This is a genomic window from Clostridium sp. TF06-15AC, from assembly GCF_003481165.1.
In the GTDB taxonomy this organism is placed as follows: Bacteria; Bacillota; Clostridia; order Lachnospirales; family Lachnospiraceae; genus Otoolea; species Otoolea fessa.
This window is the reverse complement of record NZ_QUKS01000005.1, coordinates 56,836-114,506: the sequence shown is the minus strand read 5'-3', so window position 1 is coordinate 114,506 and position 57,671 is coordinate 56,836. Positions and strand designations below refer to the sequence as shown.

The window sequence follows — 57,671 nt, the reverse complement described above, 5'->3', positions numbered from 1 at the left end:
CCGTCTCAATTCCAAAGGACTTAAACGTGGAGACCAGGACCGTCGCAATGATACCAGAGGCAAATCCCACATTATAAAGGGAATATCCCTTATGGGCATAGTGGGAATGCGTCGAGAGCGGCGGAAGCACGAATCCGATACAGATTCCCACCAGAATCGTCACACAGAAGCGCTGCCAGAGCGGCAGTTCCACCACGTGCATCAGCTGTGTGATGATCGGAGACAGGCTTGTTCCGTAGATGCCGACATAAATATAGTTGGATAAGTGCATTTTATGATATTTTGCATAGAGAAATACACCCAGAAAAATCGCCCAGATATTCATCAGATTTTTTCCGAACAAAGAGAATCCAAACATCAGACAGCAGGATGTGATCGTATGCCCGTCCATCTCCATCCCAAGACTATAGACAAAGTAGATGCTGATAAGCGCCATCATCCCGGCATTGACAAACGCGGCTCCCATGCCGCCGACCGCAATATAATCGGTGATCAGGAAATCCGGTTCCCTTATGATTTCATAGATACCAGTCACAATGGAGTCAAACGGCTGTATAATCAGCCCCACTGAAATGAAATAGATCGGAATCAGTGCCAGAAGAAAGAATTTCATCTCTCTGGACAGAGATTTCACTGTAGTCATATACGCACACCTTTCAAAAAAGGGATGCAAAAAAGATTCCGCATCTTTGCACCCCCGACTGTTAACATTCTATAAAAATGGTTACTATTCTATTGTATTGGATTTTCAACTGTTTTGCAACTGATTTTTTTCTCACTGTAACCCGTTATGAAACCCGTCCGACAGAACCGGCTGCCCCCATTCTCATGTGAAATTGTTACTCTTCCTCCGGCGCACTTCCCAGCACATAACCGCGCTCTTCCAATATTTCGCGCAGCTCATCAACCACCGCCCCCAGCTCTTTACCTTCCTCGTCGATCGTGATGTCTGCGTATTTCTCAAAATACGAGATCCTCTCATGGTAGAGATCCAGAAGTGTCATGCCGTCTTTCAGCGCCACGCCGCGGTCCTTGACATCGCCGACGCGTTTTACCAGCTCGTCATAAGTAATTTTCAGATAGACAACCAGTCCGATGGATTTTAAATGTTCCATCGCTTCCTTTCCGTAGATCACGCTGCCCCCCGGTGCGATGACCGCCTGCTCGGCTTCCACCCCCGCGTTGACGCGATTCTCCACATCGAGAAATCCATCCAGTCCCTGTTCTTCGATGATCTCGCGCAGACGCTTACCTTCCTGTTCCTGAATCAGCAAATCCACATCTATAAAGGAATAGCCCAGTCTCTTTGCTAAAAGCACTCCGACCGTGCTCTTTCCTGCGGACGGCATACCAATCAGGGTTACATTATTTTTCATCTTTGGCACCTCTTCTTTTTCTTTACACTCCATCCAAATGTTCCAAGAAGCTCTGAAAGCCCATAATAGCCGCCATGCGAATACACAATCGGTTCCGCCTTTGCAAGCTCCAGGCTGCCGCGCTCGTTGAGCCACTGCTCGTCCACGCTGACACCCGTTACCTCTGCCAGAAACATATGATGTGACCCCAGTTCCTTGACTTCGGTCACCCGGCACTCGATCGCGACCGGGCTTTCGGCGATCACCGGCGCCTTCACCGTCTGCGCCGGAACCGGTGTGAGCCCTGTCTCCTTCCATTTATCCACATTCCTGCCGGAGCGGACGCCGCAGTAATCGGTCGCATACGCCATCGACTCCGTCGCCAGGTTGATGACAAACTCACCGCTCTCCCGCAGCATATGGTAAGAATAGCGCTCCGGGCGCACCGAAATGTACGCCATCGGCGGGTTCGTACAGATCGTGCCCGTCCAGGCAATCGTGATGATGTTGCTGTTTCCTTCGCAGTCCGCCACTGTGACCAGCACCGCCGGAACCGGATAAATCATATTGCCCGGCTTCCACTGGGCGCGCGGTCCCGGAGTGTTCCGGATCTCCATCCGTTTTTTCAACTGTCCTTCCGGGTTCTGCCTTGCTCCTCCCCGGCGACGCTCTTCTGGCTTTCCAGCCGCTCTCTTCTGTGCCATCCCTATATCCTCTTAATCGTTGTCCGGGAGAAGTTTGATCCGGACCATGATCTGTTTCACCATGCTTCCTTCCGGCAGGCTCATATCATCGATATGCGTCTGTGCCGGCAGATCGCCCTCTTCCTCCAGCTCCAGGCTGATCCAGTTGTACGCTGCCTCCCGCGCATTTTCCACCGCATCCTCCAGATCCGGACCTTCCGCCTCGCAGCACTCCAAATCCGGGAAATATGCATCATACCCTTTTCCATCTTTCTTAGGCGTAAAAACCGCCGGATATACAAATGTCATGGTATCCTTCCTTTCCGTCCGACCTTCCTGCCCTGCACGAACTATCACTGGATTTTCCGTATGAAACAATCCCGTCCGCGCACTGTCACCTGATTTACTGCTCCAGTGTCACTGTCAGTGCCGGAATCAGCTGTTTCTTTCTGGAAACAACGCCCGGCAGTGTTGCCGTCTGCTTCAGCTCTTCATTTGCATCACCTACGTGGAACGCATCTGCCACAACCTGTGCCGCCCCCTGTCCAACACAGAGAAGTTCGGTCGTCTCCGTCAGGATATTCGTCAGCATGAAGAAGAGCATATCCAGACCTTCGTCCTCACGCGCCTTCTCCATAAACGGCAGCATACGGTTCTTCAGCTTTCCAAGCTCCTCTGCATTCAGGGAGTTGATCTGACCGACGCCGAAGTTTGTCTTTCCAGCTGAGAATTTCTTGAAATCCAGATACAGAATCTCTGCATCGCTCTTGCCCTTTAACTCGCTGCCTGCCTCAAACATCTGGTTTGCGAACTCATCCAGCTTGATGCCTGCCATCTCAGCCAGAGAAACCGCTGCTGCCCGATCCATCGGTGTGCAGGTCGGAGAACGGAACAGAAGCGTATCGGAGATGATCGCACTGCAGAGCAGACCTGCGATGGTCTTGTCGATCTCCAGCCCCTGTTCGCGGTACATCTGGAAGATGATTGTTGCCGTACAGCCGAGCGGCTGGTTACGGAAGAAGACCGGTCCGACTGTCTCCACAGTACCCAGACGATGGTGGTCAATCAGCTCCAGGATATTGGCATTCTCGATGCCGTCTACCGCCTGGCCGCGCTCATTGTGATCGACCAGAATCACGTTCTTGCCGCGCGCACCCAGTAAGTTACGGCGGGAAATCAGGCCTTTGTATTTGCCTTCTTTATCGAGTACCGGGAAATGACGGAAACGCTTGCTTGCCATCACATCCTTAATATCATCGATGAAATCATCTGTATCGAAGGTGATCAGCTTCTCAGTCTTCATGAAATAGCTGATCGGCATACTCTGGTTAATGAGACGGGCTGCCGTGTAGGTATCATACGGAGTTGTGATGACGGTACAGCCGCGCTCCTGTGCCAGTTTTTTGATCGTCATGGAAACGCCAGCGCCCTCACACACGATGATACAGCTTGCACCCATCTCGATCGCGCACAGCTGCGACTCATAGCGGTTGCCGAGGATAACCAGGTCGTTCTCTTCAATATAATATTCCATCATATCCGGATTAGCTGCCGCAATCAGGACTTTTCCTTTATCAAAGTACGCTTTCTCATCGCCAACAAAAATCGCGCCCTCCAGGGTCTCGATGATATTTGCATACTGGGTGCATGCCTTGGAAAGAATGCTGCTGTCGTATACATTCATATAAGAACGGGTGATATCGCCGACTGTGATCAGACCTTCCAATATATTCTTATCGGTAACAGCCGGAAGTGTTACCAGACCGTCCTCCTGCATCAGGTTCCATGCTTTTCTCAGGGAAATATTCTTGGAAACACCTGGAGTCTCGCGGATCTCAATATCCTTGACCTGCGTTTTGACGGATTTAATCAGTTTCGGCACATCTACCTTAAAGTAATCCAGTACGAAGGTTGTCTCCGGGTTCAGTTCTCCGGCACGGCACGGTACATATTCGCCGCCCGTCTGAAGTGTTTTGAAATTCGCATAGCCGATTGCAGAACAAATCGAATCCGTATCCGGGTTTTTATGTCCAATTACAATCGTTTTCTTTGCTTTTTCTGCTGCCATTTTTTCCTCCTGATTCGCACCGTGCGCTGCAAATTCTGCCATTTTTCTTTCTATCCTCTGTTTTGATAGAGAAACCTCTGATTCATGAAACTTTTTTGTACAAAATCGCCAATTTTCATAATCTGTTTACACGGTGTTCATATTTTATTCATATCTTATTTTTATACTAAAAGCATAAAAGATTTCACTTTTCAAATTTGTTTTATAGTGATTTTGCACATAGATTTTTCATAATTGCCCCGGATGCTTGACCGCTCCGGGGTCTCCTCTTGTCTACAGCATTTTTCGTCATATCTGAACGTTCTTCTATCCCTATTTTCTTCAAACGTCCAGCCCCTTTACCCTGCACTCTGTCACTCAAAACAAGGCGTCTAATCGTAACTGTTCAGCACCTTCACAGTTACGCCTAATCTAAGATCAGTCTCGCCGCCCCATAGATACCTGCATCATTTCCCAATGTTGCCAGGCGAACCTCGCCCTTATTCTCAGAGATCGGGGTCAATTCGCGGTAATAGCGGTCAATCCAATCCGTTAAAAAAGTCCCCGCCTTGGATACGCCGCCTCCGATGACGAAAATCTCCGGATCCACGGTCATCGAAATGGTCGCCAGCGCCCATCCGAGATAATAGCACACGGTGTCCATAACCTCCAGCGCCAGTGCATCCCCGGCTTTTGCCGCATCCAGCACATTTTTTGCGGTGATCGCATCACCGTAGGCACGCATCACCGATGCATCCGGCTTTGCCGCCATCTTCCGTCTCGCCTCCCTGGCGATACCGGTCGCGGACGCTACCTGTTCCAGACAGCCGTGTCCGCCGCAGTTGCAGGTTTCTTTCTCGCCCTCGCGGATATGGATATGACCGATCTCGCCGCCCAGTCCGTGGCGTCCTGCAACGATCTTCTGATCGTGTACCACGCCGCCGCCGACACCGGTTCCCAGCGTCACCATCACGATATCATGGCAGCCCTTGCCGCCGCCCTGCCACATCTCGCCGAGCGCCGCCACATTAGCATCATTACCGGAGCGGACCGGCATTCCATCTAATAACTCACTCAAAATCTTCTGCGGGTTCAGATCGCGCCATCCTAAGTTGACGCAGACCTCCACATAGCCGTCCGGCTGCACCGGTCCCGGAAATCCCATGCCTGCGCCGATCACGGCATCCATCGGAATTCCCCGCTCGTTCAATTTCTTCCTGATCGAAGCGGCTACATCCGGAAGAATGTACGCCCCATTCTCTTCCTTGCGGCTCGGAACCTCCCACTTATAAACAAGCGTTCCGTCCGTCTCAAAAATACCAATCTTAACCGTCGTTCCGCCGACGTCTATCCCAATACATTTTTTTTCCATGTCTGGATCCCTTCCCTTACGGCTGCACTGGCAGCCTTTCTTCTATGCCCTCATCTTTTTTCTGCGCTGGCTCTTATTATACGCAATGCATCCCCGTTTTGCAAGGTTTGGAAAGCAAAATACACCTGCCTGCCGGAGAAAGGCGCATTTCTGCTTAAGCGATACCGCTTTCTTTTCTGCCGACAGACAGGTGCCTGTCTTTTATCTTATTTTTCTTTCAAAATCAGCATTATTTCAGGCTCTTAGCCACCTCTACCACATGCTCAACGGTAAAGCCGAACTTCTTGAACAGAAGCCCTGCCGGTGCGCTGGCGCCGAAACGTTCCATCGCGATGATCTTGCCGTCTAAGCCGGTGTACTTGTCCCAGCCAAAGCTTCCAAGCGCCTCTACTGCTACACGGCGGCGTACTTCTCTCGGAAGTACGGACTCCTTGTACTCCTCGCTCTGCTCCTCGAACAGATCCATACACGGCATGGAGACAACGCGGACTTTCTGACCTTCTGCTGCCAGAGTCTCTTTTGCATGAACCGCCAGAGCTACCTCGGAACCGCTGGCAATCAGAATTAACTCCGGTGTGCCCTCGCAGTCGTCGATGATGTAGCCGCCCTTTAATGCCTCACGGCTGCTGCCTGCCATCGGCTCCAGATTCTGTCTGGTCAGCACCAGTGCGGTCGGTGTGTGCTCGGAAGTAACAGCACTGTACCAAGCTGCCTCTGTCTCGGTCGCATCGCACGGGCGGAATACATGGAAGTTCGGCATCGCACGCAGCGCTGCCATCTGCTCGATCGGCTCATGGGTCGGTCCATCCTCGCCAACGCCGATGCTGTCATGAGTAAATACATAGGTCAGCGGCACGCCCATCAGTGCAGACAGTCTTGCCATCGGTTTGCAGTAATCGCTGAATACGAAGAAGGTCGATACATACGCGCGCAGACCGCCGTGCAGCATGATGCCATTTCCGATCGCTGCCATCGCAAGCTCGCGGACGCCGAAGTGCAGGTTGCGTCCAGCTCTGTCCTCCTTGGAGAAGTCGCCCGCATCCTTCATGTTAGTCTTGTTGGACGGTGCTAGGTCAGCAGAACCGCCAAACAGGTTCGGCAGAACATCCTTGATGTAGTTGATCAGGCGTCCGGAGATCGCACGGCTTGCTTCCGGTTTCTCCTGTTTTGCCCAGAATCCGGCGTCATCTTTCAGCGCCTCGCCCGCCTTTGCATTGTGATACTGGTTCCAGAGCGCTTCCATCTCCGGATATTCCTCGCAGTAAGCGGCAAACATCACGTTCCATGCAGCTTCTACCTCTGCCTTCTGCTCTGCGATCTCGGAGTAGTTTTTGTATACCTCTTCCGGTACGAAGAACGGCTCTTCGCTCGGCCAGTTTAAGTTCTTTCTGAGTGCTTCCACATTCTCCACGCCCAGCGGCTCGCCGTGTGCACTCGCCTTGCCCTGTTTTGCCGGGCAGCCGAAGCCGATCTGCGTCTTGATGGTGATAAAGGACGGATGCTCGGTATCTGCCTTTGCAGCCTCGATCGCCTTGCCGATCGCGTCGATATCATTGCCGTCTTCTACCGTGATCGTCTGGAAACCAAATGCCTGCATACGCTCCTGTACATTCTCACGGAATGCGATGTCGGTGCTTCCCTCGATGGAGATGCGGTTGGAATCATAGAGAACAATCAGCTTGGAAAGTCCCAGGGTACCTGCCAGAGAGAATGCCTCAGAGGAAATGCCTTCCATCATACATCCGTCGCCGCCCAATACATAGGTGTAATGGTCAACTACCGGATAATTTTCTTTGTTGAATACGCTTTCCAGATGTGCCTCAGCCATCGCCATGCCGACTGCCATACCCATACCTGCGCCCAGCGGACCGGTCGTCGCCTCAACGCCAACGGTATGACCATATTCCGGATGTCCCGGAGTCTTGGAATCTAACTGGCGGAAGTTCATCAGATCTTCTTTGGAAAGATTTCCGTAGCCAAACAGGTGCAGCAGAGAGTACAGCAGCATGGAACCATGACCGCCGGATAAGATGAAACGGTCTCTGTTCTCCCACTTCGGGTTAGCTGGGTTATGGTTCATATGATGTGCCCACAGTTCATAAGCCGCTGCTGCACATCCCAGCGGAAGTCCCGGATGACCGGAATTTGCCTTCTGGATTGCGTCTGCGGATAAAATCCGGATCGCGTTTACGGATAATGTGTCAATCTGATTCATAAGTAACCTCCTGCTATGTATCTTAATTTTAAAAACTAAACGTGTGTTATTTGAGGCGGATCTCGCGCATCCGGTCGCCGCCGCTGATAATCAGTGAATTGAACGCGCGGCCGCGTGTTACCTGCGCCACAGAGAAATCAAACTCCCCGGCAAACCGCTCCTTGCCGGACAGACTGTAGACCCGACAGGAATTTTCGTTATTTAGGATGACGAAATCGCCCTGTATATTTATGTTACGCCACGAATACGAGAAATCTGCCGTACCCATAGCGGTTCCATCGGATTTAAACATGCTCAAACGGCTCTCACTTCCGCCCTCGGTGTTGTCCGAGATGACCGCCACATAGTCCTTCGACCATGCCACGCCGCGGACTTCCCCGTCGATCTCCGCCTGGCGCACCAGCGCCGGGCTTGTTACATTTTCCAAAGAGAAAAATGCCACCTGATCATCCGCAAATGCACACGCGTGATCCTCGTCGAGGAACCGGACGCGCGGACAGATGCTGTCTCCCAGCTCATCAAAACCTCCGACCAGACGGTCTGGATAATTCTTTCCATATTCGGAGAAATTGTAAAATACAATCCGGTTTTTGAGTGCCCCGTCCTGCAGATACAGGTCGGAAAGCATGACCTGCGTACCATCCGGCGATAAGGAAACATCCATCAGGTAACCATTTCCCGACATAACCGTCTTGATCGCCCAGTCAAGCTCGCTGCCGTCTTTCTTGAAAAAGGTCACATACGAAGCATTGCTGTCCTCCACCAGCGCCGCCACGATGCCGTATGCCGATACGCTGACGCGCAGGATCGGCAGAAGCGTCGTCGCCTGTCCCTGGCTTCCGGTCTTGTCCACAATATAAATATCATTGCCCTGCTGGTCCCCGATCACGGCATAATCGCCGTTGACATAGCAGATCGGTGATTTCAGCTCATAACTCATCGACCAGACCGCCTTGCCGGACTTGTCCAGATAGGAAGCTCCGTCCTTCGTGTATTTCAGGACATTTTCCCCAAACGGGACAAATTCCGTCGTGCTGCTCTCACTCGCCGCAATCTCTTTTTCCCACGCCACCGTATAGTCCGTGTAGGCATGGTTATCTTTATAATACATAAAACCAGCCGCCAAAAGCGCCGCGATTAACACCGCCGTCAGCACCCTGCGGAGACGTTTCCGTCTGGAATGGCGCTCGGCTTTCTCCGCCACCTCTTCCTCATTTTCCCCGTGGCTTATGCCCCGGCGGGGAAACATGTCCTGCGTGGCGGTGTCGATCACACGCCCTCTCAGCTGCTTTTTCTTCTGTTCCCGTTCAATCGGGTTCATCTCACTCATTTTTTTATCTCCTGTAGCTGGACTGCCATCTTGATTATACACTATTTTAGATGGTTTGGCATTATCTTTTTGCTATTCTCCGGACACATCCGGCAGCACCAGCGTCTGCCCTGCGATAATGCGGTTTTCATCGGTCAGATGGTTGACCGCAAGGATATCGTCCAGATGACGGATATTGCCATAAAGCTTAAAACAGATCCCATAGAGCGTCTCCCCGTCCCCGACCGTGTACGTGCCGCCGGGCTTCAAGTTTGTGACCGGATAGTCCTGTCCCGCCGTCGAATTGCCGCCCGGATTCGGCAGGTCGCGCTGTGCCTCCGGCTCCGGCAAAATGTACGGGGCTTTCGTCTCCGCCATTTTTCCGTCCTCTTCGCTCTGCCCGCCGGAAGCCTGTCCATTCTGTCTGCCTGCTATGGCAGTGCCCTCTGTGTCTCCATCCGCCGCGCTCTCAAGTGTCCATTTATGCACCTGTCCTCCGTTTTTCGCTGTTGTTCCGTCTGCATCCACATCCACGCCGGCCTCGCCGCTCTCAAGCGGCGTCACACTGCCGCGGAGCTGTTCCACCGTGACCGCCTCTTTCCCGTCCGCAGTGCCCCGCACACCATCCGGGAGGACGGATACCAGCACACTCTCCATCTCGCGCATTTTCTGGTAATTGCCGAAAAGCACCACGCCGCCGGCAAGCACCGCGACCGAAAGCACGCCGCACAGCGTCCCCAGCGCCCGGATCGTCCCGTAACGCGACGCCGCCTCCTGCTGCCGCTCTTCCATCCGGTTACGGAAATCGCGGATCACCCGATCGCCGGTGCCTGTCTCCACCCGGCGGGCGTCCTTCCGCAGAATCATATAGTCCTGCATCATCTGGTTTTTCTCGTAGTATATATGATATCCTTTCAAACGGTAAAACCCGTCCTCCGACATCACATAGTATGCCGCCTCACCGTCCACACCGCTGTTTATGTACATGAGCTGGTTTTTCCCACCGAAATACTGCTTGTGCAGCCGCCAGTAGGTCAGGGGACTTAACATACACCCCGGCGCGCCGCAGATAAACCACCCCTGCACGGTCTTTTTCGGAAATGTCTCCTCCATCCGCTGGTATGCCTTTTTCCATGCCGCCTCCGAAAAGACAATCTTCTCCCCGGACGGCACAACCTCCTCCATCTCCAGCGCCCCGTCCACAAAGAGGCACGGAACCTCCTGCTGTGGATCCGAATTTCCGAGCAGCAGCCCGACCCGGAGTCCCGGTCCGCCGGATGGATATACCTGCTTCAAATACGTGTTTACATAATCTTCCACATACAACCGGACCACCTCATCCCGCTCGCCGATCTGCCGGATATTTTTCGGCAGTTCTGCGCGGGAACCAGAATATTCTCCCATATGTTCACCCCGCTATGATAGATTCTCCTGAAACCGGATCTGTACTTGCTTCCATGATTTGATTGCTGCACCGTGCAGCATTTTCAGTGCTGAAAATACCTGCTCAAATACAGTAACATGATTTTCCGTAATTTCAGGAGTATGATGAATTTCTTTCCGCCTATCATAACGCCGATTGCATGCAAAATTTGTCAAACGAAGGCAGCATCCAGGCAAAAATTTTCGACAAGCCCGATCCCCGCGCTGATGCAGTCTGCCAGCTGCATGACGAGTGCCAGGCGGATACTCTGCAGCATCATCGGATCGTAATGGCTGCAGCCCGCCACGATCCCGGTGATAAAGAGATCTCCGACCGCGTGAAGCTCCTTGCAGACGCCAAGCCCCGGCTTTAAAGACCCGCGCCCTAACGTGACATAGCCGACGTGGCTTTCATCGCCAACCGAGGCATCGACCGCCACCACCAGCGCATCCGGGTACCCATTTTTTAAAACCTGCACGTAATGTTCCAGGTTCATCGCGTGCACGGGGCGATCAAGTGTTCCGAATACCAGCGTACCGTGCCGCCGTTCCTGTTTGAGTTTATATCCGATCAACGGTCCCAGACTGTCTCCGGTCGAGCGATCCGTGCCGATGCAGAGGAAAACCAGTTTCTTTTTATGCCTTCGGGTCATTTCTTCCTGAATCAGCCCACTTAACTGCCCTGCCAGCTCTCCCACCGCGTCCCGGCGGGCTGAATTGTAATAATATATCTCCGGACTGCCACCGAACCGGCTGCGTCCCCGTCTGTTCATCTCCCACACCGTCCTGTTTTCTCCCTGCCTGTTGGACAGGGGTTGTTTTACCTTTATTATAGGCGGGGTGGCAGGAAATTATGCGAAAATTGAAGGATATATACACGGACGAAAAAAGATGTGACAGAAGGCAGCTTTACAGCGCCCGGTGTCACATCTTTTTTCTGGTTGTTCCTATATCTAATTATTTATTTTTATGAAATAATTTCCACAGTTTACTTTCCGCCGCGTTCGCGGTACTCTGCGATGACCTCGCTTAAATTAACGGCTGTGCTGTTATCCAGAATATGTTTCAGCGCGTCCAACTTTTCTGGATTCAGAAATTCCTTGCCTAAGTAGCACTCGTAGGTATCTGTGATAAAGATTCTCTTTTCCTTGATTACCGTCTCGGTATAGTGCAGGCGGCTCTCGACCTCCTGATGGCCTTCTTTGAGTTGTTCGAGCTTTGCACGGCTGTTGCTGGTGATCTCATCGGTCAGGATGGTTTTTGTCACATTTTCGAAGGTGTTTAATGCGTCCTTTTTCTTCTTCGCCGTCTCCTCCAGCTCCTGCTCCATCTGGGAGATCTCATCGTCGTATTTTTCCAGATCGTAGAGCGCTTCACTGCGATCCCGACGGATCGAGGAGATGATCACCGCGATCTTGCGGTTGTTCGCCGCGATCAGACTGCGGATCGAACGTCCTTCCTGCAGCGCCGCCAGATGGCGATCCTTCGTCCAGTTCCCAATCAGGATATACAGTCCACCAAAAACAACCACATCCACGCCGTAGATCATCGCCAGGTATAAAGTCTTCTGTTCTGGAAGCAGCTTGTAGATGCCGCACGGGATCAACAGGAAACAGATCGCAAAGGTAATCAACACCGTCAGAAATTCTTTGAATCCCCTCGGGAAATACAGCGCATAGTACAGTGGGCTTTTGCAGACAAATGGAACACGATCCGACTGGAACAGCGTCCGCATCCGCACGGCAAGCTCTCGGTTGTGCGCGTGAAGCTCCTGCGTTTCTTCCTTAATCCGCTCCTTGATGCCCTGGTTTTTCGCCTTTTCGCGGCGTGTCCGCGTGCGTTTCAGCTTATCCTGCAGCTTCCCAAGCTCATCGTCATAGCTTTTTTCAATCTCATCCCGGCGCTTTTTCACGGTCGAATTCACGGCATCCGCCACCGCTTTCCGCTCCGTCTCCAGCACGCGCAGACGCTTTTTCTCTTCCTGAGCAAGCGTCTCCTCCTGTTTTTCAAACTCCGCCAGCTCCACCACTGCCTGTCTGGCGTCTTCCAGAAATGTTTTCACATCCGTTATCGCCTGTGCCATCTCGCCCCTCCCGGTCTTTGTCTTTTTGTAACGGCTGCCTGCCCTTTATTCTTCCAGCACCTGTATCTCCAGATAATCGAAATCGATGCTCTCGATAAAGTTGTCCTGGGTAAAACGCGCCTTATCGTGGCGTTTGAACTCCTCGATCGTCTTATCCAGCCAGACCGGATGCCCCAGATCAAAGGCATAGCAAATCTGGTCGATCGCGTCAAACACCATCGCCGTTCTCGACATTGTATAATCACCGTTGCTGATCACAATATCCCTAAGCATCCGGTTTTCCTTCATCATTTTTCCCCAAAGACGAAACATCCTGCCGTTCCTTTCCCGCTGTCAAATTTCATTTTTACCGTGTCCGGATGTTCTCTCCGAACATCTTTTCTCACAATCTTATGTCCAGTATATCAGCTTTTTTAAGAGTTGACAAGGCGGGGCTTTTCGGCAAAATTCACTGCCACTGTGTCATCGTGCAGCACTTCCCATTGTGAACCTCACATGGCTAAAGTCACATGCTTCTCAGCCGTTTTAAACGGCAAGACTAAATATCGGCGGATACGCCAGTAACTTAGAATTCGTGCGGATACGCACTTTTCCCATGCCGGATACGGCTGGTTTCCACATTACAGGTAGTCCGCTGTATATCTGCCTGCGTTTATGCCGCTTTTAAATTGTTTACTTCTACATAAAGCTTTCTTAAATCTGCATAAACACATGAGGTTCTACGCTTCACTGCAGGTACTTTTGCCTCCAGTGAAGACCTTCCCGTTTCCGGCAAGGGTTTTAAAAGTTCCCGTATAAAATATCTCACTCCGATATTATAAAAAAACGCCTCTATCAGTTTTTGCTGATAAAAGCGTTTTTTATTCTATGTTCCATTTTCTATGTGTAGATCTGGGCTGCAGTTTCCTTCATGGAACATGCCAGAGTGAACGCCGCAGAACGCATATTCTTTTACAGACCCGCTCCTTACAGTCTCTTAAGCAGCGCCTCTCTCGCTTCCTCATAGCCCGGTTTGCCAAGCAATGCAAACATATTTTTCTTATAGCTCTCTACGCCCGGCTGGTTGAACGGATTGACGCCCAGAAGGTATCCACTGACGCCGCAGGCAAATTCGAAGAAATAGAAGAGCTGTCCTAAGCTGTACGCATCCATCGCCGGGATCGTCACTTTCAGGTTCGGCACACTGCCGTCGGTATGTGCCAGAATCGTGCCGTTCATCGCACTCTTGTTGACGAAATCCACGCTCTTGCCAGCCAGATAGTTCATACCGTCCGTGTCAACATCTTCTTTCTTCAAAATGATCTCCGCCGGAGATTCAGCCACTTCCAGAACTGTCTCAAACATGATTCTCGCGCCGTCCTGGATGAACTGACCCATCGAATGAAGATCGGTCGTTAAATCAACCGCTGCCGGGAAAATACCTTTCTGATCCTTGCCCTCGCTCTCGCCGTAGAGCTGTTTCCACCACTCCGATACATAGTGCAGGCTCGGCTCATAGTTTGCCACAATCTCGACCTGTTTGCCCTTCCGGAGCAGAATGTTGCGGACCGCCGCATATAACAGAGCAGAATTCTTCTCAAACGGAGTCTCCAGTGCATTCTTTCTCGCGTCTGCCGCGCCCTGCATCAACGCATCTATATCCGCGCCGCTGACCGCGATCGGAAGCAGACCGACTGCCGTCAGGACGGAGAAACGACCGCCAACATCATCCGGAACCACGAAGGACTCGTAGCCCTCTTCATTTGCCAGATTCTTGAGTGCGCCCCGCGCCCGGTCTGTCGTCGCGTAGATTCGCTTGTTTGCCTCTTCTTTACCATATTTCTCAATCAGCATCTCCTTAAATACACGGAATGCGATCGCCGGCTCCGTTGTCGTACCGGACTTGGAAATAATATTGATAGAGAAATCTTTTCCATCGACCAAATCCATCAGATCATGGATGTATTTGCTGCTGATGCTGTTGCCAACGAAGTAAATCTCCGGTGTTTTTCTTTTTTCTTTCGGAAGATTATTGTAAAAACTATGGGACAGGAACTCGATCGCCGCTCTTGCGCCCAGATACGAACCGCCGATACCGATTACCAGCAGGACATCGGAATCCTTCTGAATCTTCTCCGCCGCTTTTTTGATGCGTCCGAACTCTTCCTTATCATAGTCCACCGGAAGGTCGATCCATCCAAGAAAATCATTGCCCGCGCCGGTCTTTTCTACCAGCGTCTCTCTTGCCGCCTGCACGCCCGCCTTGATACCGGCGATCTCTTCCTCATGAATAAATGCAGCTGCTTTTGAATAATCAAAGATCACATCTTTTCCCATATGTTTCCTCTCCTTTGCATTTCAGCCGTCCGCAGGCGGCGTGATTACTTTGTCAAAAACTTAACTTATCTTTATTATAGCAATCTGGACACCCGTGTGCAACCAGTTTTCAGTTGGAATCATCATTTACAACCCCGATAAATACTCCCTCATAATATCCCCCAGAACCTGCGCCTCCTCGCGGCTCAAACCTTTCATCCAGTCACCCGCATTTGCCTCGCCATTTCGTGTTTTCCGCGTATCCCGGCTTGCTGCAATCTGGTCGAGGCTCTGCTTCAAATACTCCATTTCCTTGTCGCCGGGACGCTCCTTCGCTTCCTGCCTGGGACCCGTATTGTTTTCCGTTTCATTTCCTGATACCATCCGGCGATCCGTAAGATGCCCATCTGTCTCATGCTTGTCCCGTTCCTCCGGTTCGCGCGGTGCAGTGCGAACTGCCCGCATCAGATTCTGTGCCCGTGCATCCCGCTCACGGAACGGATTCACTCTCATCGCTGTCCGCGATTTTCCTTTTTCAAACTCCGTTTCTCCCAGATCCCGGTTATCCGTTTCAGCACCATCCCGACCACTCACGCCGCGATCTGCCCGCAGAGTACTCTGCAGCCATTTCGGCATTTCCCGCACATTCGAGTCCACGCCAGCAATTCCGCCGGATACACCAGAAGCTCCGGACATTTCCTGTCCGCGTGTCTCCTTCTCACGTGCCGCCCGAAGAAACACCGAATTATCCACATACTCCAAAAGCGCCGTTTCCAGCCGCTGCTGTTTCTGGTCAATCTGGAAACAGCTCTCGATAAATGCCAGAAACAGACCGCTCATGACAGCTGCCGACGCATACAGCACAATATAGCTCGCATCCAGCTCATACCAGTATGCCAGAAATGCCTCCGCTGCTCCGGTCAGAAGCCCTAAAAGCACCATTTCCATTGACACGCCGTTCCACGCATCCAGCGAAATATGTAAAAATGAAAATCCGTCAATCTGCTTGTCCAGATATGCCTGCGTGTTCACGATGTTCTGTCCCAGACGGCAGGTATTTTCCAACCGCTGCTTCAGATTTTGAAGATTCTTGTTCCGGGTCATCGCCATATTGTCAGTTTCTTTTAATAATCTTTTGTAGAGGCTCCGTGTAATCAACTTGCTGACAAATCCGATCATTCCGATTGCCGCAAGAACGGACAGCGCTTTTCCAGTTTGTAAAAATTCCAGCATAAAAAAGCTCCCCTTTCTCTACTTCCGGATCACTTCCGGGTGGCTTGCCACAGGTCAGGTTTAGGCGCTTCGCAGTTTGTCTCTTGCAATTTGCTTTTCACATTCTGTTTTTTGCGTCTGTCAAATCCCGCCTGCATCGTGGCTTTATTATAGCCGCCGAAAGAGTCTTTGTGAAGATGAGAAAGGGGAAAATCGTTCGTCAAATTCTGCCTTAATTCGATTTTTAATAGGTATTAATAATGCGTATCATGCAAAATTTCTGGTTGTTAAAAATTCCGTCTGTGAATCATATTTATGACTCATTATGCCTCATACCGGGATGCCATTTCAAGCAGTAGGTTTACCGAATGCTTGATCGCCTGCGCCTCAAATGCCGCATAATCCATACCCGCACTGTCATCTGCCTTATCCGAAATGGCACGGATGATCAGGAACGGGATTCCGTTTAAATATGCCGCCTGTGCAATCGCTGCGCCTTCCATCTCGGTACAGCTTGCGCTAAACTGCCCGATCAGCCACTCCTTTTTTGCCTTATCCGAGATAAACTGATCTCCGCTTACCACGCGTCCCGGAAATGCCTGAATCTCCGGATTTACCTTCTGGTTGCACTCAATCGCCAGCTCGCGCAGCTTCTCATCCGCCTCAAATGCAAAGGTATCTACACGCGGAATCTGTCCGATCCGATATCCGAATCCGCTCGCATCCATATCATGCTGCACCGCATCCGTCGATACAACGATATCGCCAATGTTAATCTCCGCGCGCAGGGAACCGGCGATACCTGTGTTCACAATCGCACTGATATGGAACCGATCCGCCAGAATCTGACTGCACATACCCGCATTTACCTTGCCGATACCAGAGCGAACCACAACCGCGTCCTTTCCGCCCAGTTTGCCCTGATAAAAATCCATACCGGCTACACTTGTCACGGTGACATCTGTCATTTTCTCCTTGATCTGAGCCACCTCTTCATCCATCGCTCCGATGATTCCTAACATCTGTTTGTCCTCCTGTTTTTCTGTTCTTTATTCTTCTGCCTTTCTTTTATAGATTTATAGAAAAAGAAATTCTTACTGTTTGATCTTCTGCGCTTATACCCCTGCATCTCTTTCCTCAAATCCATTGGCTGACTCGGCTCTACAGTCAGTGTGTGCCTGCACCATCATTTTTCATTTGAAAATCGTTCATTTACTTTATAATAGCGCAGCCGCATCGTTACCATGTATACCTTATACAAACAGTAACACCGTATCTTTTCATGAGTATACTGGATTTTTGTTATCTTGACAACACCTTTGCTGACAGACTATAATCATTTTACTGCGGTGGATTCCCGCCACAGCAGATTAAAACACATACCATTTTGAGGAGGTTTTACCATGACATACAAGACAAAGGGAGTCTGTTCCCGTGAGATTAATTTTGAAGTAGAAGATAATAAAGTAAAGAATGTGCAGTTCGTCGGCGGCTGCTCCGGCAACACACAGGGCGTTGCCCGCCTGATCGATGGTATGGATATTGACGAGGCAATCTCCCGCATCGAAGGCATCCAGTGCGGCTTCCGCCCAACTTCCTGCCCGGATCAGCTGGCACAGGCCTTGAAGGAGTATAAGGCGAACGTGAAATAAGTATCTTTTGGTAGATTCTTTCAGACCCGCCGGCATAGTGAAAAACCATTTTAAAACCCCCACCTGAAAACATCTGGAATTTTGAATCTAAAATTCCTGGATGGTTGCAGGTGGGGGTATTTATGTGATCGCTTTTTTCATACTATTTCGTGTTGCAAATATAGATTTAGTAACACTGTCCCCGTTTAGAATTAGTCGCCGTATTCGGTAATTTTGATTCCATCTGTTTTGGTCATGAAAGACTGCCCTTTTCCATTTGATTCAACGTAATGGACGCCAACCACTCTATAATAATAACCCGTCTTCTGGTTTTTTACTGTAAAATCATTAGTCATTCCAACCAATGGTTCTGTAGGAAAATCTTCTTTACTAGCATCATAAGTATATCTAGAAACTTCTACCCACTTATCACCATCTTCTAATCGTTGTAATATCGCAATATTTTTAATTTTATCGCACTCTATATGAGCTAAAGTTTGAATAAAAATCCCAACATCACCTTTTCCTAAATTACTAATACTCGATATTGCTGTATCAATGATTCTTCCTCTCTGCTCTACTCCTCGAGCAATTCCTTCTGATGTATTCTCATCAACTAAATGTGTACTATTATAATCTGCCGTTTCAATCGCAACTCCATTAATACTTTCCATTTCTGCCGCATGAACCGTAATAACACTTGCCGCCATAATTAACCCTGCACATATTAATGTATATAATTTTTTTCTCATAAAATCTCCTACTTTTCTAAAATTAAATTTTCAACTATTTTTTTAAAATCTTTTTTTGACATAACTCCTGAAATTTGATAATAAATATTATTTTTTACAATACATGAACTATATTCTTTTTTTGCATTCTCAACTTCTGCCTCTTCAATATAAACTGTTTGTTTTAACAAATCATTATAAACATGTTCTTCTTTCTTTCTATCGGATATAACATTCACAGAATTTCCAACTTCTCCTATTCGTTGAAATATCTTTATCCAATGTTGATTATATTCAAAATAAAGTGTAGCCCAAGTTTTTCCTATATCTGCCTTTACAAACTTCATGCCACTAGGTATATATGCTAATTTTAAAGGTTGTATATTTGTTTTTTGACTTATTTCCGCATATGCCTGCTCCAATTTATCATTTGCTAAAACTACATCCACATTATTTAAAACACTCTTATTCTGTACTCTATCTTTCTCCCGCACCACATACCGATACTCCCTCTTCGCCCCAGCCGAAATCCCCATCGCCACAACCATCACTGCGATAGCGGCGGCAGCTACAGAGACTTTCACAATCGATTTCAACCGGCGTGGTTTGCGAGCTTCTTCGTGCAGTTTGATAATGTTCTCGCTGGATGATTCTTTTTCACTTTCCGGGCTTGTTCCCACCTCCGCTTCTAACTTTGCCATCAACCTCTCAAAGCCGTCTTCTGATTCTGGAGGTATCTCGCTGTCTTTTACTTCCGTCTGTGCAAGGATAAAATCCTTCAACAGCTGATCTTCGCTGACTCCAAACGCTTCCTGCAGCAGGCGCTCTGCATCTTCTCCAGCCTTTTTCCCGCGCCGGCTTCTGCTCACTTTTTATCCCTCCTATCTGTCCTCCCTCTAACTTTTAGGTTGACTTTTCTTTTTTTCCGTTTACTATACTAAATGTAACCCTTTGCGGGTATGATAAAGCATAATAACAGTTGTTTTCAGGTTATGGTTGTCCCCTCACACCGTAACCAGCGGCTGATGTGTGGAGGAAACTACTATGAAAAAAATCATTCTGACCGGCGGTGGTACTGCGGGTCATGTTACACCGAATCTCGCCCTGCTTCCGGCACTGCGCGAGGAAGACTTTGAGATTCACTATATTGGTTCTTATAACGGCATTGAGCGCCGCCTGATCGAGGCAGCCAGCATCCCTTACGATGGAATCTCATCTGGAAAACTGCGCCGTTATTTTGACCTTAAGAATTTTTCAGATCCGCTTCGCGTTCTGAAAGGATACTTTGAGGCTCGCAAGCTTATGAAAAAATACAAACCGGATATCGTCTTTTCCAAAGGCGGTTTTGTCGCTGTTCCGGTCGTTCTGGCTGCCAAGCATTATAAAGTGCCTGTCATCATCCATGAATCCGATATGACCCCAGGACTGGCAAATAAAATCTGTATTCCAGCCGCTTCCAAGGTATGCTGCAACTTTCCGGAAACACTTAAATATCTTCCGGAAGATAAGGCGGTTCTGACCGGTTCCCCGATCCGTGAAGAGCTTCTGCACGGGGATCGTCTGGCGGGACTCCAGTACGCCCATCTTTCTGCCGATCGGCCGGTAATCCTGATCATCGGCGGAAGTCTCGGCTCCGTCACGGTCAATCAGGCTGTCCGCAGCATTCTTCCGCAGCTTCTGAAAACCTATCAGGTAATACATATCTGCGGAAAAGGCAATCTGGATGAGTCTCTCATCGGCACCGAAGGATATGTTCAGTATGAGTATGTGGATAAACCACTCCGCCATCTCTTTGCAGCGGCAGATCTGATCATCTCCCGCGCAGGCGCAAATTCCATCTGCGAAATTCTGGCACTCCGCAAACCGAACATTTTGATCCCTCTGTCGGCTGCTGCCAGCCGCGGCGACCAGATCTTAAATGCCAACTCCTTTGCAAAACAGGGATTCAGCACCGTTCTGGAAGAAGAAGTTTTAACCGCAGATACTCTCAGCCAGGCAATCGAAGAGACCTATAAAAATCGCCAGCAGTTCATTGATAAAATGTCTGAAAGCCACTTAAACAATGCTGTCAAAACCATCATGGGGCTGATTCATGATTGCACACGCAGTTAGTAGCATTGCTATGTTTGTATAGTACAAGACTAAAACACTGAATATGTAAGCTTATCATCACATCGGACAGATTCGAAACGGCTCTGCTTCGATGTGATTTTTAAATATCAAATAGCTTTGCCCTCAACACGCGCTTCTGCAGTTCTGCTTTTGCCCTGTAAAGGCGTGTACAGCATACCGTTGATTTGATTTTCAAAACCGCACAGGCTTCTTCCGCCGTCAATCCCTCCAGAACACGGAGAATCAAAACATCCCGCCAGTCCTTTTTCATAGATTTGACAATCTTCCATACGTTCCAATAGATATCCCTATCAATAACCTCCTGATCCAGAAGCTGAATTCCTATCTCCCCTTCCAAAAGAAGGTTCATAATCTCTTCTTCCGCATCCGGATCTTCCAGATGCAGCATCTCGCGGCGCCGCATCTGCCTCCGGTTATCGATCCACTTGCTCCGTAAAATGCGGATCAGTAAAACCAACTTCACTTTATGATCCAGATCTAACGCATAGCGCTTGTAATATTCAATGAAAGCTTCATGCACCATATCCTCAATGTCATCGTACCCTACTCCAATTCTATACGCATATTTCTTCAGCGGTACCAGGTACTCTCTGTAAAGCGCTTCAAAAAGCGCCATTTTTTCATTCTCATGGTGCATATCCAAACTCCTATCGCGTCAGTTCTTCGCGGATGGAGCTGCTAATTTCTGCCAGCTCTTCCGGCGTTGCTTTTCCTGGCGCCCATGTCACCATATCCGGTCCATTTTCATATCTCGGAATAATGTGTACATGGAAATGAAAAACAGTCTGTCCTGCGGATATGCCATTGTTCTGAACCACATTGAAACCCGTGCAGCCCAGTGCTTTCTTCATCGCCGCACCAATCTTTCCAGCTAATGGAAGAGCTTTTGCCGCAATCGCCGGATCCAGCTCACATAAATCTTTGAAATGCTGCTTCGGCAGAATCAGCGCATGTCCCTTCGATGCCGGTCCTAAATCCAGAATCACACGAAAATCTTCATCTTCATAAACCGTTGAGGATGGAATCTCTCCGCCAGCGATCTTACAAAAAATACATTCTTTGTCTGTCATGTCGGTCTCCCCTTCTCTCTATGCTTCTCCATTCACTGGAAAAGCGGTATTTTCTTTTGTCACTTGGCTTGAAACTTCCATGTCAAGTGCCTTTATTATAGCATATCCCCAGGGCTTGTTCTATGTAAATTTGCAGAAACGCGAAATTGATGTACTTGCAAAATAATTCACATCAATTTCGTGTTTTTGGTTATTATTTCATATTTTCAGATAATTTATCGGTGTTCCCAAAATTTATATCCGACATCCGCCAAATAAATGGAATCCCCATTCCCCAAACTGACTGTTTCATTTGCCTGAAGCGGATAGCCATTGACCGATGTTCCATTGGTTGAATTGAGATCTGTCAGAATGTATACGCCCTCCTTCTGATCGATCCGCGCATGAAGACGGCTGACAGTCGGACGGTCAATACATGCGTCCGACAGCCCCGGATGTTTTCCAAGTGTAAATGGAATATAGGAAATCTGAATCACTGTTCCTCCGGCTTCCACCGGCTCTAAGCGCACCGTTCCTTCCCCATTCTTTGAGGCAGACAAAAGCGTAGTCCCCGCTTCTCTCGCCCGCTCTATCTGTGCTTCTTCTTCTCTTCGAAGTTCCTGCCGATAAGCTTCTTCACTCTCCGGATAGACCTGCCAGCGGTTTTCAGGCGTTGTCTGCTGCCAGTCTTGATATGATAGATCCACTTCCGTGCTTTCCTCTCTATCCTCTCCCTGACCTCGATTTTTCTTCCTGCCACCATATACCTGCCATTTTCTGCGGGCTGCCAACATCTCCCTCAAAAACACGATTCCCCCGATGCCGCCGCTGATTGCATACAGCCATACATCCATTTCTCCCGTCACGTACCAATACACAATGCCAGCTGCCACCGCGCTTCCAAGTACCTTTATCCACCTGTTCTGCCATTGTCCCTTTTGTTTTCCACCTGTCCTTTCAGACTTTTCCCCCACTTCATCTGAGTTCTCTACCGGCTCCAGGTTCTTTTTCACCGTTTTCTCCTGATACAACGCTTCCTGCCTATATTTCCAATCCTTCCTGGCTGGCGTTTGAGTGTCAGAAGCCATTTTCCCAGATCGAGATTTCAACGTATCCCTCCGATTTTGCTCCGCTTCAATCCACTCCTGCCGATCCGCCCACACTCCCGCCGTCTCAGGATCCCCCTCATCCTCGTTTCGTTTTTCTGCCGAAAAGATCCGATCTTCCCCCGAAAGCTGGCGCAGCAGATCTGCCGTTCCGTAATTCTCCCGCAGACTAATCTGGTACAGATTATAAGCTAATACAACAGCCTCCCGATCCTGATGATCCGCACGTTCCAGAAGATACCCCAGCAGTTTTGAGAGCGCCTGCGGCGCCTCTTCCCGATGCCCCGGAACCAGACATAATTCCACAGTAAAATGATCGGGTTCCAGATACAGGTATTCCGGATCCAGCAAAAGCTGTTCCTCTTTTAACAGGTACTCTTCCACCCGCTTCAGAACCGCCAGCACACCAAGCAGAATCGACCGGAGTTCTTGTCCCGACAAGGTCCGTTTTTCTAACACCCGTCTAAGCGGCTGTCTCGACGTTATCTCATAATAATATTCTCTCGCCTCCTCCGTCTGGCGGACCCGGAACTTCAAAAGCCCTTCGATGGCATTCGCCGACAGCATCTGTACCGCATAGCCCGTTTCTTCCTCCGGCGCTTCGATTATCATATAATTATGATTCATTTCCCGGCTATACCGAATCTCCATCCCGTATCCTCCATCACTCTGCATTTTCCAACACTGTCAGCAAACGGATCGCCCGCTCCGGCTCCTGTCCGCGCAGGGATATCTCCGTCTCTGTACTGCTCTTTACCCTTCCGTCCAAGTCTCCCCCATCTTCCCGGATCGTCAAAACTGCATCCCCGCACCGGAAGAATCCACACAGGCGCTGTCCAGCTCTGCTGCTTATCTCCCCCACAGTCATTCCATCTCCCCGCAACGTTTTTTCCTCCCGATACAGGCACCGTTCCATCGCCTCCTGCAGGACAAAACGCCCCGTAATCCTGCCATGCACCTCAAACACCCCATTTAACAGTGCCGCGATAAAAAAGAATGCAACCGTCATCACAAACGAGGCTTCCACCGTATAACTGGCAGAAACCTCCCGTTTCATCCAAGAGATGCTATCAGCATCCAAATCCACACCGGAAGCACACACGGTAGAAATGGCAGCTTCTTTTTCCGCATTTTCTCCCATAGACCATTCCCCTTTCCGCCAAGCAGTGCCGTAAGCATCCAGACACCTCCTGCCAGACTGCTCACAAATACAGCTCCCATCAAAAGTTCAAGCGTCCGCCATCCCCCCAGATAGCACCCAGTGATCAGAAAAAAGCAGCCATCTCCCAGTCCGACCGCACCTTTCGTCTGCCGCTCCATCCAGAACAAAAAAATCCCCGGCAGCATTCCCAAAAGCCATACCGTTATCTGCAACACACTTTTTTTCCAATCCCATCCATCTTTTATAACCGACAGCACACACCGTATCATCGTAAGCACCATTCCTGCCGTTCCAAATCCATATAGCCAGCTTACACGTATCCGTTTTCTATGAAGATCCTGCCAGGAAAAGACCATCAGAAAAAGGGAAAAAACAACCGCACAGAGGAAACATACTGCACTATCCAAATCCATCCGCGTAAATCCCATGAAACTTATCCCTGCACTGTTTTCCATCACTCCGCCCTCTCACCCCTCCTTGATTCTTTCCGCCATCCGCACCTATCCACTTCCACAGTATGAACACACACCCATATATTCCACATCTGATCGCCGCACCTTCTGCACATAATATGCCAATGACGAACAGTCCTGCTTTCCATGGTAAACCTCGCCGGACGGAAGAATATACACCAGACCTCCCGCCGACACCGTCTTTCCACAGTATCTGCAAGCCTTATAACGGCATCCCCCGCTGTTTCTAAGCACCCCCGAAATTACATCTGCATACGCAGCCGCGGTGATCTGATTCGATATATAATGGCACGAAGGCGAGAGATGGTAGCGCGTACTGTCCCGCCCCACATAGACCCATTTTTCCTCCGGTTCTGAAGCGTTTTTCTCTGAGAAATACCCGCCTTCCGCCCCAATCCATCCCCGCTTCCGGCTCCGGGAAGTAAGCGTCACATGGTCAAGCGCAAATACCGAGAACGGCAGCCGCACCTGATAGGAGGCGCGCAGGTCAATCCATTCTCCATCTTCCGATACGCGGCTGGCACCACACTGGATATTGGACACTTTGTTCCCGCCCGCTGTCTGAATCTTCTCCTTTAAATATCCCTGCAGGATAAGCCCGGACGGAAGTTCTGACCAGCCCCCCGTTCCCTTTTCTCCTGCCTCTGCCGCTTTTCCCGCCTCCATTTCTGCCGGATGCACCGTATGGGATGTCCGATACACCTGCCATCCCAGTTCCCGCCCCGTCACTTCCAGCACCGTCTGCACCTTTCTCTGAGTATCCAGTATTTCCATCGGAACTGACAGGAGAATCACCGTAAACATAAACAATGTCAGACTAAGCGTCGCCTCAATCGTCAGGCTCGCACACAGGGAAGCAGAGGACAATGCCCTTTTCCAGGGTCGTTTTGTTACTTGGGCTCTATGCCGCCGAAGGACGGGTATCCCGACCGCACAGATACTTTCATTTATTCGTTTTGTTAGGTTAGTTGTCATCATCTTTTTTACTGGCTTTCTTTATGTACTTGGAGAGGCACATTCACTTGCATCATCTCCTGAAAAAGGACACTGTCCTCCACTCCCCTGTAATTGTGTTTAATATTCCTTCTGGGACGTTCTACGAAGCGGTATCAACGTTCCCTGTGCCGCATAGGACACACTTACCCCATACTGGCACTGATCCATCCGAAATCCCGGCTCTTTTTCTGAAATGCGGTTCTGAATCATATCCATCATCCGGTAACAGAAACGGCTCTTTCCCTGTATCAGAAAAAAGAGTTTCAGCCAGTCCTGGTAGTCCAGCCCTCTGTCGTCTGTCCCGTTTTTCAATGAAAGATCCGTCCCCGTTTCCAGAAAGATGGACGCGCCCTTTTCCGTCAGAGCAGAAAGCGAAATCTGCCACTCCCCCGGCTGTTTGAAAAAAGGAATTTTTCCGCCCGCCAGCAGAACCTTCACATCTGCCACCGACTCTGCAAACGCCCAGACTGTCATGATAAAGAAGGATGCCGCCGCCGTGATCGGTGTGATTCCCGCCAGCCCCGTGATTGCCAGCGCCAATGCTTCCGCCTCCGACCGTTTTTCAGAATCCGCATATAAAGCTGCCAGATTCACCGCCTCGCGCACAGCCAGAAGTTCATTGACGGTGCGTTTTAAATTTTCCCGCTCCGACGCATTTCCCTGTAAGAGATATTCCTGCTCATAATGGACACTTCCCGTCTTTTCCTGCCCGAACCGGGTAAAAAAATGCGCCGCATACGCATCTAAAAGAGCCCGTTCAAGCCCCGCTGTCCAGACATCCCCAGTCGTCCCCCGCTTTCCGCTCTCTCCGCCTGCATACAACGCCGACGGAAATGCCGCGGTCGAAATCCAGTTTTCTGAAATCACAGTTCCCGCCGGCACACAAAGACTCAGCAGATCCGTCCCCGACAGGCGGCTGACTGCTTCCAGCACATTCATTTTTTTCTTGTCTCGGACTGCCGGAACCCGGAAACGTCCATCCTTCTGAAAACCCGCTGTGATCGTCAGAACCGGCGCCCACAGCGCTTCCTCGTCCAGCTCATCGTCCTCATCGTCAGGCTCCCAATCATCGATATAATCCTGTATCTCCTTTCCTTTCCGGACTGCTTCTGCAACCACCTCTTCATTTCCGTGAGCCGTCTCTTCTGTCTTTTTTACCTCCTGGCGGCGCGCTCCATCCGCATCCAAATACGAACGATACCCCCGCATCTCCTCCTGTACCATGCCCCAGGAGCCTTCTTCCAGATCCGGCTGGGCTTCCTGCGCCCCCTGCTCCGATCCCTGCAATTCTTTCGCAAGCCGGTCCGCCTGTTTTTCATACGCCGCAACCAGCCCCGGAATCTGCTTTAATTCTTTCTCTAAGCTTTCCGCCGATTGAAAGAACGAGCTTCCATCCGCCTGGCGGACCGCTGCCTCCATCTCCTCCAGATGTTTCTCCTGTTTTTGCAGGCAGGCTCCGATCGCCTCGATCGACTCTTCCAGACGCAGCACTTTTCTGCCATTTTCCTGATATCCTTCCGCAATCCCATGAACCGCCCTTGCTTCCGTCATCCGTTTTTCCATCTCAGGCAGTTCAGACTCCTCACTTTCCAGCGTCCAGACCCCCACTTTCATATAATCGGTAACTTCCTTCGCAAAGAAATCCCCCTTATGCCCGGTGATCTCATCCATCGCTTCGATCTGTACCTTGCCGCCGCTGACCGGATAAAAGGGCGCTGCCGCCAGATATGTTTCCATCTGCGGCTCCATCTCCGCCGCCAGGCGCTCTTTATCCGCACATTCCAGCACAAAAATCCGGTATTTATCCCAAATCTCCCGGTGATAACAGCTCATCAGCGAATCCAGTGAGGAATTGAGCGCCATCTGCATATACCAGCCGCTTCCGGCTGCCCGGGCGGACTCAAACAGCCCGCCCATCAGCGCACAGATACAGGTCAGAATCAAACTCAGGAAAACTGTGATCTCCCCGCAAACTTCCTTTTCTGTTTCAATGTGCCGTTCTGCCCGGATCAATATACCTCCTTCGACTTGCTGTTGATCTGTTTAAAGATATTTGTAAGAAGCGTATTAATCTGCTTTTTAAAGACAATGACCAGACCGATCAGCACCACCATAAAATCCAGTACCTGCCCCGGAATGCTTGAAAATACTTTTCACATCTTTCACATCACTCCGATGTGTAAATTATTTTTCTTTTTAATTTAGTAAAAAAGCAGGCTCTTGGATATCCTCTTGTCCAAAAGTCTGCTCTCTTACTTTATGTAAAATTACCTATTTGCTTTCTTTCAACTTCTGATTTTCCTCTTCTAGTAATTCTATCTGCAGCTCTAGCTCTTTAATTCGTCTCTTGTATAAAATCATTTGTCTTTTCAGCTGTTTATTAACTTCCTCAGTTGCTCTATCAAAAATTGCCTTTTTAGGATTATAACATTCTCCCTGCTTCAATTGTGCATCTTCTACCATTTGTTTGGCCTGCAAATTTCTATAAAAATAGCTCCTATCCACCCCTGCATATTTTGCCAATGCAGTAATTGATATCCGCTCCTTTCTTCGAAGCATCGCATCAATCTCTCTCTGAATAGTTTCTAAATTCTCTTTTTCTTGCTGTTTCTTGAGCCCTACGATTTTATCATACTTCATTTAACATCACTCACACCTTCCTGTTGTATTCGCAAAAAATCTAACTCTGATTTTAGCTTTTGATTTTCTGCTTTCAACTTTATAATTTCGATTCTCATAGCTAACAATTTTTCCTTATACTCATCAAGGAGTTCCACTTCGTCTATGTTCATTTTATAGCTTTGATTTTGAATATCAACAGCTTTATGTACTTCTTCTTTGATTTTTGGATTTCTGTAAAAAAACGAGTTAGATAAACCTGTTCTTTTGCATAATCCGGAAACTGTAATCCTTTCGCCCTCATTACGCATTCTTTGAATTTCATCCATTGCCAGTTTTACTTTTTGCCTGCTTTTTTCCTGGCTCATTTCGATGATTTTATTTGCTTTCATCCTTAATCACAACCTTTATAGTTTTTTTAACAATGCAATTTCCTTTCGATCCAACCGTTTCTTCAGCGTGTCCACCTCTTTTTGAAGTATACTGCACTTTTGAAGAAGCTGCTCATTTTCAACCTTTAACCTTTGATTCTCTGACTGACAGCTGTTAAAATCTTTCTTCAATTCTTGAAAATTATGACCTGCAATATTTCTTTCTTCAGATGACTGCTGTACATCTATCCGCCGTGGCTGTTTAATAGCTTCCTCCAGTTTCTGACGGACTTGCTCATTCTTATAAAAAAATCCTCTTGATAAACCTGTCCAACGAACCAATTCTGTTACAGAAATCGGCAGTCCTCTGGCACCCATATCATCTATTGCCCGAATCGCCTTTTTTATTTTCTGTTCACTCTCAGCTTTATTAACGGCTATCATCTTATCATATTTCATATCCATCCCACTCCTTTACCACATCCATTAAAATCATATCGATTTTCTCTCTGACTGCCCTCGTTTCATCCGCCATTATCTTGTTCCCAATCTTTCGGTAATGATGTACACTTTGTAATGTTTTATGCCCCAAAAGCCTTGCGATCATCCAGTCGTCGATATGCATCTCTGTCAGCTTTTTCCCATAACAATGTCGGAATGTATGTGTTCCAAAATTCAGCAGCTCTCCATTCTCATCCCGAATATCATTTTTCCTAATCATCTGCATGACTCGATGTTGAAGCATGCTATACTGAAATGGTCTCGATGGATCCTCTTTTTTTACAAAAATATATTTTGTCTTTCCATAATGTTCCTCGGTATAATCAATTGACTTTATAATAAGCTGTGCTATTTCATCACTAATTGCTTTTTCAAATGTGATTGATTTTACCTGCTCGATTCGTATAAAATATCGATTTTCTCTTATGCTCAAACAGTCCGTTTTTAGTGTAAGCGTATCCGAAATTCGTGTTCCCAGCAGCTGATGAAGGATTAATGCCCTCGCTATTTGTTCATCCATCTGAAAAATGTTTTCATTCAGCTTCTTTATGGTTTCATCCGAATAAAACTTAAATAGATATCTTGGTGTGCTAGGAAAATCAGTACTTATAAATAGGTTTTTGATATCTTGCCTATCATAATGATTTCCCACATCTTCAATCACTCTTCGTAAGCCATATAAATCAGAGCGATAATTTTTCCTCTCTTTTGCCTCTGTCTGAAGATAGGTCAAATAGTTTTCCATAATATCCCGTGTCAAATCTAGTAATGATTTAATCTTGGGATACCTTAATGCCAGATATCTGCAAAACCTTTTAGTCGCTACCATTTCAGCCGTAATACTTCCTATTGCCATATATTTCAAATGCATAAAAACTACTGTTTTAACTTCTTTTCGGATTGTTATTTGACTGATTCCTTTAAAATTTATAGTCTTTACATTCTTTATCGGATTGCTGCGAAGAGGAAATTCAAACTTATCCAATTCCCACACATCTCTATCCTGTTCTAAGTACTCCTCATCCTTCTGAGAATACCTCAGAATCTTCTTCATATGCTTTACTATGCCAGGTGTTTCTGTTGCTACAATTTCATAAACGCTTCGATACTTCTTACTTGTAAGGGCATATCCCTGCTCCATCATCCAGCTCTTTAGCTGCAAAATAACCTTATTCTCATCCTCATATCTTAATGTTTTAATATTCTTTTCTATAAGAAAATACCGAATATTATTAAAATATAGTATTTCGGACGCCAAACTACTTGGAGCAAGTTTCTTTCCTCTTTCCCAGACAAAGTCTTCCAGGAGCTTTCTTACTTCTTCTGATGGAAGTCCTTCCAGGTCAAAGTAACGTTCTTTCCGAACCCTCATCTTCTTTTTCTGTTCTTCAGCCGCATTCTTATAGCAGTCTAATTCATAGATATGTATCTTATTTTCCAGTTTTTTCACCCCGCTTCTTTGGAATAATCCCCGTTGCAAGAAGATTTTCTGTCTGATTGAAATATTCCATATTTGCCTGTTCGATCCGTTTAGGCATATAGTCTATATACTGCTTTGTCATATTTTCATTGTTATGCCCTAGGTAATCCCGGATCGTCTGAATAGACACTCCATCATCATAGAAACTACTTGCCAATGTATGCCTGTAATCATGCGTTTTGAATGTTTCGCCCGAAATATGTATTCCATACTTCTTACAACTTGCTTTGAATCCTTTAACAAATGTACCAATCCTATATGCCCCACCATCCTTTGATTTAAAAAGGAACTCTGTGGGTTTGATATGATGCTTTTTTATATAAATTTTCATAATTCGATAAAGCACCAATGAAATTGGTATCATTTTTTCCGCTTTCATTTTAATTTGATAAACCTTAATCCATGCATCTTCCCCATCCCAATAATATGCACCTCCTTTTAATGTACACACCTCACTGATCCGTAATCCTGTTGCCCATAAATTTAGGAAAATAAGTCTTTGTACTTCTGGAAAAAACTTCAGCCTTTTTAATATTTCCATATACTCATCTTCTTGAACACTTCGATCATGGTGATATGGGTAGACTTTCTGGCTGTAATAGTTTTGATCAAAAATTTGCCCTTTGATATGTCCTTTAACCTTTAAGTATGCAAAAAATCGGTGAACATCAAATATCTGCCTGTTTACTGTTTCTGCCTTAATTTCCTGTTCCTGCAGGAGCTTGAAGTACTCTGCTATCTGTTCTTCCGTAATTTCACATATGGATTCTATTGTATTAAAGTAAACTAGAAATTTTTTAATGTAACACAATTGACTTCGTATATTTCCTAGTGCCAAATCACTGATACCTACTTGATATTTCATATACTCTTGTAGCAATTCCCTGTTTCTCTCATTCGTCACTTCGTAAAAACTGAGTCGCTGAACAGGATTACTTGGGTTTACACGCTCTGGTGCAAAATTGAACCTTTCCATATACCAGACATTTGCATACCAGTGAATTTCTTTTCCACTCATAAATAGTATTTTGCGACTGTTATCCACAATCTGCATACTGTTCTTCACATTTACAACTTTCCTGGCTACAATTGTTTCCAATTTCTTTATTTGCTCCAGTTCAAGACGCTCGATATCATCAATTCCTTCCTCTATGCAAAACTCATACATCCACCTTAAAGGAAGTAGATAACGCACTCTGCGATCCTTGCTGTCTTTTATATTCCTCAAGGCATAGCATAAAATCTGAAAAATTTGCCTTTTTAAATTTTCTGATGCCTTTTGGCTAAAATCCCATACCAGTTCGCTTTTATCCTGGATATAATCAAAATCTGACCCTATGTCCTGATCTGGTATGTAGGGAAGAAAAATCACTTGCCCTTCATACTTGAGCTGTTCTTTGTTTCTTCCAGAAAGTGTTTCCATTTCTTTTCGGATGTCAAACTGTTTGATCCGATCCAATGTCTTCAAATATTCAAGGCTTTTAGAGAAAGTTTTTGTCCTACGTAACTCACTTTCATACAGTTCTCTGGTTCTATAATCAATTTCCCTTACATGATGAATTCCCTGCCGTATCAAAAAATTCCTAACATTTCCTTTCAAGCGTTCTTGCACTGTATTGCACCGCTCAATTTCATCCAGCAATTCTTTATACTCATTCCGGATAAGTGCCTTCTGCAAATTTCTCAAGAATCCAGTTCGCTCAAACACCTGTTTCTTTGTAAAGCTCCCCGTTTCATGCAAAAAGATTTTATAATTACGGAAATCCTGTTCTTCTATAAGAAAAACATCATATATTCCTACACCTTTTAGATAAGACTCTGCACACTCCCAGTATGTACTCGGTACATTTATATCCGTTGTCAACTGGTTATGAAGATAATCCGCTTTATCCTGTGATTCCGTATTCAATAATCTTAATGCAGGCACATGCTTCTCCTCCTTCCCTAAAGTAATTTGTCGATTTCATAAATGGACTGATGTTTTCTATAAAATTCATCGCTGACATCAATCAACTCCTGATCCGATATATTTAAATATCTCATCGTTGTTTCTATATTTCGATGCCCAAGTGCCTGACTAATAAGTTCCAACTTCCATCCAGCCTTCCGGCGAGCATTTGCAAAATAATGCCGCAGCATATGTGGTGTTACTTTAATCCCAGTCTTCTTCTGCAGCCGTTCCATCAATGCATAGACGCCTGAGTCCTGCATCGGTTTTCCAGCATAATCTCCCGAAATATTAATAATCAAGTACTCCTGCTGGAAAATAAGGTCTTTATATTCCTCTATATAAAACTGCAGAATTTCAAAGGTGGCATCGCTGATTTTTGCCTTCCGGTATTCTGCATTCTTAGCCCTGGCTCCATTTTCATTATCTTCTCTAAAATTGACATACAGTAAGTGTCTCTCATAATCAATATCTGTCGCATACCGGACTCCCAAAAGCTCCCCGATGCGAAATCCCGTTTCTGCTAATAATAAAAGCAGGATTTGATCGCGACAATTGGCACATGCCTTTAATAAAATCACGATCTTATCCTGCTCTATGGTCTTCCCTATATGTCCTTTTTCCTGTAGATATCCATGAAATGTATTCCGGTATAATGTCCTTTTTACTCCCACTGAATTATGTACAATAATTCTCATATCAGAGAGGACTTTTAATTGCTTTATAGATTCATCCTGCTGTCCAGAAAATCTATAAAATCGGAACACCTCTTTTAAATACGCATTACAGGTCTCATTATATGGTTTCTTTTTGTAACTATCTCCACTATGCAATCCTGCCCGTAACCATATCAAATAGTCTGTAAAGTGTTCCTGCTGCTTATCATATGGCATCTCCCATACATCATCTAACTGGATGCCAGTCTCATCTATATAATTCAGATAGTATGAAATGGCTCCTGCACTTCTTCTGATAGTATTAGGTGACAATTTTGATCTTTTTTTATGCATTAGATACTTGGAGGGCAGTAACACTATATCCTGGCTCTCCTGCTCACGAATGAAATAATATTTTTCGTGATTATCTATCTGAGAATCCACAATATACCTTGCCATATTACCTTGCTCCTTTCCTCTAACGCTATACACAGTATACCGTGTTACTCTTCTCATAGCTATCACACAATGCAACAATCTTTTCTTTGCAAACGAAGCATTACCAACAAACAACTTTAATCGATCTGATAACTCCCTGCCACTCCAAATGCAATACCTACAGTTACCAAAAATCCAATAATTCCGACCACTGCAATAATCAATATTCCAATCATTATCATTCTCCCATCCACCCAGTAATTCCTATAACATCTGGTATTCTGCCATCGTAACTGCTTCATCTTCCATAGCAAAGTATTGATTTGACACATTCCGATCCACAGCTAACACTTTACCTGCCTCTTTTTCTCCCATCTGAATCGGTAACAGATGCTGCACAATTCTCCTACATAACTTCTGATTAGGACAAACATCTAACATTCCAAACATGATGTTCACAACCAGCCTGTCCGCTATGTCAGTTATAATAATTTTTTCTGCTTCGCATCCTCTTGCACCTATAAAGTTCGCCAGATTTTCCGGAGTCAGTGCCAACATATACTCTTTTCTGGCTCCTCCACCATATGGATACTCATAGGCATACCCCATCGTACCTGTACCCATAATCCGTTCCACCATCCTCTTATCTTCTGCTTTCATTGCCAGCTTCTCCTTATTTTTAATGGCTGAATCCAATCTCTCCCTCCATTGGGGAATAAACACGCACTCCATGGCTCTCCTGCAAAATCTGTACCCTTGCCAGCTGCATGGAAGACCTAGACAGGCAGTTCCTATTCATAATCAAAAGCACCTTCACACTACCTTTCTGAACCTGGCTTACAAACTGCCGGAATCCATTTCTCTCCCAAAGTGGTTTTGCTCCTACATCACTGGAGCTCCCGACCACTCCAAGTTCCATCTGGTCTGCATAATCAATCAACTGTTTAAATTGTTCTTTCAATGTGTCATGGGTATCATCCGGTGCATCAATCGCACAATAAATCCATGCCCCTCTTCTCTGTTCCATTCCTGCCTCCTGTCAAACATCCAAACACCATTCTATGCCCGATTTTGTTCTTTTAATCCAAAGCTGATGAGTATAGCCCGATCCACCTTCTGCATCATGCTCCCATTCAAGCTTCCTATGTATCGTTTCAGTCGCATACGATCAATGGTACGCACCTGCTCCAGCAAGATGACCGAATTTCTACGAAGTCCTCTTACTTCCTGCTCTAGCTGAATATGAGTAGGAATGGAATGCTTCTGAAATCGGCTGGTAATTGCTGCAGCGATTACGGTTGGGCTGTAATAATTACCAATATCATTTTGAATAATCAAAACCGGGCGGATCCCTCCCTGTTCAGAACCAACAACGGGAGTCAGATCTGCATAATAAATGTCTCCTTTTTTTATCGTGATGTTCACCTCGCTTTCCCTTTTGACTTTATAACACAAGGGCAGTGACAGCCTTATTCTGTGATTGATTCGGTATGAATCCTCTGCATAAGACTGTCACCGTAGTTTCTGTTATAAAATCACTTGTTCTTCATTTTCACCGGCTCCTATTCGACACTACTTCCCGGAACCGGATACCAACAGGAACACTCATAAGTGATCCTGTTGTTCTCTCTGGGCGGCAATGCAAACCAGCCATGGCTCATGGCTGTCATGGGATTTATCCCCTCCGAGGATCTCTCCGAGCCGCCCTCATTGCGTGATCCCTTCTTAAGGGGCTGTGACTGGACGGAAGTATCATTATAGGCTGTTCAGGTCGTTGCAGGCAGCCTGCCATAGACTGCTTTGAGGACAAATCGTTCCCGCTCTGCACCTTTGATGTCATCTTATTGACAGACCCTCTGACCGTCTGCAGGTGGTCATGGCGGATTCTCCTCTGTGCTTCTCCTTTTGGGCTGAACAACTAAAGTATCTGTATTGCCGGATATGACTGTCAAAACAGTATTTGCCAAGGAACAGAAGAGGAAATCAATCCCCTTCACTTTCTTCCACGCTGGCAGAAGATTTTGCACACCCTAAAATCAATTTTTTTCTAATATTTTTTTGAGTTTTTCCAAAATCCTCTTTTTCTGTTTATGAACTGCATTGTGATAGACACCCATTTGTTTTGCTACTTCTCGCTCTGTCTGATTTTCAAAATAAAGTTCATGGATCAGCCACTGCTCCTCTTTTGAAAGTGTCAAAATTGCTTTATGTAACCGTTCAAACTCCAACTTTTGTAAGATCTGATCCTCCACACCATCGTCTTCTTCTGGAAACTGTACCGCCATCTCCTGCAGCCTCTCATAAGAATCTTCTCTGCTTGGAACCGTCATTACTTCTCCTGTTTTCGGATCCACAATATTCCTCGCTCTTTTTAAGTCATATTCCTGATACTGCATTTTTCTTTCTGTTGTTCTTAAAACAGCGATGACTTCCTCGCTGGCTTCCGGATACATTTTTCTAAAATCTGGTATTTTATATGGCTTTGCCATAGCTTGTCCTCCTTCATTCGCTCAATTTCTCGAAAATGAAGGACAAGCGGAGGGCTTCGACACCTGAAACTTTCGCTCTCAGAACGCAAAAAAGTGCCTGCACAGACAGTTTTATCCATACAGACACTTATTTCATGTTTTATATGCTCTAATAGTTCACTTTTCTGACCACAAACATCCTGTTTCCATAACCAGCTTTCAAAAATCTCTATAAAACCTATTTCGCTGTTATGTTTCTTAACAGAAAACTTTAAATCAAAAATTGAATCGTGCAGCTACGAATTCGCAGCATACAATTCCAGCACATGAAAATATCCCCCCAAACTCCAAACGGAGCTTGAAGGGATAAAATTATGGCGTGCTTCTACAGCCCGTCAAGATACCGTTTTTTTTAACAGGCTGGATCCGCAATTATAAATTTTTTACTATTCAACAGAATAATGAAATATTCAATAATTTCAGTATCCCATTGTATTCCACAAATATCTTTTCAATTAATACTTGATTCATGAAAGAACTCCCATCATTGAATCGTCCATTCCTTTTCTATCATTTTAAAGCCAGTGTGAAAAAGAAAGAGGCTCCTCCCCCCGGCGTATCTTCCATACCAATCTTTCCCTGCAGCATCCGGGCCAGTTCTTTTGCAATACTTAACCCCAGTCCAAAATGCGATTTATCTGTGTGAGACTGGTCTGCACAGTAGAACCGATCAAAGATAAATGGTTTGTCCTTTTCTTCCACGCCAATTCCATGATCTGCAATCCAGAACGTCAGTTCTTTTGAAGACATATCCACCCGGATCTGGATTTCTTTTCCCTCTGGACTATAATGCAGTGCATTATCCAGATAGATACTGAGCAGCTGGAACAATCGCTCCTTGTCTGTCATAATAACTGGAAATAACTCTTCTCCCAGATCCAAAGTCAATTTTATCTTCTTTTTCATGCACCGCGGTTCATAGGCTTCATACAAAGAAATAAGCAGCGTATCCACATTGACCTCAGAAGTATGGATCGTCCACTTTTCCGCATCCGATGACGCTAAAAGAAGCATATCCTTAATTAAACGGGACATACGCATACACTCCGAATCAATGACTTTTAAATTCCCCTGAAGCCCTTCGTTTTGTGCTTCATGCTGCATATTCTCCACATTTGCCACAATCACAGCCAATGGTGCTTTCAGTTCATGGGAGGCAGAAGCAACAAACTCTTTCTGGCTCTGCATCACACGCTCGGTTGGCTCCAAGGCTTTCTTCAGCAAAAAGCGGCTGACCAGACTGACACAAAGCAGTGTGACAATCCAGATTGCCAGATACATAGGCAGCTGTTCCAAAAACATCTGAAATATAGGCGTTTGCTCATAAACCAGAGTCAATGAATTGTTTGTATCATCTTCGGAAGTAAAATGGGCCAGGTTAATCAGATACCTCTCATAATGGTTTCCTTTCATCTCAACCATTCCTTCCACGGCTGGAAGTTTGGTCTGATTGCCTTCCTCTTCTGCCGAATAGGTAACAATCTGCATTCCCACATTGTTCAGCTGTCCTTCAATATCCTCTAAACCAGTTCTGCTCTCGTAGAGAAGTTCTCCATATGCATCGGTCAATTTTGATGATACAGACATATCTTTTTCATAGGCAGAAAGAACTTCTTTTGCATTCGCCCCTTCTTCCTCCAGCTGATTAACGATCAGCGCTGTCATTCTCTGTAAAAAGGTTACTTCTGCCGCCTCGCTTGCATTTACATGATTGGAAAAGGATAATCCAATCACGCCCGTAACAATTACCATGATTGTCATAACAAAAAACAGGTGCAGTTTTTGAAATAAATGGTTCAGCATAGGCTGCACCTCAACTGATATCCGCTTCCATAAATAGTCTTAATCTCACATATGCTGTTTAATTGCTTTAGCCTTTTTCTGAGAAAGGAAATATAGTTATCTACATTTCCAGGTTCAATGTCTGAATCAGTTCCCCAAACTTTTAGAACCAGCTGTTCTCTTGTCAGAAGCGTTTCCGGTGATTTGAGTAAGGTGTACAGAAGTTCCGATTCCTTGGCTGTCAACAGAAGTTCCTTTCCATTAGCCTTAAGTTTCCGGTTGGAGCGTTCCAGCTTTAAGTCCTGATAAGAAAGAATATCCTGCTCTTTCATTTCATGAGGCCTTCTAGTCAAAGCCCGTACCCTTGCCAATAGTTCACGGATATAAAACGGTTTGACCAGATAGTCATCTGCTCCTCCATCCAGACCATCAATCCGGTCATCAATAGAGGACATTCCTGTAATAATAATTACTGGAACCGAAATTCCTTTTTTACGCATGGCTTTAATAATTGTCAGCCCATCAATGACCGGCAGCATCCGGTCAACAATGGCCAGATCATATCCAAATTCTGCATTGAGTGCGTAGAGAAGCCCTGTTTCCCCATCATGGCAGCAGTCCACCATATAATCATTTCTCAAAAGTTCCTGCTTCATTGCCAAACTCAGCTCTATATCATCTTCCAATATGAGTATCTTCACAATAAATCATCCCTTTCTTTTTCACGGTTCAGTATATCAAATATACCAGGGAAAATCTCTAAAAGTCCTCTAAAAATTCATCAAAATCTTTCTTTTTCTTAGAGGAGTTTTAGATAAGTTTTTGAATAAAATGGTATGCAGAAAACAGCAAAGGAGGGATTCAATTGCTATGTCAACAACGGTCTCGGAAACGGCGAAAAAAACACAATCGTCGAAACATTTTCCGTATGATATTAGGCCTGGTACTTATTTCGGTTATCAGCATATGTGCTGTCCGTCTTTTTTACAGGAGCCGCTCTTCCCCACCATCTGATTCAGATTCTGATTATATAATCATGGCAGCAGATCAAAATGGCAATGTATCCGATACTCCGATAGAAAATTCTACGGATGCGGATCTGCTGCAGACCTTACAGACATTGAAAAAACAGGAGCCAAAAATACAGGACATTATCGATCACTTTCAGGAATACCCCTCCGAACTCCTCGAAATGTTATCCAAAAATCTGGATATGTTGGACTTTGTATTGGAGTATCCCAATAAAAAAGGAGAGGTTTTCTCTGATACCATCGGTGATGTAAAACTTGGAACCTATCCGCTCCTTCTGCAATACGATCCACGATGGGGATACGCATTCTATGGAGACGATGTAATAGCGGTAAACGGATGTGGTCCTACCTGCCTGTCTATGGTAATTGCTGGTCTAACCGGCAAAAACACCATTACCCCCTATACAATAGCCAGCTATGCCACGCAGCAAGGGTATTATGCCCCAGATTCGGGCACCAGCTGGTCTCTGATGAGCGATGGTGCATCCCATTTCGGCATTATCGGAGAAGAATTGACCCTCTCTCAATCCGCAATGGAAAACTCCCTGTCATCTGGACAGCCAATCATCTGCAGTATGCGTCCCGGTGATTTTACAACAACTGGACATTTCATTGTTATCACGGGACTCAAGGATGGAAAATTTATCATAAAGGATCCCAACAGTAAAGAGCGAAGCAATCAACTTTGGGATTATCAAACACTGGAACATCAAATTAGTAATCTATGGGCATTTCAAGCCTTATAGAAATAACAGAAAGGTGGATATCACATGAAACACACAAAAATAACAGTAGGATTCGCAACTCTCTTATGTATTTTCTCATTGGCCGGGTGTCAGAGTAAACCTCAAAATCAACCCGTTGAGACAGAAACCGAAATGCAGCAAACCAATACTGTGTCTGAGCCCCAGACAGAACAACCTCAGCAGGAATCCTCGGAAACACATCCGAACAATGTGCCTGCCAGTGCAGAAGAATTACTGAATTCTGCCACTGTCTCTGGCGAGGTGACTGCTTTTTCTGATACAGATCTGACCCTTAACCCGCTCTCAACAACAGATGCCGGGGCTGCCATCATGGCCGTTGATTCAGAAAATGCGGAAAATCTCCTTACTGTCAACTATCTGGAAAACTGCACGTTCCAGCTTGCCCGCATCAACCAATCTACTGGAGCACTTTCACTGGAAACCGCAAGTGCCGCAGATATCAAAAAAGAAACATCTATCGCTGTCTATGGTGAAGCAGACGAATCCGGAGCGATTCTGGCCAAGCAGATTTTCCTGATCCGTTACGAATAAGCAGGGAGGAAACTATCATGTCATTTTATCACAGAGCCTGCTTATACCTGTTCCGCAAACGGTCAAAAACTGTTTTATTATTTCTGATCCTTTTACTGGTAAACAGTATGATACTCGGCACTGTCATGATTCTTCATGCCGCCCAAACAACCAAAGTGTCTATGCAGGAAAAATCAAAGGCGAAAGCAGTCTGTGAGATCACGCAGGATACATACCAGCTTTCCAGTCAGGATATTTCTGCTGCAGCACAGCTGCCTCATGTCACATTCCTGAACCGTCATGCAGAAAGCCCAGGTTATCTTTCCGATTTCTTACCCATTACAGCCAGTGATTCTCAGAAACCGGAAAATTCACAGATTCGTTTAACCGCTTATGACGATTTAGAAAAAGATGGCCCCTTTGCCACACAGAACTATCGCCTGACCGGTGGAAAACTGATCAATCCGCAGTCTGATTCCAGTGCAGTCATAAATGAAACATTTGCCACAATCAATGGTATTTCCATCGGAGATCAAATTCGTTTGGAAAATGAGCATGGAAAAACCATTTCCGCAACCGTCTGTGGCCTGTTTCTTTCCGGAAATGAACACCAACAGGACAATACTCTGGATTCCCTGTACCGTATCGAAAATCAGATTTTTATCGATGCCAAATCCTATATAACCCTATTTGGTGCCGATCGGTTCAACCGATTGATTGTTTATACCGATCAGCCAGAGCAGACAGAGGCTCTGGCTGAGAAACTGCAGGAATTGTTGGGAGAAAAGGCAAAGGTTACATCCTCCGATCTCTTATACCAGCAGATGAAAGCCCCTCTGGAACAGATCATTCGGATTACAAAACTTATGATGACCTTCACACTTTTGTCCGGAACCGTTATTGTTTCTCTGCTTCTGTGTATGTGGATGAGAAACCGTCAGAGGGAAAAGGCTATACTCATCAGTCTTGGAGAGTCAAAGGGAGCCATCTTTCTCCAGACCTTTCTGGAATCTGTCATGATCTTTCTCCTGGCTGCCGTAGGGGCGTGCTGTCTTGGAACTCTCAGTGCTAATGTAGTGCAGGCCATCCTTTCAGCCTCGGAACTCGCACTTGTCATGACACCAAGCCTTCAGATGAAAGAAATTGTCATTCTGTTTGTAGCTGGCAGCCTGGTAATTTTGACAGCAGTGCTGCTGTCCCTGGTTCCCGTTTTAACTACCAACCCAAAAGATATCTTATCCAGAATGGAGGGATAATGTGAATCTATTTCAAAGAGCCATCCGATCCTGCCTCAGAAAACCTGTCAAAAGCATCCTTCTGCTTCTTGTAATCGGTACGATCAGTCTTCTGTTTCTGTCTGGTATGGCAAGCCGCTCTGCTAATATTGCAGCAAAAGACAGCACCCGGCAGGCAATCGGGGCCGGTTTCCTGTTAGAAGGAAACCCGGAAAATCGAAACAAACGTCTTCAGGAAGCATTTGAAGCAATCGAAGAAACGTTCGGAGTCGGACAAAGCGGCAGTTATCAAGGCGTTCATGCAGAAACGATCATCAGCAATGGACAGCCCTCCGGATATGTGTGGACGGATCATTCTTTTGAATCCCTCGTCCGGGAAGACATTGAAAAAATAGCTGCTGCTTCCGGAATCTCTGATTACAATATTACAACGGTTCCAACTCCTGTAAAGCCAGAGGGCTTTTCCCGAATTGAAGATCCGGACAAAGATCAAACCTATGATTCTAAAGGTGTTTCCCTGGTAGGCAACCGCACGATGAATTTGGATTCTAATGTCTTAAATGGAGTCGTAACCATAAAAGATGGGCGTATGACTGTCCCCCAAGACCAGGATGTCTGCGTAATATCAGAAGAACTTGCCCTTTTAAATAATCTTACAGTCGGTGACCGGATCGGCTTTTCCCCTGTTAAGCAGGAAGGTCCAATCCAATATGCAGAGATTGTAGGGATCTACCAGGTCAGGGAACCTATGACTCCTTATATGTCCGGCGACACCTACCGCTCCGAAAACATTATTTTTACAAATCTGGACTTTCCGGCAAAAGCGGAACAGGATTCCCCACTGTTTGAAAAAGCCTATTTCAAAGTTGAACAGGTCGATGAATACGAAGCAGTAAAGGAACGAATCCAACAGACTGACATCAACTGGGAACGGTATGATTTGATTGATAACAATGGAAATCTGGATACTATGGCATCCAATTTTAATGACCTGGAGCATATCAGCCAAATGCTTTTACTCATTATTGCTGGTGCCAGTTTCATTATTTTATCCCTTATTTTTGTTTTCTGGATGAAAAGCCGAACCCATGAAATAGGGATCCTGATGTCCTTAGGAATCTCAAAGCTGGAAATCCTTTTTCAAATGATTCTGGAGGCCTTTTTCATCGGAATTATTGCCGTCAGCCTTTCTTTTCTGGCTGCTCCCATGGTTTCCAAAACTGCGGCTGAATACCTGGTCGTTCAGCAGGAACAACAGGCACAGCTTCAAGAAGATCAAACGGCAAATCAAATACAGACTGAATATGTTGCCCCAGAGCTGACAGTAACGGATGTACAGATATCTCTGTCCTCATCCATGTTCTGTGCTGATGGCATCAGCATCACACTGTTAACCTTATTATCTGTTTCTCTTGCAGGAATTACGATGTTCCGCAAAAAGCCAAGAGAAATTTTGAGCGAAATGAGTTAGGAGGTCTTGCAATGATTTTGGAAGCAAACCATATAAGTTATACTTACCGAACACAAAAAAACATCCCTGTGCTGCACCAAATATCCGCCGGATTTCAAGCGGGCAGATTTTATTCCATCATAGGCTCCAGCGGATCCGGAAAAACCACCTTTCTCTCCCTTCTTGCCGGACTGGACACTCCTGGCGAAGGAGTAATCCAATACGATGGGGAGGATATTCAAAAATGTGGACTTAATTTCCATCGCAGACACCATATTTCTCTGGTATTTCAAAACTATAACCTGATTGATTATCTTACCGCTCAGGAAAACGTAAAGTTGGGCGGAACCAAAGATCCCAGAGAACTTCTCACCAAAGTAAATATCCCACAGGATGCCTGGAACCGGAATGTCCTCCAGTTATCCGGCGGTCAGCAGCAAAGAGTGGCGATTGCCCGTGCTCTGGCCAGTGAAGCAAAGGTTCTTCTTGCTGATGAACCAACTGGGAACCTGGATGAAACCACAACAGGAGAGATTATTGAACTCCTAAAACAAACAGCCCATGAGCTTGGAAAATGTGTCATCGTTGTTACCCACAGCAGGGAAGTCGCTCAGGCAGCGGATCACATTTTGAAACTGGATCATGGAACTCTGATATAAAATACCAACAGAAAGAGGGGCCGCTTATGACAAGAGAAAACCCAAATACCATTCCATCCAACTATATTCCCGGTCAGGATCCATTGGATGATTATATTGCAGAACAGTTAAAGGCTGCCGCTGATTCCATCCCACTGAGTGATGATGTGAAATGCAGGGTGGAACAAAAACTGTCCAACCTAAAAATGCAGGAATCTAAAAACGAAAGGATATAACAACATGGACATTCGCATTCAGGATTTAAGTATGACCTATCCCAATGGGAAACAAGCTCTTTCAAATTTGAATCTGGAACTAAAAGCTCCCAGCATGATCGGACTTTTGGGACCAAACGGTGCTGGAAAATCCACACTGATGAAGCTTCTGACAGCTGCCTTGGTTCCTTCAAACGGAAGTATCCTTGTAGATGGACAGCCACTTTTGAAACAGGAACATCTGTTAAAAAGCCACTTGGGATACCTTCCCCAGACATTTGGACTTTATGAAGAGCTGACTGTTTATCAGTTCCTGGACTATATGGCTGCCTTAAAGGGATTATCCAACACAAAAACCATTCTGACTAGAGTGATCCAGGAAGTCAACCTTACGGAAAAATCCAATGCCCGGATCCGAACCCTGTCCGGCGGTCAGCGTCAGCGGGTTGGAATTGCCCAAACATTTTTAGGCGATCCAAAACTCCTGATTTTTGATGAGCCAACCGTAGGATTGGATCCAGAAGAACGGATCCACTTCCGCAACTTATTTTCCCAGGCTGCCCAGGAACGTCTGGTACTTTTAAGCACCCATATCATCGAGGATGTACAGTCTGTCTGTGACCAGCTGATTGTTATCCACCACGGCTCCATCCTCTTTACTGGAGCACCGTCTGACCTGATCCGGCTCGCCGCTGGACACGTAGGCACCTTTTTTGAACAGGACACGTCCCATGAGCAGGGTCTTCACATTACAAGCCGTGTCAATACTGCTTTCGGGGTACGCTGCAGGGGGGTATGGGAAACACTTCCCTCTTACGCTCACGCCGAAGAACCCACCTTAGAAGACGCCTACCTTTATCTGATCTCCAAGGAGGAACTGCGATGAGAATCTTTTCCTTATTCTGGTTAGAGTTCCGGCGTCTTCTGCGTTCGCCTCTAACCTGGCTGATTATGGGACTTACCGTTCTTTCCCCTGTCATGGGTCTGTTTCTATATCAACCAACGGAGGCTACCACTTTGGGGACCTATCTGGCCAATCCATCCCTGGCCGCTGGAATCTTTTCCAGCCTTCTGTTTGCATTCCTGACTGTCTGGGAATGGAATCGGGTAAAACGCGGGCAGATGGAGGCGCTCCTATATTCAATTGTCTCTCCACTGACTGTTTCCTGCATCCGTCTGTTGTCTCTTATAGGTACCGCTGGTTTAGCATGGAGTATCACTGTAGTTGTCTGGATGCCATTTACCATGATGGCTTCTGGAAGTGTTTTTGATAGCCTAACCTATTTCTTATGCTACTTTTTATTTATGGGAATGGCCATACCCATTGCTATCCTGTTGTCCTCTTGTGCATATCAGTTCACCCGCCGTCTGGATCTGTCTATCGTCATACTGGCTGCCCTGGCCGGACTGAGCCTGACCATCTGGAAAGACAACTGGCAGCTGTGCTGGCTCAACCCCTGCGTATGGGCAATCTCAGATGATTTTACAAATTTCCGTATCTTCCGTTCGGTAGCTTATATGCGTTTTACTTGGATCACAGGCGCGGCAGCAGTTTGGCTCTTATCCTATCTGTGTATTCGACAATATGGCAAAGGTCCCTTGGGTTCCATGAAGTACAGTATCCGCCGCTTCTGGCGTCCCATGATTACAGTCTGCCTTTTTGCTTTTTGCGGCTTTTTATATAAGTTTCAGCCATTCCTGGATCACAGCAATCCGGATCTGTCTGCCACCACCTTTTTTGAAATTCCCTACCTGGAGGGAGTGTTCTGTGAAAAAAGGGTCACAGATGTCCATCCCAATCTTTCCAAGGGAACCGTATCCGGCACTGCATCCTTCCAAATTGAAAATACAACAGGAACAGAGCAAGAGGTGGCATTTGCAGTCAATCCCGGCTATAAGGTAAATTCTGTCCAGGCCAATGGCCAGCCTGTGCCTTTCCAAATTGACGATTATCAGGAATCCAATATGGCACTTTTAAATGTCACGATCCCTGCTCTTGAGTCCATCGATCTTTGTTTTGACTACCATGGATTCCCACAGGACTGGAATCTAATGGAAACCATGCAGGGAAAACCGGAGATCAGCTCAAAGTATTTATGTCTGGAAAATCAGGCTCTGGCTCCCGCAATCATGAATGCAGGAACTGCAGATGGTACGTTTTCTTCCATCACAGATATTACTCTTCCAGACACCATGACTGTAATCCCGTTTGGACTAGCCGAGGCAAAAAAAGAAGCAGAGCATGACAACGGAACCATTACATGGAGAATCGAAGATACAGAAAACCGTGGTATTCTCTATGCAGGAGACTATGTCCGCCAGGATATTGAAGCTGTGGGTACAACAATTCAGTTCTATTATGGTCGTAAGCACCAGCCGATCATGGAAGAAGCCAATGCCGCAGAAGCAATCCAAACAGTTATGGAATACTGCTCCTCTCATTATGGAATGCCCCAGTTCTTCTCTTTCGACTCTTTAAAACTAATTCAAGGTCGTATCTCTAATGGCGGATATGCACGTTCCGGTGTCAGTCTGGTAGATGAACAGGATTTTACTGCCCAAAATCTGCATGATTCCGATAAAGGTGCAATCCCCGGAGAAGTCATGATCCATGAAATGGTTCATCAGTGGTGGGGACTTGGAGCTATGTTCGATGTCTCCCAGCCAGACAGTGCCTGGTCTGCGGAAGGACTAACCGTTTATACCACATACCGGATCATCAAAGATCTTTACGGAGACGCTTATGCCAAAGAACATTACATTGACCAGTGGCAAACAGCAGTTGATGACTATTACAATAACTTTTACATCCGCAATCCCCAATACCTGGAGGCACTGCCAGAAGAAAAACGTTTGGACATTTCCAACCAGCTCTCTACCATGCGGTACTACAATGAAATGCCTCTAAAAATTTTAAAAGCAGAAGAACTTGTTGGCGGCGAGGAAGCGATGGATCAGATTCTGTACCAGCTTTTTAACCGGGAAGTGGATCCCATGTACCCCTACTTGACTGAACAGGAATTTTTAGATGCCTGCGGGCTGACAGAGGAGGATTTAAATCTTGACTAGAATCTTTTTTTACGAATTAAAAAGGCTTCTTTGGAATCAATTTTTTGTTGGTATCCTGGCCGTTATTCTATTTACCGGATGGCAGATCTTAAATCAGGTAACGCTTTTAGGAATCGAACAGACGGCTCCCTTTTCTGTGCAAAGTTTTTGTGACTATCTTCTTCGGCTCCTACCCCTTTTATGGATTGGTACCCTGTTCTTTCTGTCATTCTTCTTTTCAAAATCGGAACAGAGAACATCTGTAATCACCCATGCTACACCCGTAAATCCACTGATTTACGCGTTCATTCGATGCAGTGCAGCCTTTGTAGGATCACTCCTTCTGATAGATGCCGTATTCCTTCTGGCTGCTGTATTTTACGGAAGATTTTTTCACTGGTATCACTGGGAAACTCTGCTGATTCCCGGCTGCCTGCTTCTAATCCCGATATTACTGATTGATATCCTCATTAGCTGGTTCATAGGACGGAAATTCCCCTGGCTTTTAGTCATCTGGATGCTGGTTCCCGTTTTCATCATAATTATAATTTTATAAGTAACCTATATACCGAATCAATCGCTTGAATTTCCAAACTCAAGCGATTGATTCGGCAGCTGCATTATTTCCACATATACCTATTTCATGCTCTATAAGTAATCATTATAAATATTTCCAGCCTTTGCAATACTATTTAGCCGTTCCTTATCCTGTACCACCAATAATTTGACTGGCTGCAAATTCGCCGCAGTTGGTGCAACATGGGCGGAAGCCAATATTTTATCCAGCTTTTCTTTTTCTACAGGCTTATCTTCATATGCTCTAACAGAATATCTTTTTTTGCAATATAGGAATTACATTTTTTGTATTCTTTATTTACAAGAAATAACATATCGTGCAATGATAGGAGAATTTACTATCTATTATCGCGGAAAAATCGTTGGCGGTATATATGATGATAGGCTACTTGTAAAACCAACAAAGTCTGCAATCTCTTATATACCAACAGTTATCTATGAAATTCCATGCGAAAATACTAAAGAAATGTTATTAATCGAAGAAGTGGATAATAAAGATTTTTTGACAGGTTTATTTGATGTGATGTATGATGAACTACCAACGCCAAAACCTAAAAAGAAAAAATGAACAGCCTCTAGTTTTACAATTTCATATCCATACACACAAAGCAGTTGGTCTTTTTGATTGTCTGCTTTTTCTTACCTAAATTTCCAATTGGAATGACAAACTAATGTACTGTTAGAGCTGTTCAACAAGATTATCGGTGCATAAAATTTTATTGTGATACTGATATGAGGATGGTATAATTGGGATATAAAACATACAAATAAATTTGTTGAAAAATGAGGTATCAAAATATGGAAAATGAATTACTGGAAAACTTAGACAGACTCCACACGACTGAACTTGGCGTTATTAGAATTAAAAAGAATTTATCTTTGAATATAGAAAATGTAATTGAATGGTGCAAAGAAAGAATTAGTCTTTCTAATGCGGAAATCATAAGAAAAGGAAAAAACTGGTATATAACGATTGATAATTGTATTATAACGGTAAATGCGTACAGTTATACCGTTATCACTGCTCACAAGGTAAAATGATAAATTTTTCTATAAAGGAATTAAACGCATTTGCAGTTATTGGGCAGGAAGTAGAACTTACTGATTATCAAAAAAAGAATATTCAGATTAGTACACAGTTTTGGAGAAAGTTTAACAGTAGTTTGAAAAAAGCGTATCTTTCACACTCGGGAAATTGGGTAAAATATGCTTTTATGGAAAGAAGAAATGGAAAACTTTATTATTTCTGTTCTATTCCCAAAAGAGCCATTACCCCAGAGGGCTTTCTGTATAAAAAAATACCGTCTTATAAATATTTGGTTGTGGAGCATATTGGTGCTATGGATAAAATATATGAAACTTATGGCAAGATTTATCAAGAAATTATTCCTAGTACATCGTATATTCCTATAAAAGATATTATCCTACACTTTGAAAAATATGATTATCGTTTTCATTGGAATAGTGATAATTCAGTTATTGAAATTTGGATACCTATTCAAGATTAGAAACAATTTTATATCCTTACACACAGAGCAGTTAGTCTTTATGATTGACTGCTTTTTAACAAAAGACACCACGCAGGTGTCAATCGTGTCTTTTTAGTGCTGTTTCATTATCATATCAAGGCTCATTCAATAGTGGTAAATTCGTGGTAAAATAAGTGTTTTACTATACTTCAAAATGCTTGAAAGTATAGTATTTATGCAGATAATCGAAAATTAGATATAAAATTTAATATTACATAACATATTTGAAGATTTCATAACGATTTGAAAAAAGAATGAGCAATACCATAGTATTACCCAGACCGTCCACAAAGTCCCGACACTCGCCGGGATTTTCTACATTTATAACCGTTTTCCTGATATAACGAAACTATTATCCTGCAATGTTCATATCGAACGCTGATTATCAAACTTCAGCGATAGCCGAATATGCTACCGCCTTTTTTAGCATTCAAATAATGAATCAAAGAAACAAATGAAAGCCGAATAAATTTTTTCAAATAATATGTCACCATAACGGCTTATATGGTGTGTTTTATATAGAGAGGTAAAAATAAATGAAAACAGAGGAATTGTTTATCGAGTACATGGACAATCTTTATCGAATAGCAGTGTTTATGCTGTCTAATGTCCAGGATGCTGAGGACGCGGTTCAGGAAACGTATGTAAGATATTTACTAAAAAAACCTAAGTTAAATAATCAAGAACATGAAAAAGCATGGCTAATGCGTGTTTGTATCAATATCTGCAAAAATCAAATCAGATATAGAAATAGACATCCTAAGTACAACATTGAAGAAGTAGATGTGATAGGAATCGAATTAGAGGAAAAAGAAATTTTAAGAGAAATTTCACTATTACCAGTAAAACTGAAGAGAAAATTGTCCGGCTCGCTTCTTGCCTGTTCCAGTCAGTCGGACAACTTGCAGCACTTCGTCAATTCTCTTATCTGGCAATCCCAAAATGATTGTCCTAACTTTCAGATTTTCATAGGCAGTTAAGTTCTCATAAAGAGGCGGCATTTCAATTAATGCTCCGATATGATTTAAATCGCTGCGCTTCCATGTATGACCGTCAAATTCAATACTTCCAGAAGTCGGCCTCAAAATACCTGTGATCATTTTTAGTGTTGTGGATTTTCCTGCTCCATTCGGCCCCAATAATCCATAAACGGAATTTTTTTCAATATTCAGTGATAAGTTGTTTACGACACTTTGCCCGCTGAAAGATTTACAAAGGTCTGTTGTTTTTAAAATCTTACTCATATTCTGTCGTATCCTCTCTTTATAATTAATTATAAGAAAAAGGATAAACTTCTATTTTGAAGATTTCATAAAGAAAAAGCAATTCATAAAATGTTAACACACCATCTTTTTTGAACTATTAGTTCATGTATAACAAGAATTATTAGAGCGTTCATTTCTTTCAACAAGAACTGTAAAATGACAGTGGAGGTGAACTATCAGTGGAGGTTTTCAATACATCTTATATGGGAGCTATTTTTAAAACTGCCAGAAAGCGGGCAGGCTTGACACAGGAACAGGTAGCTGAACAGGTCGATATCACCCCCCGCTTTCTTATGGGGCTTGAAAAAGGCGAAAAACGTCCCAGCCTGGAAGTCCTGCTTCGCTTAGCACACCTGCTCAACATCCCTGGTGACGCCCTGATCCATCCTCAGCTGTCTTTTGTCGATAAAGAAGACCAAGAACTCCTCCGGCTGTTCATGGAGCTAACTGCCAGAGATAAAAAAGTAATCCTGGCTGCAGTCCACGAAATGCTGGGGCATTCCCATACAGAAAAATAGTCTTTCTAAAGTATTTCTTTTTCTGCCTATGATAATTTTCAAGTGTTCTCTTAGCAGGATACGCCACAATGCTATATCCCTTATGCCACCAGAAGGGCAGATGTCCCCCCTGGTGGCACTTTTCTTTTAACTGTACTCAGTCAAGGTATATAAAAGGCTGCTTCTGCCACCATTTTCTCTCCACCGCTGCTCTTTTTGAAGTAGACCAGCCTTTTCCAAGTCCTGGATTGCCCGTTCTACCGTCCTTCGTGACAGATTCAGCTCCCTTGCAATGGTACCAATTGCCGGATAACACTGTCCCTCTGCATTGCATCGGTCTTTCAGGTACATATAGACAGCTTTGGCCCGATGGGGCAGTTCAGATGCATAAATCTTCGAAAAATATCCCACACCTATCCTCCTCTAGTCTGTCCTAAGCGGCGGTCTTGGAGGGGAATCATGCCTCCATTTACATTTTCGATGCTCCTCTTCATATGCTTTCTCAAACTGGCTCTCTCCTGTTCCCTCTTCTTCCAATCTCCCCTCCTCCCACTCTTCCTCATCTTCACAGGCAGTCTGCCTCCGTACAATCTCCTGTTCCAGTTCAAACCGGTCCGCATAAGCCACCGTTCTGGCTGCCTGTTCTGCCACCTCATAGGCTTCCCCGAACTGGATTCCCCATTTTAGGAACAGAGGAAGCTGGGTTCTCATGGGACAGATTCCTGTCTTGGCCAGCACAAAATGACCTTTGGGAAGCGTCTTTAATTCCTCCGGAGCCATTAACGGCCGGCTCATCATCTGCAGGCTCTGGCTGGGATCATTTTTTCCTCTGGAAATAGAACCAGACAAAACGGTTCTGTTTCCCAGTGCTTTTGATAAAATCTCCGCACTTTCTGAGTTGGGTGCAAAGCCTCCAAACAGAATGTCCTGGCAGTTATCGATGATAATACTGGAACCTTCTTTTCCATAATTCTTCTCCAGCTGTGCGAAACTTTGAATAATGGGAACCATGCTGATCCGTCTGGAACGTCCTGCGGAGAATATCATTTCCATGGACTCAATTTTGGGGATGGTTCCAATTTCATCTGCAAACATCATCACCCGGTTTGGAAGTTTTCCCCCGCATTCATCAGCGATCATGAGCATTTCCCGATAGAGCTGCTGTAAAAACAGGGACACCATAAAATATTTCGTATTATCTTCCTCTGGCAGCACAATAAAGATTGCTGACTTTTCCCTGCAGAATGTTTCCGTATCCAAGGTGCTGTCAAAGCACAGGATCTGCTCCATTTCGGAATCCAAAAACGCATTGAGCCGCGACATGGCTGTGGACAATACGGAAGCCATTGCCTGATCTGCAGAATTTAAAGCTGCCCCTGCAAACCACTTTGCTTTATGGTTAGGAGGCAGTTTATCCATCAGTAACTGAAACAGGCTCCGGTTCTTTACCGGGGATGGTGCCAGAAGATCCTGGATCAGCTTGAACACCGAAATAATGTGGCGTTTCTCTGGCGGGCAATACTCTGCAATCAGCAAAATGACCGATGCCAGAAGTCCTTCTGCCGCATCATAGAAAAAGGCATTCTGCCCATAGCTGCTGGCCGATGCCCCATCGGAACTGATGATGGTTTTTGCCGTAATTTTTGCATACTTCTCTGCCCTGGCCTTAGCTGCCAGATTCTTTGGATTCATTAAATACTCATCCATATATTTATTAACCAGTGTCAGGATATTGTTTCCATCCGAACGGGTAGGATTCCGCAGGTCGAGGATTGAAATCCGGTATCCATAGCAGTCCTTTGCAATTCCTGCATAATTCCGGAACAGATCTCCCTTGGTATCTGTAGTCAGGAAACTCATCCCAGATGCACAGGCGTATTCGATATTCGGATACAAAAAGTTAGCTGTCTTACCTACTCCGGCGGCTCCGATCATAAGGCAATGAATATCCCCGCTGTCCACCAATGCTGTGATGGAATTTCCTTTCTTTTTGTATCCAACTACCAACCCCTGTTCTTTTGGAAGATGCTTTCCAGTTCTCCATTGCTCTGGTTCATAGGGCACATGGGCATATATTTCCCTGATTTCCTTTTCTGTCGCAAACCGGGCGGTCCCGTACTGCCCATCCCCAACAGTTTTTGACTTGATCCCATTGAGTGTATAGTGACTGGACAGCATAACCAGGCCTCCGATCACTGCAAACATTCCCAGTCCAATACACACAAACATAATTATTCCCTGTATTGGTATTCCCTCCCCTCACATCATCTGCGTGACTGTCTGACATTCTGCTACGAACTCCGGCGGCGGCTTCTGTAATGCCTGGAGATCTTCATTCCAGTCCTTCTGACAAGAAAAAAGCGGGAACACATCTCTGTATCCCCGCTCAGACAGCCGTTTTTTAATCCGCTCTCCTGCCTCGATTCCTGCTTTATCATGATCCAGACACAGAGCGATTTTCGAAAGGTGTGGTACATCCTCAAGAAGCTGTAACAGTGCGTGTTCCGCTACCCCGCAGAGTGCCACATAGCTATGCTCCATCCAATCCTTTTGATACATAGAAATAAAGGACAGCATATCAATCGGAGCTTCAAAAACATACACCGTATCGCTTTTCCCAATCCAGTGAAAACTGTATCTTGGATCGCAGCTTTCCACATTTCCCTTAAACGTTTTCCCCCGCTGACAGGTTCCTCGCTTATGGGCATGGTGTGGAATTCCATCCACATCAAACCCCACAAAAACTGCATTGTGGTATTTCGCGTCTTCATAAATCATATGTCTTCTTGCAAATACAGACACGACTTTAGGATCCAGACAGCGTGTCTTTACCAGATATGCAAAAGCCCGGTGCATCGTCCGATTGGCCTCCGGGAGTATAAATGGTTTTTTCGGTTCCTGTTCCTGCTCCATGCTTTCCCTATATGCTTCCCCCTGCTCCCCTCCCAACAGCATAGTAACTGCATCCGGAAAACTCTGATTGTAAAACATCCTCACAAAATCAATGGAATAGCCTCCCTTTTCTGTTGCATGATCATACCATTGGTTTCCTCTTACTGTAATACTGTGATCACTGGCCAACCGTTTTTCTCTTCCAGAACGAAGCAATTTCTCTCCCTGTCTGGAAAGAAAATCTTCCAGATCTACCGCATTGGCCCTTTGCTTCTGTTCTTCTGTAAAATAAATAAATCCTCCCATACCTTCCTCCTTTGTCAATAATTGCCTTGTACCTGCTCCCGATCATCCCGTTTGTATCCCTGAGCCTGCTTTTTCTCTGCCAGCCTCCGCCAACGTTTTCGGTCAATCGGATTCCGACTTACCCCTAATGACCTCTGCACATCTTGCTGGAATACCCGTTCCAGCTGATGCAACAGCCTGGTCGCTGCCAGAAACAAGGAGGGATTCTGAAATGAATCCAAATGATCCAGTAAAAACTGGGCATAGATATTTCCCTGTTCTGCCGATGCAGTGAGATACTCCACTGCCTTTTCCCTGTCACATGGGATGTCCTTGCCGCAAAGATACAACTTTCCCAACTGATAAAACGCCCACTCATATCCTTGATCCGCTGCCTGCTGTAGCCATTTCACTGCCTCTTCCGCTTGAATCGGAACCTCATCCCCTTTGAGATATACCATTCCCAAACTATACTGGGCATATTGATTTCCTTTTTCTGCACACAGTTTCAGGTAGCGGACTGCAGTCTCCACATCCTTTTTTACCTGTTCACCAGAAAAATATAATTTCCCCAGTTGATACAAAGCCCATTCATTTTCCTGGTCGGCTGCCTTCTGAAGCCATTTCACTGCCTCATCCACTTGAACTGGGATCTCCTCCCCGTTCAGATACAACATTCCTAAACGGTACTGAGCGATGGAATTTCCCTTTTCCGCAGACATCTTCAACCATTTCATGGCGGTTTCCACATCCTTGGATCCTCCTTTTCCTAAAAGCAGTAGCTGCCCCATCTGATATGCCGCATATGCATTTCCAAGCTCTGCTGAAGAACGGAACCACTTCATAGCCTGATCCATATCTTTTTCAAAATACACACCATCCCGATACAGTTTCCCTAATGCATACTGAGCGGAGGAATGATCTGCATTTGCCGCTTTGGTGATCCATTCCACTGCCAAATTACTGTCTCCACTTTCTGTTTCCAGCCAAAGTTTTCCGAGTGCATACTGGGCATTGGTATTTCCAAGCTTGGCAGACTTCTCCCAATATTCAGCTGCTCTCTTATCATCCGCTTCGGTTCCCGTTCCTGTGTGGAGCATCTGACCAATCCGGTACTGAAGTTTATCATCATGGCTCTTTTCTTCCAATATCACGAAGCCGGAATACGCATCCTGAAATCTCCTCTCTGCTAGTTTCGGATCCTGCTTTGTACCAAGACCATCCCGATACATCTTTGCCAGTTCCAGACTGGCATAGGGATTTCCCTGATTTGCCGAACTCCTGTATAAAGAGAATGCCCGTATATCATTTTGTTCCACTCCCCGTCCCCGGCGGTAAAGCCCGGCCAGGGAATATTGGGCATACTTATGATTCGCTTCAGCCGCCTGAGAAAACCAATATGCTGCCTGCTCATTATTTTGTTCTGTTCCCAGTCCTGAAGCATACATTTTTCCAATGCGGTATTGGAGATACGGTTTCTGCCGTTCTTTCACCGACATTTCTTCTGTATGAAATGCCTCCAGAGCTTTTCTATAACATTCCTGGGCCAGAGTCATATCTATGTCCCGTCCTAAACCATCTGCAAACATTCGCCCAAGATCCTGCATGGCAAACCCATTCCCATGTTCTGCTTCCTGAAGAAATTTCTGATATGCCTTTTCAAAATCCTGCAGCACAGAATCACTGCCATACAAATAGTTTCTTGCCTGCTTGTATCCATCCGTCCACCAGTTAGAACCGGATGTTCCTTTTCTACCGTTGAAAAAAGACATCCTCTGAATTTCTTCCTCTACATGTTCCGAATCGGTATCCTCTTCTTCTGTCATTTCTTCTACCTGTTCTGGTTCCTGCTCTGTCCAATCATTCGATGCTTCCAATCCCGTCTCTTCTTCCTCAAATAAAATATGGTAACTGCCCAGCTTTAACGCTTCCGCAATCACCATGTTTCTGATACTCTTTAATTTGGGTTGTTTGGACAGAGGCGGCAGTTCCTCTGTCTGTTGTTTGTAGCTCAATGTGATCTCCTTCTGCCACAAGTCCCATTCCTGATATAGAGCCGACACCCGGCTGTCTTTTCCCAGCTCATCTACAATGTGATCAACCAGATCCTTTACATCCCGTTTCAAATATCCATAAACTTTTTTACCTCCTGTATGCTGTAGCCGTTTGGAAAGTTCCAGAATACTCGTTTCAATTTCCGAACTCTGGAATGTCCCTGACTGGATTTCATTTAGCCAATCCCTTATTACCTCTGCGGACTGCATCTTCAAGTCTGCACGGGACTGCGTCTGCTTCTCATAGATATTGGCAAAATCCTGGCGGAAAATATCATGTGCCAGTTCCGAACGCATAGCCTCAATGGACTGCTTCGACAAATATCCCTCCCTATCTTTTGCCGAGTACACCATCAGATGCACATGGGGATGATGGCTCTCATTATGAAATGCGGCATACCATCTTAAATTGGCACTGTTAATTTTCATATGCTTACACAGCATCGCCCGCTTAGAACGCAGCAATGCCATCCACTGGGCGGCACTGTCATACCCTAACCGGGCTGCATCCTCCCGTCGCAGGGAGATCACATGAGTCCACACCACACCTTTACGCTCTGCTACTTCTTTTTGTACCTGACGAAGGATCACCGGTTCTCCTTCATCTGTAAACAGACCATGTTCTCCGATCCGTTCTACTCGGGGACGGCCTGCAATATAATCCACATAGTTCTCACGCTTTGCAATTAGATCCAGATTCCGCTCCAACGCACAGGAGATAAACTCCGAAGCGGTTCCAATGGTTGGCTTTCTCCGGTAATCTTCATACTCCAACATCTCCTTTGCCTCCGGAATATCCCGGAGTAATTGTTTGATCAGCTGTTTCTGATGGATTGTTTCTGGAAGATAATGTTTACTACTATCCATCTTCTCCACACCTTCCCGCGTTCCAATATAACGGACATAGTTTTCCATCTGTGCAGGTGGTGCATCACGCAGGTAGCGGGAAGTAAAAATAAGTTTTGCCATAAGCCGCTCCTCTAAATATTGACTGTTCTCTTTCAAAAATGCAAAAGGAACCTATGGTTTCACGCCATGGTCCCTTCTATTTTTCGTTTATAAGTATTGGTATAAAGTATTACGGTTGCACAAATTGAGAGTTTTCTTTAAAAACTCTTAAGCAAATGAAGCATATATAACATAACTTTCTGCAATCAGAACAATTCCAAGAACACTATCTATCATCAAATTATACTGTATATCTGTCAAAAATGTTTTTGAATGTGTCAAAAAATATTTAATGCTTTCTTTTCCTGTCAAAAATGTAATTATAAGTAATAAAATAGGAAATAAAAAAATCTCTACCTTATTTCCAAAATCATCTGCTATTCCATTTGTAAAGTGAACAGGAATAATCTGAGGTAAAAAAAGCACGCTTACTATTGCTAATAAAATACCAATACCGCAAATTCCCCATGTTAATTTTCTGCTTCCTATAAGTTGCATAAAAATTCCTTCTTTCTGATAATTTGCATTTTTCTGTCTCCTCGGTTTTTCAATAAATGAGAAGTTATTCATTCCTAATGTTAGAACCAACTTGCTCTTTCGTCCCTAAATTCGGGCTGGTCACTATGTTCATACGGATTATAATTATGCAAATTGCAACCAAACTCTTTCAATGATTTTATTTTATTATCCCTTGTCCATTCAACCAGAGAAATTCCATCAAATTCCTCTACACTCCCATTGTTCATTTCATTTTTAAAATACCACTCCACAATCGTCTGATTTTCCTTGTGGAAGAATTGTTTAATTTCCCAAGTAACGACTTTGCCGCGGGTATTCCATTCCTGAAACCAGTGTTTTACGATTTGACGATTATTATATTGGGGGCTCCAACTTTCGGTATAAATTACATCTTCTGCAAAAATACTATCAATACCTAAGTCCTGTTTTGTAAGCCACATTTCAAACCACAAGTGAATAATTTTTTCTCTTTCATTCACAATACAGCACCTCACTAACTTCCTTCCGATTTTCTACTTTGCTCAATCCCCAACAAACTGGAATTGTTAATTTGGAACCAGTCCTATAATGCCAACTGCTATTGCATCAATAAAAAGTATAAATGTTATCACACAA

At 45.5% G+C, this 57,671-nt stretch carries 59 protein-coding genes and 2 pseudogenes (2 of these 61 only partly in view); 15 read left to right on the top strand and 46 right to left on the bottom strand.

Annotated elements, in window-relative coordinates:
* From DXC57_RS11120 to DXC57_RS11045, 15 genes are all read right to left on the bottom strand, one after another.
* A protein-coding gene (locus DXC57_RS11120) for a DUF1576 domain-containing protein (protein WP_118652636.1) crosses the window boundary here: on the bottom strand, nt 1–643 show its 5' portion. Its footprint begins 638 nt before the window's first position; the window shows 643 of its 1,281 coding nt (coding positions 1–643); its start codon is at nt 641–643; its stop codon lies beyond the left edge, outside the window.
* Nucleotides 644–839: 196 nt separating this feature from the next.
* Nucleotides 840–1,376 carry a shikimate kinase gene (locus DXC57_RS11115; RefSeq protein ID WP_022360009.1) on the bottom strand — a complete coding sequence of 179 codons (537 nt, stop codon included), beginning with the start codon at nt 1,374–1,376 and terminating at the stop codon, nt 840–842.
* A complete protein-coding gene (locus DXC57_RS11110; RefSeq protein WP_338126573.1) occupies nt 1,373–2,059 on the bottom strand; it encodes a flavin reductase family protein in 687 nt (228 codons plus the stop codon). Before DXC57_RS11110 ends, DXC57_RS11115 begins: the two co-directional genes overlap by 4 nt.
* 12 nt (nt 2,060–2,071) lie before the next feature.
* Nucleotides 2,072–2,347, bottom strand: coding sequence for a type II toxin-antitoxin system HicB family antitoxin (locus DXC57_RS11105; RefSeq protein ID WP_107001743.1), 276 nt, complete (start codon nt 2,345–2,347; stop codon nt 2,072–2,074).
* A 94-nt stretch (nt 2,348–2,441) separates the two neighbouring features.
* Entirely contained in the window at nt 2,442–4,106 is a 1,665-nt protein-coding gene (locus DXC57_RS11100) for a putative manganese-dependent inorganic diphosphatase (protein ID WP_118652766.1), read from the bottom strand.
* 406 nt (nt 4,107–4,512) lie between these two features.
* Nucleotides 4,513–5,457 (bottom strand): ROK family glucokinase, encoded by a 945-nt coding sequence (locus tag DXC57_RS11095; RefSeq protein WP_117796613.1) that lies wholly within the window; start codon nt 5,455–5,457, stop codon nt 4,513–4,515.
* Nucleotides 5,458–5,686: 229 nt separating this feature from the next.
* Nucleotides 5,687–7,672 (bottom strand): transketolase, encoded by a 1,986-nt coding sequence (gene tkt, locus DXC57_RS11090; RefSeq protein ID WP_118469382.1) that lies wholly within the window; start codon nt 7,670–7,672, stop codon nt 5,687–5,689.
* A gap of 46 nt (nt 7,673–7,718) precedes the next feature.
* Complete coding sequence (locus tag DXC57_RS11085; protein WP_022360015.1) at nt 7,719–9,002, bottom strand: DUF5711 family protein; 1,284 nt, start codon at nt 9,000–9,002, stop codon at nt 7,719–7,721.
* Between the two features lie 72 nt (nt 9,003–9,074).
* The gene (locus tag DXC57_RS11080; RefSeq protein ID WP_118652634.1) at nt 9,075–10,385 is read right to left on the bottom strand and encodes a LysM peptidoglycan-binding domain-containing protein; all 1,311 of its coding nucleotides are present in this window, start codon (nt 10,383–10,385) and stop codon (nt 9,075–9,077) included.
* Between the two features lie 191 nt (nt 10,386–10,576).
* Nucleotides 10,577–11,176 carry a spore protease YyaC gene (yyaC, locus tag DXC57_RS11075; protein WP_118652632.1) on the bottom strand — a complete coding sequence of 200 codons (600 nt, stop codon included), beginning with the start codon at nt 11,174–11,176 and terminating at the stop codon, nt 10,577–10,579.
* 215 nt (nt 11,177–11,391) lie between these two features.
* Nucleotides 11,392–12,486, bottom strand: coding sequence for a hypothetical protein (locus tag DXC57_RS11070; protein ID WP_118652630.1), 1,095 nt, complete (start codon nt 12,484–12,486; stop codon nt 11,392–11,394).
* 45 nt (nt 12,487–12,531) lie between these two features.
* Nucleotides 12,532–12,798, bottom strand: coding sequence for a hypothetical protein (locus tag DXC57_RS11065; RefSeq protein ID WP_107001749.1), 267 nt, complete (start codon nt 12,796–12,798; stop codon nt 12,532–12,534).
* A gap of 654 nt (nt 12,799–13,452) precedes the next feature.
* Nucleotides 13,453–14,802, bottom strand: coding sequence for a glucose-6-phosphate isomerase (locus tag DXC57_RS11055; protein ID WP_107001753.1), 1,350 nt, complete (start codon nt 14,800–14,802; stop codon nt 13,453–13,455).
* Nucleotides 14,803–14,928: 126 nt separating this feature from the next.
* Nucleotides 14,929–16,014, bottom strand: a complete 1,086-nt coding sequence (locus DXC57_RS11050; RefSeq protein WP_022360025.1) for a hypothetical protein — start codon at nt 16,012–16,014, stop codon at nt 14,929–14,931.
* Between the two features lie 302 nt (nt 16,015–16,316).
* Nucleotides 16,317–17,015: a 5'-methylthioadenosine/adenosylhomocysteine nucleosidase gene (locus tag DXC57_RS11045; protein ID WP_118522876.1), complete on the bottom strand. Its 699-nt coding sequence runs from the start codon at nt 17,013–17,015 to the stop codon at nt 16,317–16,319.
* Nucleotides 17,016–17,396: 381 nt separating this feature from the next.
* Here DXC57_RS11045 and DXC57_RS11040 point away from each other — a divergent pair, with 381 nt between their 5' ends.
* Complete coding sequence (locus DXC57_RS11040) at nt 17,397–17,645, top strand: TIGR03905 family TSCPD domain-containing protein (RefSeq protein WP_022360027.1); 249 nt, start codon at nt 17,397–17,399, stop codon at nt 17,643–17,645.
* Nucleotides 17,646–17,836: 191 nt separating this feature from the next.
* Here DXC57_RS11040 and DXC57_RS11035 read toward each other — a convergent pair whose 3' ends face one another.
* Together DXC57_RS11035 and DXC57_RS11030 are read right to left on the bottom strand one after the other, a co-directional pair.
* On the bottom strand, nt 17,837–18,376 hold the full coding sequence (locus tag DXC57_RS11035) for a DUF6147 family protein (protein WP_118652628.1): 540 nt from the start codon (nt 18,374–18,376) through the stop codon (nt 17,837–17,839).
* 8 nt (nt 18,377–18,384) lie between these two features.
* Complete coding sequence (locus DXC57_RS11030; protein ID WP_118652626.1) at nt 18,385–19,224, bottom strand: DUF4367 domain-containing protein; 840 nt, start codon at nt 19,222–19,224, stop codon at nt 18,385–18,387.
* A gap of 175 nt (nt 19,225–19,399) precedes the next feature.
* On the opposite strand from DXC57_RS11030, the gene DXC57_RS11025 reads away from it, so the two are divergent.
* Nucleotides 19,400–20,467: an undecaprenyldiphospho-muramoylpentapeptide beta-N-acetylglucosaminyltransferase gene (locus DXC57_RS11025; RefSeq protein ID WP_118652624.1), complete on the top strand. Its 1,068-nt coding sequence runs from the start codon at nt 19,400–19,402 to the stop codon at nt 20,465–20,467.
* Nucleotides 20,468–20,567: 100 nt separating this feature from the next.
* On the opposite strand, the gene DXC57_RS11020 is transcribed toward DXC57_RS11025, so the two are convergent.
* The 20 genes from DXC57_RS11020 to DXC57_RS10925 all read right to left on the bottom strand — a co-directional run bounded on the left by DXC57_RS11020 (nt 20,568) and on the right by DXC57_RS10925 (nt 38,298).
* The gene (locus DXC57_RS11020; RefSeq protein ID WP_118652622.1) at nt 20,568–21,125 is read right to left on the bottom strand and encodes an RNA polymerase sigma factor; all 558 of its coding nucleotides are present in this window, start codon (nt 21,123–21,125) and stop codon (nt 20,568–20,570) included.
* Between the two features lie 10 nt (nt 21,126–21,135).
* Nucleotides 21,136–21,558 carry an HIT family protein gene (locus DXC57_RS11015; protein ID WP_022360422.1) on the bottom strand — a complete coding sequence of 141 codons (423 nt, stop codon included), beginning with the start codon at nt 21,556–21,558 and terminating at the stop codon, nt 21,136–21,138.
* 215 nt (nt 21,559–21,773) lie between these two features.
* Entirely contained in the window at nt 21,774–23,294 is a 1,521-nt protein-coding gene (locus DXC57_RS11010) for a DUF6382 domain-containing protein (protein WP_118652620.1), read from the bottom strand.
* 13 nt (nt 23,295–23,307) lie between these two features.
* Nucleotides 23,308–23,700, bottom strand: a complete 393-nt coding sequence (locus DXC57_RS11005) for a hypothetical protein (protein WP_118652618.1) — start codon at nt 23,698–23,700, stop codon at nt 23,308–23,310.
* Nucleotides 23,697–24,260: a prepilin peptidase gene (locus DXC57_RS11000; protein WP_118652616.1), complete on the bottom strand. Its 564-nt coding sequence runs from the start codon at nt 24,258–24,260 to the stop codon at nt 23,697–23,699. Before DXC57_RS11000 ends, DXC57_RS11005 begins: the two co-directional genes overlap by 4 nt.
* A gap of 45 nt (nt 24,261–24,305) precedes the next feature.
* Nucleotides 24,306–25,145, bottom strand: a complete 840-nt coding sequence (locus DXC57_RS10995; protein WP_118652614.1) for a hypothetical protein — start codon at nt 25,143–25,145, stop codon at nt 24,306–24,308.
* A 207-nt stretch (nt 25,146–25,352) separates the two neighbouring features.
* A complete protein-coding gene (locus DXC57_RS10990) occupies nt 25,353–27,287 on the bottom strand; it encodes a DUF5702 domain-containing protein (RefSeq protein WP_207722851.1) in 1,935 nt (644 codons plus the stop codon).
* Complete coding sequence (locus tag DXC57_RS10985) at nt 27,284–27,388, bottom strand: Flp1 family type IVb pilin (RefSeq protein WP_118652612.1); 105 nt, start codon at nt 27,386–27,388, stop codon at nt 27,284–27,286. The genes DXC57_RS10990 and DXC57_RS10985 overlap by 4 nt, the downstream gene beginning before the upstream one ends.
* A gap of 157 nt (nt 27,389–27,545) precedes the next feature.
* Nucleotides 27,546–27,914, bottom strand: a complete 369-nt coding sequence (locus DXC57_RS10980) for a DUF6262 family protein (RefSeq protein WP_118652610.1) — start codon at nt 27,912–27,914, stop codon at nt 27,546–27,548.
* A complete protein-coding gene (locus DXC57_RS10975; protein ID WP_117472700.1) occupies nt 27,911–28,285 on the bottom strand; it encodes a DUF6262 family protein in 375 nt (124 codons plus the stop codon). The genes DXC57_RS10980 and DXC57_RS10975 overlap by 4 nt, the downstream gene beginning before the upstream one ends.
* Nucleotides 28,286–28,300: 15 nt before the next feature.
* Nucleotides 28,301–28,723, bottom strand: coding sequence for a DUF6262 family protein (locus DXC57_RS10970; RefSeq protein WP_243101466.1), 423 nt, complete (start codon nt 28,721–28,723; stop codon nt 28,301–28,303).
* Complete coding sequence (locus DXC57_RS10965) at nt 28,713–30,215, bottom strand: site-specific integrase (RefSeq protein WP_118652606.1); 1,503 nt, start codon at nt 30,213–30,215, stop codon at nt 28,713–28,715. The genes DXC57_RS10970 and DXC57_RS10965 overlap by 11 nt, the downstream gene beginning before the upstream one ends.
* Nucleotides 30,196–32,172, bottom strand: a complete 1,977-nt coding sequence (locus tag DXC57_RS10960; protein ID WP_118652604.1) for a site-specific integrase — start codon at nt 32,170–32,172, stop codon at nt 30,196–30,198. The genes DXC57_RS10965 and DXC57_RS10960 overlap by 20 nt, the downstream gene beginning before the upstream one ends.
* A gap of 17 nt (nt 32,173–32,189) precedes the next feature.
* On the bottom strand, nt 32,190–33,308 hold the full coding sequence (locus DXC57_RS10955) for a tyrosine-type recombinase/integrase (RefSeq protein ID WP_118652602.1): 1,119 nt from the start codon (nt 33,306–33,308) through the stop codon (nt 32,190–32,192).
* A 243-nt stretch (nt 33,309–33,551) separates the two neighbouring features.
* Entirely contained in the window at nt 33,552–33,947 is a 396-nt protein-coding gene (locus DXC57_RS10950) for a hypothetical protein (protein WP_118652600.1), read from the bottom strand.
* 19 nt (nt 33,948–33,966) lie between these two features.
* Nucleotides 33,967–34,314, bottom strand: coding sequence for a recombinase family protein (locus tag DXC57_RS10945; RefSeq protein WP_066545598.1), 348 nt, complete (start codon nt 34,312–34,314; stop codon nt 33,967–33,969).
* 32 nt (nt 34,315–34,346) lie between these two features.
* Complete coding sequence (locus DXC57_RS10940) at nt 34,347–34,706, bottom strand: type II toxin-antitoxin system PemK/MazF family toxin (protein ID WP_117498695.1); 360 nt, start codon at nt 34,704–34,706, stop codon at nt 34,347–34,349.
* 617 nt (nt 34,707–35,323) lie between these two features.
* The gene (locus DXC57_RS10935) at nt 35,324–35,776 is read right to left on the bottom strand and encodes a sigma-70 family RNA polymerase sigma factor (RefSeq protein ID WP_117498594.1); all 453 of its coding nucleotides are present in this window, start codon (nt 35,774–35,776) and stop codon (nt 35,324–35,326) included.
* 549 nt (nt 35,777–36,325) lie between these two features.
* Nucleotides 36,326–37,618, bottom strand: coding sequence for a HAMP domain-containing sensor histidine kinase (locus DXC57_RS10930; RefSeq protein WP_118652598.1), 1,293 nt, complete (start codon nt 37,616–37,618; stop codon nt 36,326–36,328).
* The gene (locus DXC57_RS10925) at nt 37,612–38,298 is read right to left on the bottom strand and encodes a response regulator transcription factor (protein ID WP_182457291.1); all 687 of its coding nucleotides are present in this window, start codon (nt 38,296–38,298) and stop codon (nt 37,612–37,614) included. Before DXC57_RS10925 ends, DXC57_RS10930 begins: the two co-directional genes overlap by 7 nt.
* Nucleotides 38,299–38,633: 335 nt before the next feature.
* Between DXC57_RS10925 and DXC57_RS10920 the strand changes: the two genes are divergently transcribed.
* The 9 genes from DXC57_RS10920 to DXC57_RS10880 all read left to right on the top strand — a co-directional run bounded on the left by DXC57_RS10920 (nt 38,634) and on the right by DXC57_RS10880 (nt 47,047).
* Nucleotides 38,634–39,374, top strand: a complete 741-nt coding sequence (locus DXC57_RS10920; protein WP_118652594.1) for a C39 family peptidase — start codon at nt 38,634–38,636, stop codon at nt 39,372–39,374.
* Between the two features lie 24 nt (nt 39,375–39,398).
* Nucleotides 39,399–39,926, top strand: coding sequence for a hypothetical protein (locus DXC57_RS15355; protein ID WP_143331333.1), 528 nt, complete (start codon nt 39,399–39,401; stop codon nt 39,924–39,926).
* Nucleotides 39,927–39,943: 17 nt separating this feature from the next.
* Nucleotides 39,944–41,161, top strand: a complete 1,218-nt coding sequence (locus DXC57_RS10910) for an FtsX-like permease family protein (RefSeq protein WP_118652590.1) — start codon at nt 39,944–39,946, stop codon at nt 41,159–41,161.
* 106 nt (nt 41,162–41,267) lie between these two features.
* Nucleotides 41,268–42,611 carry an FtsX-like permease family protein gene (locus DXC57_RS10905; RefSeq protein WP_118652762.1) on the top strand — a complete coding sequence of 448 codons (1,344 nt, stop codon included), beginning with the start codon at nt 41,268–41,270 and terminating at the stop codon, nt 42,609–42,611.
* 11 nt (nt 42,612–42,622) lie between these two features.
* A complete protein-coding gene (locus DXC57_RS10900) occupies nt 42,623–43,249 on the top strand; it encodes an ABC transporter ATP-binding protein (protein WP_117498586.1) in 627 nt (208 codons plus the stop codon).
* Nucleotides 43,250–43,275: 26 nt separating this feature from the next.
* A complete protein-coding gene (locus DXC57_RS10895; protein WP_118652588.1) occupies nt 43,276–43,464 on the top strand; it encodes a hypothetical protein in 189 nt (62 codons plus the stop codon).
* Between the two features lie 4 nt (nt 43,465–43,468).
* Entirely contained in the window at nt 43,469–44,329 is an 861-nt protein-coding gene (locus DXC57_RS10890; protein WP_118652586.1) for an ATP-binding cassette domain-containing protein, read from the top strand.
* Nucleotides 44,330–44,394: 65 nt separating this feature from the next.
* Entirely contained in the window at nt 44,395–46,512 is a 2,118-nt protein-coding gene (locus DXC57_RS10885; protein ID WP_243101465.1) for a hypothetical protein, read from the top strand.
* Entirely contained in the window at nt 46,505–47,047 is a 543-nt protein-coding gene (locus DXC57_RS10880; protein WP_118652582.1) for a hypothetical protein, read from the top strand. The genes DXC57_RS10885 and DXC57_RS10880 overlap by 8 nt, the downstream gene beginning before the upstream one ends.
* A 104-nt stretch (nt 47,048–47,151) precedes the next feature.
* Here DXC57_RS10880 and DXC57_RS10875 read toward each other — a convergent pair.
* Nucleotides 47,152–47,349, bottom strand: a pseudogene (locus tag DXC57_RS10875) (nitroreductase family protein); the annotation flags it as partial.
* On the opposite strand from DXC57_RS10875, the gene DXC57_RS10870 reads away from it, so the two are divergent.
* The 3 genes from DXC57_RS10870 (at nt 47,348) to DXC57_RS10860 (ending at nt 48,575) form a co-directional block, all read left to right on the top strand.
* A complete protein-coding gene (locus DXC57_RS10870) occupies nt 47,348–47,635 on the top strand; it encodes a competence protein TfoX (protein ID WP_117498689.1) in 288 nt (95 codons plus the stop codon). The pseudogene DXC57_RS10875 and the gene DXC57_RS10870 overlap by 2 nt on opposite strands.
* A gap of 230 nt (nt 47,636–47,865) precedes the next feature.
* Nucleotides 47,866–48,108, top strand: a complete 243-nt coding sequence (locus tag DXC57_RS10865; protein WP_066545556.1) for a DUF3781 domain-containing protein — start codon at nt 47,866–47,868, stop codon at nt 48,106–48,108.
* On the top strand, nt 48,105–48,575 hold the full coding sequence (locus DXC57_RS10860; RefSeq protein ID WP_066545546.1) for a GyrI-like domain-containing protein: 471 nt from the start codon (nt 48,105–48,107) through the stop codon (nt 48,573–48,575). The genes DXC57_RS10865 and DXC57_RS10860 overlap by 4 nt, the downstream gene beginning before the upstream one ends.
* Before the next feature lie 872 nt (nt 48,576–49,447).
* Here the strand turns inward: DXC57_RS10860 and DXC57_RS10850 are convergent.
* Nucleotides 49,448–49,840, bottom strand: a pseudogene (locus DXC57_RS10850) (ATP-binding cassette domain-containing protein); the annotation flags it as partial.
* Between the two features lie 200 nt (nt 49,841–50,040).
* On the opposite strand from DXC57_RS10850, the gene DXC57_RS10845 reads away from it, so the two are divergent.
* Entirely contained in the window at nt 50,041–50,379 is a 339-nt protein-coding gene (locus tag DXC57_RS10845) for a helix-turn-helix transcriptional regulator (RefSeq protein ID WP_117498576.1), read from the top strand.
* Between the two features lie 126 nt (nt 50,380–50,505).
* On the opposite strand, the gene DXC57_RS10840 is transcribed toward DXC57_RS10845, so the two are convergent.
* The 7 genes from DXC57_RS10840 to DXC57_RS10810 form a co-directional block, all read right to left on the bottom strand.
* Nucleotides 50,506–50,769, bottom strand: coding sequence for a helix-turn-helix domain-containing protein (locus DXC57_RS10840; RefSeq protein WP_118652580.1), 264 nt, complete (start codon nt 50,767–50,769; stop codon nt 50,506–50,508).
* 12 nt (nt 50,770–50,781) lie between these two features.
* Nucleotides 50,782–52,563: a VirD4-like conjugal transfer protein, CD1115 family gene (locus tag DXC57_RS10835; protein ID WP_118652760.1), complete on the bottom strand. Its 1,782-nt coding sequence runs from the start codon at nt 52,561–52,563 to the stop codon at nt 50,782–50,784.
* A gap of 54 nt (nt 52,564–52,617) precedes the next feature.
* A complete protein-coding gene (locus tag DXC57_RS10830) occupies nt 52,618–53,556 on the bottom strand; it encodes a DUF3991 and toprim domain-containing protein (protein WP_118652578.1) in 939 nt (312 codons plus the stop codon).
* A gap of 14 nt (nt 53,557–53,570) precedes the next feature.
* A complete protein-coding gene (gene mobP3 / locus DXC57_RS10825) occupies nt 53,571–56,558 on the bottom strand; it encodes a MobP3 family relaxase (RefSeq protein ID WP_118652576.1) in 2,988 nt (995 codons plus the stop codon).
* A gap of 147 nt (nt 56,559–56,705) precedes the next feature.
* Nucleotides 56,706–57,125, bottom strand: a complete 420-nt coding sequence (locus tag DXC57_RS10820) for a DUF1648 domain-containing protein (RefSeq protein WP_243101464.1) — start codon at nt 57,123–57,125, stop codon at nt 56,706–56,708.
* Nucleotides 57,116–57,535 carry a nuclear transport factor 2 family protein gene (locus DXC57_RS10815; RefSeq protein ID WP_117498569.1) on the bottom strand — a complete coding sequence of 140 codons (420 nt, stop codon included), beginning with the start codon at nt 57,533–57,535 and terminating at the stop codon, nt 57,116–57,118. The genes DXC57_RS10820 and DXC57_RS10815 overlap by 10 nt, the downstream gene beginning before the upstream one ends.
* Nucleotides 57,536–57,601: 66 nt before the next feature.
* Nucleotides 57,602–57,671: the final stretch of a hypothetical protein gene (locus tag DXC57_RS10810; RefSeq protein WP_118652574.1), read on the bottom strand. Its footprint extends 140 nt past the window's final position; the window shows 70 of its 210 coding nt (coding positions 141–210); the start codon falls outside the window, past its right edge; its stop codon occupies nt 57,602–57,604.

Coding starts and splice junctions, on each gene's coding strand:
- DXC57_RS11080 (WP_118652634.1), bottom strand. CDS start 10,385: ATGGGAGAATATTCTGGTTCCCGCGCAGAACTGCCGAAAAATATCCGG.
- DXC57_RS11115 (WP_022360009.1), bottom strand. CDS start 1,376: ATGAAAAATAATGTAACCCTGATTGGTATGCCGTCCGCAGGAAAGAGC.
- DXC57_RS11110 (WP_338126573.1), bottom strand. CDS start 2,059: ATGGCACAGAAGAGAGCGGCTGGAAAGCCAGAAGAGCGTCGCCGGGGA.
- DXC57_RS11045 (WP_118522876.1), bottom strand. CDS start 17,015: ATGTTAGGAATCATCGGAGCGATGGATGAAGAGGTGGCTCAGATCAAG.
- DXC57_RS11050 (WP_022360025.1), bottom strand. CDS start 16,014: ATGCTGGAATTTTTACAAACTGGAAAAGCGCTGTCCGTTCTTGCGGCA.
- DXC57_RS11070 (WP_118652630.1), bottom strand. CDS start 12,486: ATGGCACAGGCGATAACGGATGTGAAAACATTTCTGGAAGACGCCAGA.
- DXC57_RS10935 (WP_117498594.1), bottom strand. CDS start 35,776: ATGGCAAAGCCATATAAAATACCAGATTTTAGAAAAATGTATCCGGAA.
- DXC57_RS11040 (WP_022360027.1), top strand. CDS start 17,397: ATGACATACAAGACAAAGGGAGTCTGTTCCCGTGAGATTAATTTTGAA.
- DXC57_RS10900 (WP_117498586.1), top strand. CDS start 42,623: ATGATTTTGGAAGCAAACCATATAAGTTATACTTACCGAACACAAAAA.
- DXC57_RS11010 (WP_118652620.1), bottom strand. CDS start 23,294: ATGGAGATTCGGTATAGCCGGGAAATGAATCATAATTATATGATAATC.
- DXC57_RS10835 (WP_118652760.1), bottom strand. CDS start 52,563: ATGTTTGCAGTGATCGGAGGCCTGGTTATGCTGTCCAGTCACTATACA.
- DXC57_RS10930 (WP_118652598.1), bottom strand. CDS start 37,618: ATGCTGAACCATTTATTTCAAAAACTGCACCTGTTTTTTGTTATGACA.
- DXC57_RS10895 (WP_118652588.1), top strand. CDS start 43,276: ATGACAAGAGAAAACCCAAATACCATTCCATCCAACTATATTCCCGGT.
- DXC57_RS11055 (WP_107001753.1), bottom strand. CDS start 14,802: ATGGGAAAAGATGTGATCTTTGATTATTCAAAAGCAGCTGCATTTATT.
- DXC57_RS10890 (WP_118652586.1), top strand. CDS start 43,469: ATGGACATTCGCATTCAGGATTTAAGTATGACCTATCCCAATGGGAAA.
- DXC57_RS11015 (WP_022360422.1), bottom strand. CDS start 21,558: ATGACAGACAAAGAATGTATTTTTTGTAAGATCGCTGGCGGAGAGATT.
- DXC57_RS10970 (WP_243101466.1), bottom strand. CDS start 28,723: ATGAAATATGATAAGATGATAGCCGTTAATAAAGCTGAGAGTGAACAG.
- DXC57_RS10905 (WP_118652762.1), top strand. CDS start 41,268: ATGGCAAGCCGCTCTGCTAATATTGCAGCAAAAGACAGCACCCGGCAG.
- DXC57_RS11100 (WP_118652766.1), bottom strand. CDS start 4,106: ATGGCAGCAGAAAAAGCAAAGAAAACGATTGTAATTGGACATAAAAAC.
- DXC57_RS15355 (WP_143331333.1), top strand. CDS start 39,399: ATGAAACACACAAAAATAACAGTAGGATTCGCAACTCTCTTATGTATT.
- DXC57_RS11005 (WP_118652618.1), bottom strand. CDS start 23,700: ATGAAACGGGAGGTTTCTGCCAGTTATACGGTGGAAGCCTCGTTTGTG.
- DXC57_RS10865 (WP_066545556.1), top strand. CDS start 47,866: ATGGAAAATGAATTACTGGAAAACTTAGACAGACTCCACACGACTGAA.
- DXC57_RS11105 (WP_107001743.1), bottom strand. CDS start 2,347: ATGACATTTGTATATCCGGCGGTTTTTACGCCTAAGAAAGATGGAAAA.
- DXC57_RS11000 (WP_118652616.1), bottom strand. CDS start 24,260: ATGGAAAACAGTGCAGGGATAAGTTTCATGGGATTTACGCGGATGGAT.
- DXC57_RS10920 (WP_118652594.1), top strand. CDS start 38,634: ATGGCAGCAGATCAAAATGGCAATGTATCCGATACTCCGATAGAAAAT.
- DXC57_RS11095 (WP_117796613.1), bottom strand. CDS start 5,457: ATGGAAAAAAAATGTATTGGGATAGACGTCGGCGGAACGACGGTTAAG.
- DXC57_RS10830 (WP_118652578.1), bottom strand. CDS start 53,556: ATGGGAGGATTTATTTATTTTACAGAAGAACAGAAGCAAAGGGCCAAT.
- DXC57_RS10980 (WP_118652610.1), bottom strand. CDS start 27,914: ATGAAGTATGATAAAATCGTAGGGCTCAAGAAACAGCAAGAAAAAGAG.
- mobP3 (WP_118652576.1), bottom strand. CDS start 56,558: ATGGCAAAACTTATTTTTACTTCCCGCTACCTGCGTGATGCACCACCT.
- DXC57_RS10955 (WP_118652602.1), bottom strand. CDS start 33,308: ATGGCAAGGTATATTGTGGATTCTCAGATAGATAATCACGAAAAATAT.
- tkt (WP_118469382.1), bottom strand. CDS start 7,672: ATGAATCAGATTGACACATTATCCGTAAACGCGATCCGGATTTTATCC.
- DXC57_RS10910 (WP_118652590.1), top strand. CDS start 39,944: ATGTCATTTTATCACAGAGCCTGCTTATACCTGTTCCGCAAACGGTCA.
- DXC57_RS11025 (WP_118652624.1), top strand. CDS start 19,400: ATGAAAAAAATCATTCTGACCGGCGGTGGTACTGCGGGTCATGTTACA.
- DXC57_RS10885 (WP_243101465.1), top strand. CDS start 44,395: ATGGGACTTACCGTTCTTTCCCCTGTCATGGGTCTGTTTCTATATCAA.
- DXC57_RS11085 (WP_022360015.1), bottom strand. CDS start 9,002: ATGAGTGAGATGAACCCGATTGAACGGGAACAGAAGAAAAAGCAGCTG.
- DXC57_RS11020 (WP_118652622.1), bottom strand. CDS start 21,125: ATGCACCATGAGAATGAAAAAATGGCGCTTTTTGAAGCGCTTTACAGA.
- DXC57_RS11035 (WP_118652628.1), bottom strand. CDS start 18,376: ATGAGAAAAAAATTATATACATTAATATGTGCAGGGTTAATTATGGCG.
- DXC57_RS10975 (WP_117472700.1), bottom strand. CDS start 28,285: ATGAAAGCAAATAAAATCATCGAAATGAGCCAGGAAAAAAGCAGGCAA.
- DXC57_RS10985 (WP_118652612.1), bottom strand. CDS start 27,388: ATGGTGGTGCTGATCGGTCTGGTCATTGTCTTTAAAAAGCAGATTAAT.
- yyaC (WP_118652632.1), bottom strand. CDS start 11,176: ATGAACAGACGGGGACGCAGCCGGTTCGGTGGCAGTCCGGAGATATAT.
- DXC57_RS10945 (WP_066545598.1), bottom strand. CDS start 34,314: ATGGAACAGAGAAGAGGGGCATGGATTTATTGTGCGATTGATGCACCG.
- DXC57_RS10860 (WP_066545546.1), top strand. CDS start 48,105: ATGATAAATTTTTCTATAAAGGAATTAAACGCATTTGCAGTTATTGGG.
- DXC57_RS10950 (WP_118652600.1), bottom strand. CDS start 33,947: ATGAAAGCAGAAGATAAGAGGATGGTGGAACGGATTATGGGTACAGGT.
- DXC57_RS11065 (WP_107001749.1), bottom strand. CDS start 12,798: ATGTTTCGTCTTTGGGGAAAAATGATGAAGGAAAACCGGATGCTTAGG.